52 protein-coding genes and 1 pseudogene (1 of these 53 running past the window's edge) are annotated in these 56,222 nt (G+C 61.4%); 19 read left to right on the forward strand and 34 right to left on the reverse strand.

All coding sequences use genetic code 11. From position 1 onward, the window contains the following. Positions 1-60: 60 nt before the first annotated feature. The 4 genes from dnaA to gyrB all read left to right on the forward strand — a co-directional run bounded on the left by dnaA (position 61) and on the right by gyrB (position 6,409). Positions 61-1,440, forward strand: coding sequence for a chromosomal replication initiator protein DnaA (gene dnaA, locus FIU86_RS00005; protein ID WP_152473192.1), 1,380 nt, complete (start codon positions 61-63; stop codon positions 1,438-1,440). 89 nt (positions 1,441-1,529) lie between these two features. Next, entirely contained in the window at positions 1,530-2,648 is a 1,119-nt protein-coding gene (gene dnaN, locus FIU86_RS00010; RefSeq protein WP_152473193.1) for a DNA polymerase III subunit beta, read from the forward strand. Positions 2,649-2,733: 85 nt separating this feature from the next. Then, positions 2,734-3,837 carry a DNA replication/repair protein RecF gene (recF, locus tag FIU86_RS00015; RefSeq protein ID WP_152473194.1) on the forward strand — a complete coding sequence of 368 codons (1,104 nt, stop codon included), beginning with the start codon at positions 2,734-2,736 and terminating at the stop codon, positions 3,835-3,837. A 154-nt stretch (positions 3,838-3,991) separates the two neighbouring features. Beyond that, a complete protein-coding gene (gene gyrB, locus FIU86_RS00020) occupies positions 3,992-6,409 on the forward strand; it encodes a DNA topoisomerase (ATP-hydrolyzing) subunit B (RefSeq protein ID WP_152473195.1) in 2,418 nt (805 codons plus the stop codon). 66 nt (positions 6,410-6,475) lie between these two features. On the opposite strand, the gene FIU86_RS00025 is transcribed toward gyrB, so the two are convergent. The 7 genes from FIU86_RS00025 to FIU86_RS00055 form a co-directional block, all read right to left on the reverse strand. Then, positions 6,476-7,798, reverse strand: a complete 1,323-nt coding sequence (locus FIU86_RS00025; RefSeq protein ID WP_152473196.1) for a pitrilysin family protein — start codon at positions 7,796-7,798, stop codon at positions 6,476-6,478. Then, on the reverse strand, positions 7,795-9,129 hold the full coding sequence (locus FIU86_RS00030) for a pitrilysin family protein (RefSeq protein ID WP_152473197.1): 1,335 nt from the start codon (positions 9,127-9,129) through the stop codon (positions 7,795-7,797). The genes FIU86_RS00025 and FIU86_RS00030 overlap by 4 nt, the downstream gene beginning before the upstream one ends. A gap of 98 nt (positions 9,130-9,227) precedes the next feature. After that, on the reverse strand, positions 9,228-9,758 hold the full coding sequence (locus tag FIU86_RS00035) for a DUF3035 domain-containing protein (RefSeq protein ID WP_152473198.1): 531 nt from the start codon (positions 9,756-9,758) through the stop codon (positions 9,228-9,230). Positions 9,759-9,808: 50 nt separating this feature from the next. After that, positions 9,809-10,273 carry a signal peptidase II gene (lspA, locus tag FIU86_RS00040; protein WP_152473199.1) on the reverse strand — a complete coding sequence of 155 codons (465 nt, stop codon included), beginning with the start codon at positions 10,271-10,273 and terminating at the stop codon, positions 9,809-9,811. Between the two features lie 54 nt (positions 10,274-10,327). Continuing rightward, positions 10,328-11,917, reverse strand: coding sequence for a bifunctional phosphoribosylaminoimidazolecarboxamide formyltransferase/IMP cyclohydrolase (purH, locus tag FIU86_RS00045; protein ID WP_152473200.1), 1,590 nt, complete (start codon positions 11,915-11,917; stop codon positions 10,328-10,330). A 34-nt stretch (positions 11,918-11,951) separates the two neighbouring features. Then, positions 11,952-13,694, reverse strand: a complete 1,743-nt coding sequence (locus FIU86_RS00050; protein ID WP_152476826.1) for a heparinase II/III family protein — start codon at positions 13,692-13,694, stop codon at positions 11,952-11,954. Positions 13,695-13,786: 92 nt separating this feature from the next. Next, positions 13,787-15,052: an RsmB/NOP family class I SAM-dependent RNA methyltransferase gene (locus tag FIU86_RS00055; RefSeq protein WP_152473201.1), complete on the reverse strand. Its 1,266-nt coding sequence runs from the start codon at positions 15,050-15,052 to the stop codon at positions 13,787-13,789. Between the two features lie 67 nt (positions 15,053-15,119). Here FIU86_RS00055 and FIU86_RS00060 point away from each other — a divergent pair, with 67 nt between their 5' ends. After that, a complete protein-coding gene (locus FIU86_RS00060) occupies positions 15,120-15,296 on the forward strand; it encodes a DUF1674 domain-containing protein (RefSeq protein ID WP_152473202.1) in 177 nt (58 codons plus the stop codon). Positions 15,297-15,315: 19 nt separating this feature from the next. Here FIU86_RS00060 and FIU86_RS00065 read toward each other — a convergent pair whose 3' ends face one another. Together FIU86_RS00065 and dapB are read right to left on the reverse strand one after the other, a co-directional pair. Continuing rightward, positions 15,316-15,669 carry a dihydrodipicolinate reductase gene (locus FIU86_RS00065; protein WP_152473203.1) on the reverse strand — a complete coding sequence of 118 codons (354 nt, stop codon included), beginning with the start codon at positions 15,667-15,669 and terminating at the stop codon, positions 15,316-15,318. A 52-nt stretch (positions 15,670-15,721) separates the two neighbouring features. After that, positions 15,722-16,540: a 4-hydroxy-tetrahydrodipicolinate reductase gene (gene dapB / locus FIU86_RS00070; protein ID WP_152473204.1), complete on the reverse strand. Its 819-nt coding sequence runs from the start codon at positions 16,538-16,540 to the stop codon at positions 15,722-15,724. 84 nt (positions 16,541-16,624) lie between these two features. Between dapB and rbfA the strand changes: the two genes are divergently transcribed. From rbfA to FIU86_RS00090, 4 genes are all read left to right on the forward strand, one after another. Further along, positions 16,625-17,020 (forward strand): 30S ribosome-binding factor RbfA, encoded by a 396-nt coding sequence (gene rbfA, locus FIU86_RS00075; RefSeq protein WP_152473205.1) that lies wholly within the window; start codon positions 16,625-16,627, stop codon positions 17,018-17,020. Positions 17,021-17,057: 37 nt separating this feature from the next. After that, positions 17,058-17,756 (forward strand): phosphodiester glycosidase family protein, encoded by a 699-nt coding sequence (locus FIU86_RS00080; RefSeq protein WP_254703903.1) that lies wholly within the window; start codon positions 17,058-17,060, stop codon positions 17,754-17,756. A gap of 77 nt (positions 17,757-17,833) precedes the next feature. After that, the gene (truB, locus tag FIU86_RS00085) at positions 17,834-18,754 is read left to right on the forward strand and encodes a tRNA pseudouridine(55) synthase TruB (protein ID WP_152473207.1); all 921 of its coding nucleotides are present in this window, start codon (positions 17,834-17,836) and stop codon (positions 18,752-18,754) included. After that, positions 18,751-19,308, forward strand: coding sequence for a DUF1643 domain-containing protein (locus FIU86_RS00090; RefSeq protein ID WP_152473208.1), 558 nt, complete (start codon positions 18,751-18,753; stop codon positions 19,306-19,308). Before truB ends, FIU86_RS00090 begins: the two co-directional genes overlap by 4 nt. 71 nt (positions 19,309-19,379) lie before the next feature. Here FIU86_RS00090 and FIU86_RS00095 read toward each other — a convergent pair whose 3' ends face one another. The 6 genes from FIU86_RS00095 to rpiA form a co-directional block, all read right to left on the reverse strand. Beyond that, positions 19,380-20,831: a DegQ family serine endoprotease gene (locus tag FIU86_RS00095; protein ID WP_152476828.1), complete on the reverse strand. Its 1,452-nt coding sequence runs from the start codon at positions 20,829-20,831 to the stop codon at positions 19,380-19,382. A 193-nt stretch (positions 20,832-21,024) separates the two neighbouring features. Then, positions 21,025-21,219 carry a DUF2065 domain-containing protein gene (locus FIU86_RS00100; RefSeq protein ID WP_152476830.1) on the reverse strand — a complete coding sequence of 65 codons (195 nt, stop codon included), beginning with the start codon at positions 21,217-21,219 and terminating at the stop codon, positions 21,025-21,027. Then, positions 21,219-22,361, reverse strand: coding sequence for a protease modulator HflC (gene hflC, locus FIU86_RS00105; RefSeq protein ID WP_152473209.1), 1,143 nt, complete (start codon positions 22,359-22,361; stop codon positions 21,219-21,221). Before hflC ends, FIU86_RS00100 begins: the two co-directional genes overlap by 1 nt. After that, positions 22,361-23,536 (reverse strand): FtsH protease activity modulator HflK, encoded by a 1,176-nt coding sequence (hflK, locus tag FIU86_RS00110; protein ID WP_152473210.1) that lies wholly within the window; start codon positions 23,534-23,536, stop codon positions 22,361-22,363. Before hflK ends, hflC begins: the two co-directional genes overlap by 1 nt. A 72-nt stretch (positions 23,537-23,608) precedes the next feature. Then, positions 23,609-25,066, reverse strand: coding sequence for an FAD-dependent oxidoreductase (locus FIU86_RS00115; protein ID WP_152473211.1), 1,458 nt, complete (start codon positions 25,064-25,066; stop codon positions 23,609-23,611). Between the two features lie 13 nt (positions 25,067-25,079). After that, positions 25,080-25,868, reverse strand: coding sequence for a ribose-5-phosphate isomerase RpiA (gene rpiA, locus FIU86_RS00120; RefSeq protein ID WP_152473212.1), 789 nt, complete (start codon positions 25,866-25,868; stop codon positions 25,080-25,082). Positions 25,869-26,306: 438 nt separating this feature from the next. On the opposite strand from rpiA, the gene FIU86_RS00125 reads away from it, so the two are divergent. After that, positions 26,307-27,680: an L-serine ammonia-lyase gene (locus FIU86_RS00125; protein ID WP_152476832.1), complete on the forward strand. Its 1,374-nt coding sequence runs from the start codon at positions 26,307-26,309 to the stop codon at positions 27,678-27,680. Positions 27,681-27,800: 120 nt separating this feature from the next. Continuing rightward, on the forward strand, positions 27,801-28,715 hold the full coding sequence (locus FIU86_RS00130; protein WP_152473213.1) for a DMT family transporter: 915 nt from the start codon (positions 27,801-27,803) through the stop codon (positions 28,713-28,715). Positions 28,716-28,719: 4 nt separating this feature from the next. Here the strand turns inward: FIU86_RS00130 and FIU86_RS00135 are convergent, their stop codons facing one another. Then, positions 28,720-29,307, reverse strand: coding sequence for a thiamine diphosphokinase (locus tag FIU86_RS00135; protein WP_368373167.1), 588 nt, complete (start codon positions 29,305-29,307; stop codon positions 28,720-28,722). Here FIU86_RS00135 and FIU86_RS22745 point away from each other — a divergent pair. Together FIU86_RS22745 and FIU86_RS00140 are read left to right on the forward strand one after the other, a co-directional pair. Next, positions 29,266-29,457 (forward strand): hypothetical protein, encoded by a 192-nt coding sequence (locus FIU86_RS22745; protein WP_254704038.1) that lies wholly within the window; start codon positions 29,266-29,268, stop codon positions 29,455-29,457. The two genes, FIU86_RS00135 and FIU86_RS22745, sit on opposite strands and share 42 nt — an antisense overlap. An 88-nt stretch (positions 29,458-29,545) precedes the next feature. After that, positions 29,546-32,374, forward strand: coding sequence for a hypothetical protein (locus FIU86_RS00140; protein WP_152473215.1), 2,829 nt, complete (start codon positions 29,546-29,548; stop codon positions 32,372-32,374). A gap of 54 nt (positions 32,375-32,428) precedes the next feature. Here the strand turns inward: FIU86_RS00140 and FIU86_RS00145 are convergent, their stop codons facing one another. The 5 genes from FIU86_RS00145 to FIU86_RS00165 all read right to left on the reverse strand — a co-directional run bounded on the left by FIU86_RS00145 (position 32,429) and on the right by FIU86_RS00165 (position 38,538). After that, positions 32,429-33,421, reverse strand: coding sequence for a helix-turn-helix domain-containing protein (locus tag FIU86_RS00145; protein ID WP_152473216.1), 993 nt, complete (start codon positions 33,419-33,421; stop codon positions 32,429-32,431). Between the two features lie 61 nt (positions 33,422-33,482). Continuing rightward, positions 33,483-34,049, reverse strand: coding sequence for a sarcosine oxidase subunit gamma (locus tag FIU86_RS00150; RefSeq protein WP_152473217.1), 567 nt, complete (start codon positions 34,047-34,049; stop codon positions 33,483-33,485). Beyond that, entirely contained in the window at positions 34,042-36,990 is a 2,949-nt protein-coding gene (locus FIU86_RS00155) for a sarcosine oxidase subunit alpha family protein (protein WP_152473218.1), read from the reverse strand. Before FIU86_RS00155 ends, FIU86_RS00150 begins: the two co-directional genes overlap by 8 nt. After that, positions 36,987-37,274 (reverse strand): sarcosine oxidase subunit delta, encoded by a 288-nt coding sequence (locus tag FIU86_RS00160; RefSeq protein WP_152473219.1) that lies wholly within the window; start codon positions 37,272-37,274, stop codon positions 36,987-36,989. The genes FIU86_RS00155 and FIU86_RS00160 overlap by 4 nt, the downstream gene beginning before the upstream one ends. A 13-nt stretch (positions 37,275-37,287) precedes the next feature. Beyond that, positions 37,288-38,538, reverse strand: coding sequence for a sarcosine oxidase subunit beta family protein (locus FIU86_RS00165; RefSeq protein ID WP_152473220.1), 1,251 nt, complete (start codon positions 38,536-38,538; stop codon positions 37,288-37,290). A gap of 153 nt (positions 38,539-38,691) precedes the next feature. On the opposite strand from FIU86_RS00165, the gene FIU86_RS00170 reads away from it, so the two are divergent. Next, complete coding sequence (locus FIU86_RS00170; protein WP_254703905.1) at positions 38,692-39,582, forward strand: GlxA family transcriptional regulator; 891 nt, start codon at positions 38,692-38,694, stop codon at positions 39,580-39,582. A gap of 92 nt (positions 39,583-39,674) precedes the next feature. Then, positions 39,675-40,397 carry a type 1 glutamine amidotransferase gene (locus FIU86_RS00175; RefSeq protein ID WP_152473222.1) on the forward strand — a complete coding sequence of 241 codons (723 nt, stop codon included), beginning with the start codon at positions 39,675-39,677 and terminating at the stop codon, positions 40,395-40,397. On the opposite strand, the pseudogene FIU86_RS00180 reads toward FIU86_RS00175, so the two are convergent. Continuing rightward, positions 40,394-41,944, reverse strand: a pseudogene (locus tag FIU86_RS00180) (choline dehydrogenase); the annotation flags it as partial. The gene FIU86_RS00175 and the pseudogene FIU86_RS00180 overlap by 4 nt on opposite strands. 92 nt (positions 41,945-42,036) lie before the next feature. Further along, positions 42,037-43,098, reverse strand: coding sequence for a cell division protein ZapE (gene zapE, locus FIU86_RS00185; protein WP_152473223.1), 1,062 nt, complete (start codon positions 43,096-43,098; stop codon positions 42,037-42,039). A gap of 135 nt (positions 43,099-43,233) precedes the next feature. Here zapE and FIU86_RS00190 point away from each other — a divergent pair, with 135 nt between their 5' ends. Then, positions 43,234-44,475: an MFS transporter gene (locus tag FIU86_RS00190; protein ID WP_152473224.1), complete on the forward strand. Its 1,242-nt coding sequence runs from the start codon at positions 43,234-43,236 to the stop codon at positions 44,473-44,475. A gap of 2 nt (positions 44,476-44,477) precedes the next feature. Further along, entirely contained in the window at positions 44,478-45,122 is a 645-nt protein-coding gene (locus FIU86_RS00195) for a hypothetical protein (RefSeq protein ID WP_172977385.1), read from the forward strand. On the opposite strand, the gene FIU86_RS00200 is transcribed toward FIU86_RS00195, so the two are convergent. From FIU86_RS00200 to mbfA, 8 genes are all read right to left on the reverse strand, one after another. Beyond that, a complete protein-coding gene (locus FIU86_RS00200) occupies positions 45,119-46,045 on the reverse strand; it encodes an alpha/beta fold hydrolase (RefSeq protein WP_254703906.1) in 927 nt (308 codons plus the stop codon). The genes FIU86_RS00195 and FIU86_RS00200 overlap by 4 nt on opposite strands. Further along, complete coding sequence (locus FIU86_RS00205) at positions 46,042-46,959, reverse strand: ornithine cyclodeaminase family protein (protein WP_152473226.1); 918 nt, start codon at positions 46,957-46,959, stop codon at positions 46,042-46,044. Before FIU86_RS00205 ends, FIU86_RS00200 begins: the two co-directional genes overlap by 4 nt. A 70-nt stretch (positions 46,960-47,029) precedes the next feature. Beyond that, positions 47,030-47,983, reverse strand: coding sequence for a DMT family transporter (locus tag FIU86_RS00210; protein WP_302848754.1), 954 nt, complete (start codon positions 47,981-47,983; stop codon positions 47,030-47,032). After that, positions 47,980-48,429, reverse strand: coding sequence for a YaiI/YqxD family protein (locus FIU86_RS00215; protein WP_152473227.1), 450 nt, complete (start codon positions 48,427-48,429; stop codon positions 47,980-47,982). The genes FIU86_RS00210 and FIU86_RS00215 overlap by 4 nt, the downstream gene beginning before the upstream one ends. Before the next feature lie 4 nt (positions 48,430-48,433). Further along, positions 48,434-49,864, reverse strand: a complete 1,431-nt coding sequence (gene sthA / locus FIU86_RS00220) for a Si-specific NAD(P)(+) transhydrogenase (RefSeq protein WP_152473228.1) — start codon at positions 49,862-49,864, stop codon at positions 48,434-48,436. A gap of 3 nt (positions 49,865-49,867) precedes the next feature. Then, entirely contained in the window at positions 49,868-50,701 is an 834-nt protein-coding gene (gene fghA / locus FIU86_RS00225; protein WP_152473229.1) for an S-formylglutathione hydrolase, read from the reverse strand. Positions 50,702-50,866: 165 nt separating this feature from the next. Then, positions 50,867-51,802, reverse strand: a complete 936-nt coding sequence (locus FIU86_RS00230; RefSeq protein WP_152473230.1) for an AEC family transporter — start codon at positions 51,800-51,802, stop codon at positions 50,867-50,869. Positions 51,803-51,847: 45 nt separating this feature from the next. Then, positions 51,848-52,825: an iron exporter MbfA gene (mbfA, locus tag FIU86_RS00235; RefSeq protein ID WP_152473231.1), complete on the reverse strand. Its 978-nt coding sequence runs from the start codon at positions 52,823-52,825 to the stop codon at positions 51,848-51,850. A gap of 197 nt (positions 52,826-53,022) precedes the next feature. Here mbfA and FIU86_RS22460 point away from each other — a divergent pair, with 197 nt between their 5' ends. Together FIU86_RS22460 and FIU86_RS00240 are read left to right on the forward strand one after the other, a co-directional pair. Then, positions 53,023-53,184 carry a hypothetical protein gene (locus FIU86_RS22460; RefSeq protein WP_172977386.1) on the forward strand — a complete coding sequence of 54 codons (162 nt, stop codon included), beginning with the start codon at positions 53,023-53,025 and terminating at the stop codon, positions 53,182-53,184. A 124-nt stretch (positions 53,185-53,308) separates the two neighbouring features. Continuing rightward, on the forward strand, positions 53,309-53,926 hold the full coding sequence (locus tag FIU86_RS00240; protein WP_152473232.1) for a TetR/AcrR family transcriptional regulator: 618 nt from the start codon (positions 53,309-53,311) through the stop codon (positions 53,924-53,926). An 82-nt stretch (positions 53,927-54,008) separates the two neighbouring features. Here FIU86_RS00240 and FIU86_RS00245 read toward each other — a convergent pair whose 3' ends face one another. The 3 genes from FIU86_RS00245 to FIU86_RS00255 form a co-directional block, all read right to left on the reverse strand. Next, positions 54,009-55,193, reverse strand: a complete 1,185-nt coding sequence (locus FIU86_RS00245) for an amino acid aminotransferase (protein ID WP_152473233.1) — start codon at positions 55,191-55,193, stop codon at positions 54,009-54,011. Next, positions 55,193-56,050 (reverse strand): 3-mercaptopyruvate sulfurtransferase, encoded by an 858-nt coding sequence (gene sseA, locus FIU86_RS00250; RefSeq protein ID WP_152473234.1) that lies wholly within the window; start codon positions 56,048-56,050, stop codon positions 55,193-55,195. Before sseA ends, FIU86_RS00245 begins: the two co-directional genes overlap by 1 nt. Positions 56,051-56,131: 81 nt before the next feature. Next, on the reverse strand, positions 56,132-56,222 hold the 3' portion of the coding sequence (locus FIU86_RS00255) for a hypothetical protein (protein WP_152473235.1). The gene runs 200 nt beyond the window's last position; the window shows 91 of its 291 coding nt (coding positions 201-291); its start codon lies beyond the right edge, outside the window — the gene reads right to left on this strand; its stop codon occupies positions 56,132-56,134.

Raw genomic sequence — 56,222 nt, forward strand, 5'->3', positions numbered from 1 at the left:
GTGTGCCAATCATGGGGGGCGTGCTGGATGGAAACGATAAGACCGCGGAACGGGATAAAAATGACAAGTGATCAATGGGGCCAAATCAAACAAGATCTGCTGAAGACAATCGGCAAGAACAACTTCACCAACTGGATCGAGCCGCTGGAGCTGACGGCGATCAACGATGACGTGGTGACCTTCAAGGTTCCGACGACCTTCCAGGGCAACTATGTGTCCCGCAATTTCGGCGAGCTGATCCTGTTCAAGGTAAACGGCTACGCCCCCTCGATCCGCCGGATCGATTTTCAGGTCGCGGCGAATTCCTCCCAGAAGCCGCCAGCGACCGCAACCAACGCACCGCAAACAACGAACGCCACGGCCTCCGCGGCTCCGGCGCGCCGTTTGCCCGACGACGTGCTGTCTTCCGCGCCGCTGGATGAGCGCTTTACCTTCGATCGTTTCGTCGTCGGCAAGCCCAACGAACTGGCGCACGCCGCGGCCAAGCGTGTGGCCGAGGGTGGCCCGGTCACCTTTAACCCGCTTTTCCTGTATGGCGGCGTCGGCCTTGGTAAGACACACCTCATGCATGCCATCGCGTGGGAGCTTCAGGCCGCGCAGCCAGAGCTGAACGTGCTCTACCTGTCCGCAGAGCAGTTCATGTACCGTTTTGTGCAGGCTTTGCGTGACCGCCGCATGATGGATTTCAAGGAGCTTTTCCGCTCGGTCGACGTGCTGATGGTCGACGATGTCCAGTTCATCGCCGGCAAGGACAGTACGCAGGAAGAATTCTTTCACACGTTCAACGCGCTCGTGGATCAGAACAAGCAGATCGTCATTTCTGCCGACCGCGCCCCGGGCGAGATCGAAAACCTCGAAGAGCGCATCAAGTCGCGCCTGCAATGCGGCCTGGTGGTGGATCTGCATCCCACCGACTACGAACTCCGCCTCGGCATCCTGCAATCCAAGGCGGATCGCTTTGCCGAACAATACCCCAGCCTTGAAATGGCCGATGGGGTGCTGGAATTCCTCGCGCATCGCATCTCGACCAACGTGCGTGTGCTCGAAGGCGCGCTGACCCGGCTTTACGCCTTTGCCTCGCTGGTCGGGCACCAGATCACGATGGAACTGGCCCAGGATTGTCTTGCCGACATCCTGCGCGCGTCTGAACGCAAAGTCTCGATCGAAGAGATCCAACGCCACGTTTCCGAGCATTTCAACATCCGCCTCAGCGACATGATCGGACCCAAGCGCGTGCGCACCTTTGCCCGCCCCAGACAGATTGCGATGTTTCTCTGCAAGCAACTGACCTCTCGCTCCCTGCCCGAGATCGGCCGGCGCTTCGGCGGTCGGGATCATACCACGGTGATGCATGGCGTGCGCCGGATCGAAGAGCTCAGCGCGCAGGACGGACAGCTTGCCGAAGACCTCAAGATTCTGCGCCGCGCGCTCGAGGGCTGACGGGCAATAAAAGGCTTGAGCATAAGGCGAAACTTGCTAACGTGCCGGTCCCGGTGCCCGTCAGAGGCACGCACGCAGGGAGCGAGGGCATGAAACTCAGCATCGAACGCGGAACGCTGCTCAAAGCGGTCTCGCAGGCCCAGTCCGTCGTCGAACGGCGCAACACGATTCCGATCCTCGCCAACGTGCTGATCGAGGCCGAGGGCGACGCGGTGCATTTCCGCGCCACGGATCTGGATATCGAGGTCGTCGACAAGGCCCCGGCCCAGGTCGAGCGCGCGGGCGCCACGACCGTTTCCGCCGTGACCCTGCACGAGATCGTGCGCAAGCTGCCCGACGGGGCGCTGGTGACGCTGACCGACGATGGTGCCTCAGGGCGCCTGACCGTCGAGGCGGGACGCTCGAACTTCTCTCTGGCGACCCTGCCCAAGGAAGATTTCCCGGTCATGGCGTCGTCGGAATACTCCAGTAACTTCTCGGCCAAGGCGCCGGTGCTGCGCAGGCTCTTCGACAAGTCGAAATTCGCGATCTCGACGGAAGAAACGCGCTATTACCTCAACGGTGTCTACATGCACGTCTCGGACGCCGAAGGCGGCAAGGTGCTGCGCTGCGTGGCGACCGACGGTCACCGGCTGGCCCGGGTCGACGCCGACCTGCCCGACGGCGCCGAGGACATGCCGGGCGTGATTGTTCCGCGCAAGACCGTAGGCGAGCTGCGCAAACTTCTGGACGATGATGACATGGCCATCGCGGTGTCTGTCAGCGAAACCAAGGTGCGCTTTGCCACGCCCAATATCACGCTCACTTCCAAGGTGATCGACGGCACGTTCCCCGATTACACGCGCGTCATTCCGCAGGGCAACACCCGCAAGATGGAGGTCGACGCCAGCGAGTTCGCCCAGGCCGTCGACCGTGTCGCCACCGTCAGTTCCGAGCGCTCCCGCGCGGTGAAGCTGGCGCTGGACGAGGACCGCCTGATCCTGTCGGTGAATGCGCCCGACAGTGGTGCGGCCGAGGAAGAACTGGCCGTGGCCTATGGCGACGAGCGGCTGGAAATCGGCTTCAACGCCAAGTACCTGCTGGAAATCGCCAGCCAGGTCGATCGTGAAAACGCCGTCTTCATGTTCAATTCCTCGGGCGATCCCACGCTGATGCGCGAAGGCAATGACACCTCGGCGGTCTATGTCGTGATGCCGATGCGCGTGTGACGCGGGCCGGAATTTTTCAAAAATTCCGGATCGGAAAATTTGAATTTTCCGTGCCGCTTTCTTTCAAGAAAACGTGGTGCTCTGAATGACCGGTTTTTACCTGTCATCGCTCAGCCTGTCGCATTTCCGGTCGCACAAGGGCGTGCGGATCGAGGCGGACGCGCGCCCCGTCGCGCTCTACGGTCCGAATGGGGCGGGCAAGACCAATATTCTTGAAGCGGTCTCGCTCTTCTCACCCGGACGCGGTTTGCGCCGGGCCGCGGCGCAGGACATGGCACGGCGGCCGGACGCGATCGGCTGGAAGCTGACCGGCGTGTTGCGATCGATGCACCAAGTCCACGAGATCGAGACTTGGTCCGAAGAGGGCGGTGCGCGGCAATTGCGGATCGACGGCAAGGCGGCGTCGCAGGTGGCGCTGGGGCGCGTCGCACGGGTGCTGTGGCTGATCCCGTCCATGGACCGGTTGTGGATCGAGGGGGCCGAGGGACGGCGGCGGTTTCTGGACCGCATGACGCTGAGTTTCGTGCCCTCCCATGCCGAGTCGACGTTGGCCTACGAGAAGGCCATGCGCGAACGCAACCGCCTGCTGAAAGACCAGGTGCGGGACGGGCATTGGTACGTGGCGCTGGAGCGGCAGATGGCCGAGGCCGGGACTGCGATCCACGCGAACCGCGTCGCCGCGCTGGACCAACTGGCCGTGGCGCAGGCGCAGGCCGAGACCGCGTTCCCGGTCGCGGAGCTGGAGCTGACCATGACCGAAGGGGAGATGCCCGGCACCGAGTCCGATTTCCGCGATGCCCTGTCCGAAAGCCGTTTTCGCGATATCGCCGTCGGGCGAACGCTTGTCGGGCCGCACCGGGCGGACCTCTACGGCGTCTACGCGGCCAAGGCGGTTCCGGCTGCGGACTGCTCGACCGGCGAACAGAAGGCGCTGCTTGTGTCGCTGATCCTCGCGAACGGGCGGGCGCTGGCCCGCGACTTTGGCGCACCACCGATCCTGCTCTTGGACGAGGTCGCGGCGCACCTGGACGCGGAACGGCGCGCGGCACTTTACAACGAGGTCTGTGCCTTGGGGGCGCAGGCGTGGATGACGGGAACGGGGCCAGAGCTGTTCTCTGAACTGGGTGAGCGTGCGCAGGTTTTCGAGGTGACGGAGGACGATGCGGCCTCGGTCGTGACTGCGCGCTGAAATCGGGAAAATGACACCGACGCGATGCGACCCGAATACCGACGCGATACCGATATTAAGATGCTGATCGTCAAACACAAAATCTTGTGTCTATCGCGTGACATTCCTCGTTGAGAATCGTATAAAATACGAAACTGAACGAAGGATAATCTGCATGGCAGAACCCGCCGCGTCCCCCGAAGAGTATGGTGCAGAATCCATCAAGGTTCTCAAGGGGTTGGAAGCAGTTCGCAAGCGTCCTGGCATGTATATCGGCGACACCGACGACGGGTCGGGCTTGCATCACATGGTCTACGAGGTTGTCGACAATGGTATCGACGAGGCCCTCGCCGGCCACGCAGACCATGTAACTGTCTGTATTCACAAGGATAGTTCGATATCGGTCAGCGATAATGGCCGTGGCATTCCTGTGGAAATGCACGAGGAAGAGGGCGTGTCGGCGGCTGAGGTCATCATGACCCAACTTCATGCTGGCGGGAAATTCGACAGCAATTCCTACAAGGTTTCCGGTGGCTTGCATGGCGTCGGCGTGTCGGTGGTAAATGCCCTGTCGGATTGGCTGGAATTGCGCGTCTGGCGGGCCGGCAAGGAGCACGTCGCGCGTTTCGAGCGTGGCGAGACCGCCAAGCATTTGGAGGTGGTCGGTGACGCGGCCGGCAAGCGCGGTACCGAAGTACGGTTCCTCGCATCACTCGATACGTTCTCTAATCTCGAGTACAGCTTTGAAACACTGGAGAAACGCCTGCGCGAACTTGCGTTTCTGAACTCCGGTGTGCGCATCATCCTGCGCGACGAGCGGCCTGCCGAGCCGCTGGAAACAGAACTGCATTACGATGGTGGTGTGCAGGAGTTCGTACGCTACCTCGACCGCAGCAAATCGCCGCTCATGACCGATCCGATCTTCGTGACCGGCGAGCGGGACGACATCGGCGTCGAGGTGGCGATGTGGTGGAACGACAGCTATCACGAGACGGTACTGCCGTTCACCAACAATATCCCCCAGCGAGACGGAGGCACGCATCTTGCAGGTTTTCGAGGCGCGCTGACCCGTGTATTGCAAAAATACGCTGCCGAAAGCGGGATCGCGAAGAAGGAAAAGGTCACTTTTACCGGGGACGACGCCCGCGAGGGGCTGACGTGTGTGTTGTCTGTCAAGGTTCCGGACCCGAAATTCTCCAGTCAGACCAAGGACAAGCTGGTGAGTTCCGAGGTGCGCCCGGCGGTCGAGAGCTTGGTTAACGAAAAGCTGTCCGAATGGTTCGAGGAAAACCCGAACGAGGCCAAGATGATCGTCGGCAAGATTATGGAAGCGGCCATGGCGCGCGAGGCGGCACGCAAGGCGCGAGAGCTGACGCGGCGAAAAACTGCGCTCGACGTGAACTACCTGGCCGGCAAACTGAAAGACTGCTCCGAGAAGGACCCATCCAAGACAGAGCTGTTTCTTGTCGAGGGCGACAGCGCCGGCGGCTCGGCTCAGACGGGGCGAGACCGGTCGACGCAGGCGGTCCTGCCACTGCGCGGCAAGATCCTGAATGTGGAGCGGGCCCGGTTTGACCGGATGCTATCGAGCCAGGAAATCGGCAACCTAGTCATGGCGCTGGGTACTGGTATCGGGCGCGACGAATTCAACATCGCGAAGCTGCGATACCACAAGATTGTCATCATGACGGACGCCGACGTAGACGGCGCCCACATTCGGACATTGCTGCTGACTTTCTTCTACCGGCAGATGCCGGAATTGATCGAAGGCGGATACTTGTATATTGCGCAGCCGCCACTGTTCAAGGTCAGCCGCGGCAAGTCCGAGGTGTACTTGAAGGACACGCCGGCGCTGGAGGACTACCTGATCGCGCAAGGCACGGAGGACGCCGTGTTGCGGCTTGGTTCGGGCGAGGATATCACCGGACAAGACCTCGTCCGCGTGGTTGAGGAAGCGCGTCAGACAAGTCGCATCCTTGAGGCGTTTCCGACGCATTATCCGCGGCATATTCTGGAACAGGCCGCGATTGCCGAAGCGTTCGAGCCAGGGCGTGCGGATGCTGATATCCAGTCGGTCGCCGACAGTGTGGCGAAGCGTCTGGACCTGATTGCCCTTGAGTACGAGCGGGGTTGGCAGGGCCGGCAAACCCAAGATCATGGTATTCGCCTCACGCGCATCCTGCGCGGCGTCGAAGAGGTGCGGACTCTCGATGGCCCGATCCTGCGCGGTGGAGAGGCAAAGCGTCTGGGGCAATTTACCAAAGGACTACGCGAAATCTACAATGAGCCGGCAACCCTGCACCGTAAGGACCGATCGCAGTCGATCTATGGACCTCTAGACCTGCTTGAAGCAATCCTCAAGGAAGGTGAAAAAGGTCTTGCTCTTCAACGCTACAAAGGATTGGGAGAGATGAACCCCGATCAACTCTGGGAAACGACGTTGGACCCAGAGGCGCGCACGTTGTTACAAGTAAAGGTCGATGACGTGGCCGAAGCCGACGACCTCTTTACCAAGCTGATGGGTGACGTGGTGGAGCCCCGTCGTGAGTTTATCCAGCAGAACGCGCTAAGCGTGGAGAACCTGGATTTCTAACAGCGTGTAGGATCGCGCACAATCATGCTCGGTCCTACAGGTGGGGCTGATCAGCCGTTCCATTGTTCAATTGATCGTGCCTGTCAGCCCTTCAGGTTGGCCTGTAACGACGAATGTCAGCTTCTCTGGATCAAGCCATTCGCGGGCGACGCGATTAATATCCTCCAGACTGACAGCATTGACCATGTCATTGCGGTTGGCGATGTAATCGGTTCCTAACCCGTCCATCTGCATACCGACCGCGATGTTGGCGATTGTTGCATTGCCGTCAAAGCGAAGCGGGTAGGCGCCGGTAAGGTAAGTCTTGGCATCGTCCAATTCTTCTTGAGTAACACCATTCTCGCGAATGCGCTTCCATTCCGTGAAAATGACTTCGACCGCCTCGGCTACACGATCATTGGCGGAAGCCACGCTGCCCATCCAAACCTGGGCATCGTCACGGTCCGCGAGATAGGAATACACCCCGTAGGTCAGGCCGCGTTTCTCGCGTACCTCGGTCATTAGCCGGCTTTCGAAACCACCGCCGCCGAGGATGTGATTCAGCACGAACGCCGCAAAGAAATCCGGGTGCTCGCGCTCCAGGCCGGGCTGTGCGAAAAGCGCGACCGATTGCGGCGTGTCATAGCTCACAACCTTGATTCCGCCCGGCAGGTTGAGCGTTGCATCCTCGGGAAGGGGCGCCCCTTTTTCCGGAAGGTCCGAGAGAAGCGTATCAAGCAGAGAGGACAGTTCGTCGGGTGTGATGTCGCCGACGGCACTAACGTAGAGCCGATCACGCGCGATGGTATCCGCGTGCGCAGCGATAATATCTTCGCGGGTCAGCGCAGTGACGGATTCTACGGTGCCATTCTCATCGCTGCCATACGGGTGATCCCCATAGACCAGCGAGGCGAAGCTCGCGCTGGCGATTTCCTGCGGGTCTTTCGAGTCCGATCGAATGATGGAGACCACCTGTGCCCGGACCCGCTCGATCGCCTCATCGTCGAAGCGGGGATTGACGAGCGTGTCTTTCAGAAGCGCCACCGACTCGTCCCGATTTTCAGTCAGAAACCGGGCCGATACGCCTAGCGAGTCCGGACCGGCGTCATATGAAAATGACGCGGCCAGCGTGTCGGTTGCGCGCGAGAAGGCGCGTGCATCCAAGTCACCGGCGCCTTCTTCCAGAAGACCTGTCATCAAGTTGACCGCGCCGCGTTTGCCCGGTGCATCCAGAGACGTCCCGCCCCGAAAGCGCAGCTCAAGAGCGACGAACGGAATCGAGTGATCCTCGACCAGCCAGGCATCGACGCCACCGGGCGTCGTGATCTCCTCAATTTCGACTTCGGCGCGGGCCGGAAGCGCCGCCAAAAGGATGACGGCGGAAAATATGAACGTGGCAAGACGGGTCATTGGGTCACTTCCTTGGCAGAGATGTAGCCGGTGACGGAGTTGTTGTCTTGAGCGAAAAGCTCTCGTGCGGCGGTCATGATGTCCTCTTCAGTGACGGCCTGAAGAATATCGGGCCAAGCTTGGATATCTTCGACCGTCAGCCCTTGCGTCAGGCCTCTGCCATAGCGGTTGGCAATCGAGCTGACATCGTCACGCGCGTAGATTTCCGAGGCGCGAATACGGGTCTTGATCCTCTCTAGGCGTTCGGCGTCCAAACCCTCCTCAAGGAAATCTTCAATCACCTCATCCATCGCGGTTTCTGCCTGTTCAAGCGTAAACCCCGGCGCTGGCACAACGGTCAGATTGAACGTCGTGTCGTCAAGCGAAGTGCCCCCGTAATAGGCCCCGGTATAAACGGCCGTGCGCGTATCGAACTGAAGCTTGTCGGTCAGGATCGACGTTGTTCCTTCGCCCAGAACGTCGGCCAGTATGGTCAGGGCCGCCGCAGTCTCCTGATCGCCGGAATCGCGTTCCGGTGCCAGATACGACCGTTGCAGATACGGCTGCGCCACACGGGAATCTTCATAGTACACTCGGCGCTCTGCCGTCTGACGCGGTTCCTGCGGCCGTTTACGTTCTGGCAAGTCCGGGTTGGCCGGAATAGGCTCGTAGTATTTTTCGGCGAGCGATCGCACCTCGTCAGGTGTGACATCGCCTGCCACGACCAGGATAGCGTTGTTGGGAGCGTAGTAGGTTTCGTAGTAGTCCAACGCGTCGGCAAGCGACAGATCGACCATCTCGTGCTGCCAGCCGATGATCGGTACACCGTAGCGGTGATTGAGATACTGCGCCGCCCACTGTTGCTCGCGGAAAAGGGCAGACGGGTTGTTCTCGATGCGCTGGTTGCGCTCTTCGATGATCACGTCGCGCTCGGTCAGGATGTCTTCCTCGTCCAGCTTGAGGTTGACCATGCGATCACTCTCCATCTGCATCATCAACTCAAGACGATCGGCGGCGACACGCTGAAAATAGGCTGTGTAATCGTAACTGGTAAATGCATTGTCGGAGCCGCCATTGCGCGCGACGGTGGAAGAAAACTCGCCAGGCGCCATATTTTCAGTGCCTTTGAAGAGAAGGTGCTCAAGGAAATGTGCCACGCCTGAAACGCCGGCTTTTTCGTCGGCGGAGCCGGCTCGATACCACACCATATGAACAACGACTGGCGCGCGGTGATCCTCGATCACAATGACGTCCATGCCGTTCTTCAGTGTAAAGCTGGTCACCATGTCATCAGCCAAAGCTGAAGTCGCACAAGCTATTGAAAGGCACAGGCCGGCTAGCCAATTGCGCATGAAAATCTCCCCGCGGTCAGCGATTACATTGGACAGTAAATACGCTGCGCACCGTGCTATTCAACCGTTCTGACCTTGTTGTGAGCACGCGATAGGGGTCAGCGGCGTCTACCCTCTGGCGGGTATGACGGTGTCGGAACACCAACCCGGCGTAGGCGGGTCGCCTCGGCTTTTGAGTCAAGCCATTGGCGCCTGTAGGCAAGATTGTAGTCGTCGTTCCTGCCAATGTTAAGGATATTGACCCGGCCACGCTTACGGCGGATTTCTACGTCCTCTCGGGCAAGGGTCTGACGGATGCCGGGTACCACGCCAAAGCGGTTGGCATAGTTGACCAGTCCGCCATCTCTTCGTCCGATCCCGGTATTGGCAAGGGCGCCGGGGTTGCCGCCGAGCGCGGCGACGCTGTCACCTTTTGGGGTCGGGTCGGTGATATTGGTGCCTCCCGGTGTGGGTGCCGGCAAGGCGCGGTAGCTTTCGGGGGCTTGAAGCGGCTTTCCAGGGACGATGTTGAACTCCTCGGGGCCATTGCCCGTGTTCTTGATCCGCGAAAGCGTGATATCCCTGTCGCGCCCACCGCAGGCGGAGACCGCCATTGCAAGGACCAAGATCAAAATCGCCCGAAGTTTCATTGCCCACTCCTGCCTCGTCCCGTCAGCCTTACCGCATTCGGCCGGAAACGTCACGCTGCCTTTTTGCTGTCGCTGCTAAAGATTACCATGCCGAAGGCGCCTATGAAAACCGCGATATCAGCCACGTTGAAAGAGGTCGGGTTGTTGAATCCACAGCACGACATATTCAGGAAATCCGCAACTGCGCCATAGATCAGACGGTCAATGACGTTGCCGAGGGCTCCGCCTACCAGAAGCCCCGCCGATATCTGCTGCCATCGGCCATGCGGATCTGTCCAGACCCACCACAGAACAGCGCCGACAATCACAAGCGCGACAACGATCCAGATCCATGGGTTGGCTCCGGCAAAGGCGCCAAAGTTGATCCCGGTATTCCACGCCATCTCAAGGTTTAGGTAAGGCGGGAAAACCTCGATCGACAGGACACGCTTGAGGTCGAGCACCTGTACAACCCAGTATTTCGTGATCTGATCCAGCACGAAGATGACACTGGCCACCCAGACTACGGTGCGCATACTGCTCTCCTTATGGGTCAGGTTTTACCCGCCGCCCGTTTTTCTGTCCGGCTCTTAGTGCCGGAAATGGCGCATACCGGTCAAGACCATGGCCAGCCCAGCCTTGTCGGCGGCGGCTATGACCTCATCGTCGCGCATTGAACCGCCGGGTTGGATGACCGCAGTCGCACCGGCCTCGGCGGCGGTCAGCAAGCCATCGGGAAAGGGGAAGAAAGCGTCGGAGGCGACCACGCTACCTTGGGTCAGTGGTGCGGAGAGGCCCAGTTCGGCGGCCATGTCCTGCGCTTTACGGGCGGCGATGCGGCAGCTGTCGACGCGGCTCATCTGGCCCGCGCCCACGCCCACGGTAGCGCCGTTATTGACATAAACAATGGCATTCGATTTCACGTGCTTGGCCACTTTCCAGGCAAACTGCATATCGGCCATTTCCTGATCGGTCGGCGCACGTTTGGTTACGACCTTGAGATCATCGGCAGACACCTGCCCGCTGTCCTTGTCCTGCACAAGGTAACCGCCGGAAACCTGCTTGAGCATCAGCGCGGCCTCTGCCGGATCGGCGAGCCCGTCAGTGGTGAGCAGGCGCAGGTTCTTTTTCGTCGCGAAGATCTTCATAGCTGCTTCGTCGGCGCCGGGGGCGATCACGACTTCGGTGAAGATGCCGGCGATTTCTTCCGCCGTTGCCGCGTCGAGCGGTTGGTTGAGCGCGATGATGCCGCCGAAGGCCGAAGTGCGGTCGCAGTCGAAGGCTCGGATGTAAGCCTCTTTGAGCGTGTCCGCGCGGGCCACGCCGCAGGGGTTGGCGTGCTTGATGATCGCGCAGGCGGGCCCGCTCGAGGCGGCGAATTCGCTGACCAGCTCGAACGCGGCGTCGGTGTCGTTGATGTTATTGTAACTCAACTCCTTGCCCTGCACCTGATGCGCGGTAGCGACGCCGGCGCGGGCGGAACCGTCAGTGTAGAACGCCGCCGCCTGGTGCGGGTTCTCGCCGTAGCGCAGGGTTTGCGCCAGTTCTCCGGCGACCGCGCGGCGGCGCGGCGCGGTTTCCCCAAGCGCCTTGGCCATCCAGCCAGAGACAGCCGCGTCATAGGCGCCGGTGCGGGCATAGGCATTGAGCGCGAGTTTCTGACGAAAGGCATAGGTGGTTTGACCGTCGTTAACGTTAAGCTCGGCCAGCAGCGCCTCGTAATCCTCGACGTCCACGACGACATTGACGAAGGCGTGGTTCTTGGCCGCAGCGCGGATCATGGCCGGACCGCCGATGTCTATATTCTCGATGCAGGTGTCATAGCCCGCGCCCTTGGCGACGGTTTCCTCAAACGGGTAGAGGTTGACCACCAGCAGATCGATGGCGCCGATGCCGTGCTGGTCCATAGCCGCCACGTGGTCGTCATTATCGCGCAGCGCCAGCAATCCGCCATGTACCATCGGGTGCAACGTCTTGACGCGTCCATCCATCATCTCTGGAAATCCCGTGACCTCGGCCACGTCTTTCACGTCAAGCCCGGCGTCCCGCAGAGTCTTGGCGCTTCCGCCGGTTGAGAGCAACTCGACATTGCGTTCGGCAAGAGCCTTGCCCAGATCGACCAAGCCGGTCTTGTCGGATACGGAAAGAAGTGCGCGACGCACGGGGGCAAGATCGATCATGGGGAATCTGTTCCTTGTGGCAGTCTTGGTCTGTTCAACTGAGAGCCACCGGCGTCTGCCCGTCCTCTGCCAGATCGCGTACCCCGATCGGAGAGTCCTGTGGCTTCGCCAGCGACCACCTCGTGCGGGTCGCATACTCCATCGCGCGACCGGATAGAACGATTTGTTTGGTCGCACGTGGTTTTAGACGGCCCGTTTCAAGGTAAACGCTTGTTTCGACGCAAAGGCTGGTGGTCCCGTCTCCTCGAAAGATCCAGATTTCTCCGCTTTTCAGCGCCATGGAGACAGCAGTTCCGCCCATGTCGACAGAGACATCGACATCGGGATGCAGATGAAACCGGATGTCGAAGGGAATGCCGCGCAACTTGATCGTATCGAGAACGCGGTCAAACCGCCTTTTGTCGGAATCCTCCAAGGCAAGCAGCATGTCTTCCCCCGCTATCCCACGGCCGTCGAACGTCATTTCGAGCTTTCTCACATGGTTCAGGCCATACCCTTTGACATAGCCATCGTGCCCGCCCTCGAACGTCAGGCCATCGGGCGCGTGGTTTACACGGATCGGCACGTCCGACGGGCCGTCGACCAGCAAGCCTTGCTTGTGCGGGGCTTTGCCGAGCCGACTGCTGGAGTGACCATTCAGGACCAGCGTGGAATGCGAAGGCGTGGCCCGTCCGGCGCGTCGCCACGCAGCGCCGAAACTGGCACCGGCACCGCAATTGACAATCAACGGCCGGCGTCCGGCCGTCAATTCGAACGCCAGGGTCGAGGCATGCGCGCCGCCCGAGGCCTTGCCTTCCGGTGGTAAGGCCGCGTCCACAATAAGAGAACTGCGTCCGGCACTCAGCCGCGCGAACCCCATCGACAGGCCATTGGCGTGGCGGCCCTTGATATTGCTCGCCGCAAGCGCGGCATCCAGCCGCCCGTCGAGCCCGCGCCCCCCGCCATGAAAACGCGCCAGTCCGCCGTCCGCGTGGCGCAGCGTGCGCAGCGTGGGACTGATCCGCTCGATCGCGGACCAATGCGCCGGCATAGGGCTTTGCCCGGCCGCAGTCAGGGTTTCGGCCGCCCATGTCAGCAAGGTGAACACCTCAAGCAGTTCTTCGGGGTTGCGCGTGGGTAGGCCGCCCTGTTCATCCACCTGACGAGCGCATTCTCGAGCCAATGCCGCCGACGCGGGCCCGACATGGGCTGACAATCCTTCAAGCGAGAGGCCGGCATAGACAAGGCCGGTCAAGGCTTCGAACCGGGGCAGACCTGGCGCCGTGGCCCGCCACCTGCGCGAAAGGAATTGCGTCTGCTGTGCCAATGACCGCAGGAACTCGTCCGATTGCGTCTGGGTGCGGCCGGACAGCAGAAAAATCGCATGGTTGATCCAGCGAATGACACGTCGACCCGTCAGGTCCGGTGTCCAGCCGGGACCGCGTCCGCGTCCGTAAAGGTTGATCCAGCGCCACAGCCAGTCCTGCGCACACGCACGCGCTGTGGCATCGCCGGCAGCCGCTAGGTCATCCAGCCAGGTAAAGCCATGCACCTCTTGCGAGAAATCGGTGTCGGGGGGCGGGATGTCCCACGGCGTCTTGCCGGGATCGCGTACAAGATGCCCCGAAAAGAGATAATTGCCGGCGCATAGCTGCCGGCCGCGCGCAAAACTGCCGATGGTGCGGGGGTCGGGCTGGGAGACGAACGCTGTTACTCTGCCGCCGAATGTTGCTCGACGCGCAGCGAGTCGGTTCAGAAACCGCGTCACGCGCGGTAAATCTTGCTTGGGTGTCGACATCGAATCCCGGCCTCGGCACGCTCTTTGTGGCGTTGTCGATCCAGTATACTGCGCTGTGCGGCTCAAGTCACGGAGGAACGCACGCGCTGTTGTCAGTCCTGTCGCAAGACGGCGATGTAAAATCCGTCCATGCCGCCAAGATCGGGCCAGTAGTCGGGTCGCAGGCGCAGGCCACCCTCTTCGGATTTCCAGTCCGGGTCGATTCCCGGCAGATCTAGTGCAGACGCGTCGGTGCGCAGGCCACTGTGGCGGGCCAACGCCTCTTCCACCTGAACCTCGCCTTCGTCGGGTAGCAGTGAGCAGGTGCAAAAGACCAGTCGACCGCCCGAAGCCAGAAGGGTAAGCGCATGGTCGAGCATCCTTGTCTGCAAAGCGATCAGCGCACTGAATTCCGAACCATCCTTTGCATAGGGCAGATCGGGGTGGCGGCGGATCGTACCGGTCGCCGAACAGGGCGCATCGACCAGAATCGCGTCGAACGGACCACCTAGGTAGCTTAGCCCGTCGGTAATAACGATTTCAGCAGAAAGGTTCGTTCGGGCGAGGTTTTCGCTGACGCGTTCCATGCGCTTGTCTGAGATGTCGAGCGCTGTCACCATGGCCCCCGCAGCGGCGAGTTGCAGCGTCTTGCCGCCCGGTGCGGCGCAGAGGTCGAGTATGCGCTCGCCTGCCGTTGGCGCTAGGATGCGCGCCGGCAGTGCCGCGGCAGCGTCTTGGACCCACCACGCTCCTTCGGAAAATCCGGGTAGGGTTGAAATCTGGCCGGGATCCGACAAACGCAACGAGCCGTTGGGCAAGGCCGTGGCGCCAAGGCGGTCGGCCCATCGGCTTGGGTCCTCGTCCGGTTTCAGGGTTAAATCGACCGGAGCGCCATGAAAATGCGATCTTTCCATCGCGGAGACGGCGCCGTTGCCCCAAGCCGATAAGAGCGGATCGCGCAGCCAACCCGGCAGGCGGGGTATGCGCAGGTCTTTCCAAGGCTTGCCTGCGTCACCCGCCATCTGTCTAAGGATTGCGTTCACGAGGCCCCGGAGGCGTTTGTAGCGTGGATGCGTGCCGACCAGAGAGACCAGTTCATCTACAACGCCGTGGGCATCGCCGCCTGTGCAAAGCTCGACAGTGCCAAGACGCAGGATGTTCATAACATGAAGTTGCGGCGTCTTGCGAAGTTGACGGGACAGCAACCGGTCAGCGCGGTCCATACCGCGGAGCGTCTCGCTGGCAAGCCTGAGGGCGCGTGCGCGATCAGGTGCGGCAAGGCGCGATAACGGAGCGTTGAGTTCTGTCAACAGGCGGCCTTCGCCCAACACCTTGTCGAGCAAGGCCACGGCAGTGCTGCGGGGAGTTGGCGCGGGCATGTGACTTCCTTGGTCTTTAAACAGAACGCGCCTATATCAGGCACACGCAGACGAAGGAAGCCTGACGATGACGGATGACCGCAACGACCTGCCGCCCGAAGCAAAGCGCGCTTTGGAGGAGGCAGAAGAGCGACGCAAAGCTGCCGAGCAGATCGAAATGCCCAAGGAACTGGGAGGGCGTAACGGACCCGAACCTGTCCGTTATGGCGACTGGGAGAAGAAAGGTATAGCAATCGACTTTTAGCTACACCAGTTCTTCAGATTTACTGAAGCCGAAGATCGGCGTATTCGCCGTTACCCTGATCCGAAATAAACCGGACGGTAGATCCTTGTACACGCACAGCTTGGCAATTCGGCCCCAGGTTGCGCTGACCCCAATAGAGGTCGCGGCAGAAGAATCCTGATTTCCATTGCCATGCGCCGGTAACGGGGCGGCCGAACGCCTTACCCTCAATCTGGCCCGACGGCGTTACCGTCACGTTGATGCCAAATCGGGTGAGGTTCTTGTCGGCGACCACCGACAGGAACTCGGACTTGTCGTCGATCTGGTTGAAATCTTGCGCCATGGCAGATCCTCCAACCATAGCGGCGACAATCGCAAATACAGTCAGGCGCATTCTTGGCTCCCGTTATAAACAACATTGTCTACGGGCAGCTGCAGCGATTGGATCAGTTTTCTTTCAGTCCCAACACGTCGAGCATGTCGTATTCGCCGGGTTTGCGCCCTTGCCCCCACAACGCGGCCTTAAGTGCGCCGCGGGCGAAGACCGCGCGGTCAGAAGCGATGTGACGCAATACGATACGCTCCCCTGCCGTGGCGAACATTACGTCATGTTCACCCACAATATCGCCACCGCGAATAGCCGAGAACCCGATATGACCACGCGTGCGAGCGCCTGTTATGCCATCGCGGCCCCGATCCGCATTCTGCTCAAGTGACACACCGCGTCCGTCAGCGGCGGCCTGTCCGAGCATCAGGGCTGTGCCCGACGGGGCATCTACCTTCTGGTTGTGATGGGCCTCGATGACTTCAATATCGTAATCCTCGTCAAGTGCGGCCGCGACCTTCTTTGTCATTTGCACCAAGAGGTTGACGCCTAGGCTCATGTTGCCGGCCCGGACGATGGTAGCATGGCGACCGGCGGCATTGATTTTCGACAGGTCCTCTTCGGAAAGCCCGGTCGTGCCGATGACATGGACGCAGCGGGCCTGTGCAGCAAGCGACGCGAACTCGACCGTTGCCGACGGGGCAGTAAAATCCAAAATTGCGTGCGCTCGCGAGACTTGCTCCAGCGGGTCGTCCGAGACGATGACGCCGGTCGGCGCGCCGCCCATCGCTTCTCCAACGTCCTGTCCGATCCAGGCGTGACCGGGCCGTTCCAGCACGCCGACAAGCCGGGCGCGCTCCGAGGCCGTCACGATCTCGGTCAGCATACGGCCCATGCGCCCGGAGGCACCGGTTACCACGATCCCCGGCAGGTCGGTCATGTCATTCTCCGTTTTTCTTTGCGAACTCCATAACGCGGTGATCATCGCTTGGCAAAGACAAGCGCAGGGCTTAGATGCTTTGTTATGGCAAAGAACAAGTTTCATGATGGGCCGGGGCCGTCGCAGCGGCAGTTGCGTGTCGGGGAATTAATCCGAAGGACGCTAGCCGATGTGTTGGCGCGCGGCGACATTCACGATCCAGACCTGAACCGCCTATCGGTTACCGTGGGCGAGGTGCGAACCTCTCCGGACCTTAAGGTTGCGACGGCCTATGTCCTTCCGCTTGGTGGGCATGGCAAGGATGACGTGCTGGAGCTTCTGGGCCGCAACAAAGGCGAGTTACGCAGGATCATTGGCAAGAAGGTCGGTCTGAAGTTTGCTCCGGAACTGAGGTTCCGGTTGGATGAAACCTTCGACCAGCTTGATGAGACACGACGCCTGTTCGCGCAGGACGCCGTGCGGCGCGACGTCGAGAGCTGATCCCGTGTGGCGCGGGGTTCTCGTCGCACTAGTGCTGATGGCAGGCGCCGCCAGCGCCGTGGAGTGCCAACAGATCAGCTATGATGGCGCACGCTACACGACCTGCAAGGTCGATGTGGGAAGGGAAAAGCTGCGCCTATTCCTGAACGATCCGATGACAGGCGAGCCGTTGGGCAGCTTCTCGAGTGTCGAGCGCCAGGTGCGCGCCGCAGGTGGAAAGTTGTTGTTCGCGATGAATGCGGGCATGTATCATCAGGATCGCAGCCCGGTCGGCCATTATGTTGAGGCAGGCAAGGAAACGAACCCCTTGGTGACACGCGACGGTCCGGGCAATTTCGGATTATTGCCAAATGGTGTATTCTGCGTGCAGGCCAACCGGGCTGATGTGTTCGAGACCCAACGCTTTGACCGCGAAAAGCCTGCTTGTCGCTTTGCCAGCCAATCGGGTCCGATGCTTGTGATCGACGGTCGGCTTCACCCACGGTTTCTTGAAAACAGTGAAAGCGTTTACGTGCGCAATGGCGTCGGCACTTCGGCTGACGGGCGCACTGTGTGGTTCGTGATTTCGGAGGACAAGGTCAATTTTCACACTTTTGCGCGTGTTTTTCGCGACCTTCTGAAAACACCTCAGGCGCTCTATTTCGATGGCAGCATCTCACGTCTTTACGCGCCACAGTTGGGCCGTCACGATGGCGGTTTTCCGATGGGGCCGATTGTGGGTGTCGTCGCCAAGTGACGCAGCAGTGTTCAGTTGACTTGCGTAGGGTGCCGCGATAGGCGGCTGCTTTTACGCACATCAGAGGCAAGACAGTCATGGGGCGCAAACGCAAGGGACGCGATATTTCGGGCTGGTTGATCGTAGACAAACCGGCGGGCCTCACCTCGACAGCGGTTGTCAACAAGGTGCGCTGGGCCTTTCAGGCGAAAAAAGCGGGCCACGCCGGAACATTGGACCCCGAAGCGACTGGCGTGCTTGCCGTCGCGTTGGGCGAGGCGACGAAAACCGTGCCGTTCATCACTGACGCGCTGAAATGTTACCGCTTTCTCGTGAGGCTGGGGCAGGCCACCAATACCGACGATGCCGAAGGTGAGGTGATCTCCGAAAGCAGACAGCGGCCGAGCGACGATAAGGTCAAGGCTGCGCTGTCTGGTTTTGTGGGCGATATCCAGCAAGTTCCGCCAAAGTTCTCGGCCGTGAAAATAGACGGCGAACGCGCCTACAAACGCGCCAGGGATGGCGAGGATTTCGAGGTGTCCGCGCGTCCGCTATGGGTGGAACAACTATTGCTGACCGATCGGCCGGATGCCGACACGGTCGAGCTAGAACTGGTCTGTGGCAAAGGCGGCTACGTGCGCTCTATCGCGCGGGACCTCGGCGAAGCGCTGGGCTGTTACGGACATGTCGCTTGGCTGCGCCGGGTATGGTCCGGGCCTTTTCGAGCTGAGCATGGCGTGACGATACAGGAGGTCGAGGCACTGGCCCACGATCTGAAGCTGGACGAATATCTGCGACCGCTGGAAGAGGGCCTGAGTGATCTGCCGCGCGTCAACTGCAACGAGATGAGCGCAGCGCGGCTTCGGCACGGAAACCCGGCGCCAGTCATCGGAGCGGACGTCGAATATGGCGACGAGTGCTGGGCTGCGCTCAAAGGCCAAGCTGTGGCAGTGGGGCATATTAAGGGCGGGGAGCTTTATCCCAGCCGGGTTTTCAACCAAGGACCGGTGTCGCAATGACGCAAGAATCGCATGACCCGGGTGGAAAGGTGCGGCTGCGTCTGCCCGATGGTGTAGTCGGTGGTGCACAATTTTCTGAATGCGGTCGATACCGGCAAGCCCTGACGCGGGACTGGACGCCACAAGGGACCGAACCTCGGACGGTTCTCTTTGTCGGTATGAACCCTTCGGTCGCGGACGCGGCAGCGTCGGATCCGACTTGTCACCGCGAACTCATGTTTGCCCATGACTGGGGCTTCACCCGCTATTTCAAGGGCAATATCCTGGACTGGCGGGCGACCTCGCCCAAGGATATTCCGCATGATCCCGCAATAGCGTGCAGCGCCGCAAACATTCCCGCGCTGGTCGACATGGCGCGGCAGGCAATGCTGGTTGTTATGGCCTACGGCAAGCTTCACCAGCGCTATGCAAATCTAACCCACAAGGCTGTGTCCGCTGTCGCATCGACGGGACGACCGTTGAAATGCCTGGGATTGAACAAGGACGGATCGGCCAAGCACCCGCTCTATCTGCGCAAGGACACCATCTTGAAGGATTTCCCGGCACCTTCGTAAGGTCGGCCCCAAGAATGGAAACGGGCGCTTCGACAAAGCGCCCGTTCTTAGTTCCGATTATTCTGTCCGGGTCACTCAGGAGCGTCCTCGGGCTCTTCTAGCGACAATGCGACAAAGCGTGGCTCACCGGCGCGGCGCACCAGAAGCAGGATAGATTTCCGACCTGCCTCGCGAGCGTCCTCGATCCGCGCCTCGAGGTCAGAGATGCTGGACAGCTTTTGTTGGCCCGCTTCGGTGATGACGTCACCAGCACGCATTCCTTTCTCGTAGGCTTCGGACAGGTTGTCGATATCCGACACAACCAAGCCGTTCGCATTGTCATCAAGCTCCAGCTGGCTGCGCAGTTCGTCGTCAAGCTGCGTTAGTGTCAGACCAAGGATCTCGGTCTCCGACGGCTCTTCGGGTTCGCCCGGTTGCGCCGCGGGAACAACACCCTCTGCAGCCTCACGACGGCCAAGCGTCACGCGAAGTGTCTGGGTCTTGCCTTCACGGAAGACGACGACGCGCACGGTCTTGCCAACGGCGGTGTTGCCAACCCGGCGGACAAGGCCACGGGTATCTTCCACTTCAAAACCATCGAACTGCGTGATTACATCGCCCGCCTTCATGCCGGCGTCTTCTGCAGGGCCTTCTGGGACGTCTGTTACAAGTGCGCCAGCAACCTTTTCCAAGCCAATGGCCTCGGCCACGTCATCTGTGACATCCTGAATGCGGACGCCGAGCCAGCCGCGGCGGGTTTCGCCGAATTCCTGCAATTGATCGACAACGCGTGTGACCACGTTGGACGCCATCGAAAAGCCGATGCCGATCGAGCCACCGTTGGGCGACAGAATTGCGGTGTTCACACCGACGACCTGGCCGTCAAGGTTGAAGAGCGGACCGCCAGAGTTACCGCGGTTGATTGCGGCATCCGTCTGGATGTAGTCGTCATAGGTGCCGGAAAGCTCGCGATTCCGGGCCGAGACGATGCCAGCCGAGACAGAGAAGCCTTGGCCGAGCGGGTTGCCCATCGCAATGACCCAATCACCGACCCGGGCGGTGTCACTGTCGGCAAAGCTGACGAAGGGCAGAGGTTCGTCCGCGTCGACCTTTAGCAGCGCGATGTCCGTTTTTGGGTCGGTGCCGATAACGGTTGCCTCAAGTTCGCGGCCAGAAAAGAACTCGATGATGATTTCATCGGCAGTTTCGATCACATGGTTATTCGTGACGATGTAGCCATCTTCCGAGATGACGAAACCCGAGCCCAATGCCGACGTCCGGCGAGGTCGATCACCATTATTGTTCCGGTCTTGGAAATCACGGAAGAAGTCCTCAAACGGGGAGCCCTCAGGCACAATGGGTGACGGTCCGGTGCCCTGAGCGACAACAGTCGAGGTGGTGATGTTTACGACAGCCGGACTGACTTTCTGAGCCAAGTCGGCGAAGCTTTCGGGTCTTGCGTTGGCGCTGATCGACTGTGCGATGACCAAAACCATTGCCAAAGCCGTAAGCCAGAGCGCGCGAACCGCGGCTGGCGCATTCATAGGATGAGAGAGAGTTTGTGCTTTCACGCGAGACCACTCCTTGATCGATGTTTGAAACGAAGCGCCTGCCGCATTTGCCTGCGGCGTGGCTGTTCTTCTCTTAATTTAGGGACGATGCACGCAAACGCCAATTTCACAACGGGATGTCACGCCCATGTGAACGTTTAATGCGCTTGGGCGCAATAGGTTCAGGTTAGGCCCCCAGCATTTTCCCGCACCAAACCAACACAACCCCGAAAGCAAGCGCAGCGAGACCGATCAATCGGCGCTGATCGTCTGGCAGCGCCCGAAGCGAGGCAAGCAATTGCTCTACAAGCGAAGGGGCCAGTGCGTACACCAGCCCCTCGACAATCAGAACGAGCCCGAAGGCCAAGAAGATCGTTGCAATCAATTTGTCACGTTCTCGCTAACTGGATCATCTTCGTTCGCCGTCGTATCGTCTTGGATATCCCCGGCAGTCGGTTCTTCCCCAGAACTGTCATCTTCGGCGTCTTTCGCCGCCGCCTCGGCCTCTTGCTGCGCTTCCTGTTCGGCGGCATCTTCCTCAAGGCGCTGCCGCTCGCTTTCAGGTAGGTCCGGCGAGATTTCCGTTTCGGGCGCCATTTCCCGTAGGCGCTCTATATCAATCTCTTCGAGCGCAACCTCGCCCAGGCCATCAGCACGCACGGCCTCGAACATTTGGCCCAGAAAACCGCTTTCCGGAGAAAAGACGATGGTCGAATTCGCTTCGTTCATCGAGCGTTCCAACGCAGTAAGAGAACGGTAAAACGCGAAGAAGTCCGGATTGTTTCCGAAAGCCTCGGCATAGATCCGGTTACGCTCGGCATCGGCCTCACCGCGCGTAATCTCGGCTTCGCGTTCGGCGTTCGATACTGTTTCCACCACGGTCCGGTCCGCTGCTGCTCGAACACGCTGGGCGGCTTCGTTACCACGGGCGATCTCGTCGGCCGCTTCGCGCTCCCGTTCAGCCCGCATCCGTGCAAAAGTGGCTTCGAGGTTTTGTTGAGGCAGGTTGGTCTGCTTCAACCGAACGTCGACAATCTCAAGCCCCAGCCCGGCAGCGCTCGCACGCGCCTGTTCCAGAATGCGAACGGCAAGATCTCGCCGCTGAGGCGACAGAATGGTGTCGGACGTCACTTGGTCCGCACCCAGAACCTCGCGGATCTGAGCGTTCAGGACCGACGCAAGGCGGTCCTCGGCGACACGTGTGCCCCCGATGCCTACGGCTTGCCGGAACTGGACCACGTCGGCAATGCGATACCGCGTAAAGGCATCGACTACGAGGCGGCGGTCATCCGACGGTGTCACCTCGATCGCGTCGGTGTCCAAAGACAGGATCCGGCGGTCATAGCGCACAACATCTTGGATGACCGGAATCTTGAAACCCAGACCGGGTTCCTCGACCACTTTCTTGATCTGGCCGAATTGCAGCACGAGCGCTTTCTCTCGTTCGTCCACGATATAAAGCGACGACAGAAGACCCATGACTGCAACAGCCAATACGGGAAGAAGAAGGGCAGATTTACGCATCAGTTCGATCCTCCGTTTCCGGACTGGCCAGAGCGGCGCAATTGGTCTAGCGGCAGGTAGGGCAGAACACCCTCGCCGGACGCGCCGGTCGATTCATCCAGCAGGATCTTCTCCATCTTGCCGAGCGTGCGTTCCACGGTTTCGAGATACAGGCGACGCTGAGTAACTTCGGGGGCTTCGTTGAACTCCTGCGCCACGGCGATAAAGCGACTGGCCTCACCGATGGCTTCGTTGACGACCCGGGCGCGATACCCTTCGGCCTGCTCCAAGACCTGCGCGGCTTCACCACGGGCCTCGGCCAGAACGCGGTTGGCATAGGCATCGGCCTGGCGTTGCAGACGGTCGCGTTCCTGCTCGGCGGCCTGCACCTCGCGGAAGGCGTCAATCACCTCGCCAGGGGGGTCGGCGGTATCCAGATTGACGCGGACGATGTTGATACCGCTTTCGTATTCATCGAGCGTGGATTGAATGTTTTCGCGCGCCGTGTCGGCAATGATGCCACGGTCGCGGTTGAGGATCGGTGCTAGGTTGGTGGCAGCGATGATCTCGCGCATCACCGCTTCGGACACAGCCTGCACTGTCAGTTGCGGGTCACGAATGTTGAACAGCAGCTTCGCGGGATCGTTAATATTCCAGACGACCTGAAAGTCGATATCCACGATGTTCGCGTCGGTGGTCAGCATCAGGCCGTCACCGCCCGACGCACTACTGCTACGGCCGCTGCCGATATTTTCTGTCCGTTCGGACGTGACGTTGACAACCTCGGCCGAGACGAGTGGCCATGGTGCGAAATTGAGCCCCGGATCGCCGGTCGAATAATACTCACCAAGAAAGAGCTCGACAGACTGCTCTTCCGGTTTGACGGTATAAAAGCTTGCGGCCCCCCAGAGCGCAGCCGCAATCAGAGCGCCGATCACGATAGTACCGCGGCCGAAACCCGGTCCGCCGCCACCATCGCCGCCTGCGCCGTTCCCACGGCCTCTGCCGCCCCGGCCTCCCATCAAAACGCGAAGCTGGTCCTGTCCCTTGCGCACGAGTTCATCTATCTCGGGAATTTGAGAGCCGCCTTCGGGTGGACGCCGGTCACCGTTGCCGCGGTGGCCGCGATCATCATCGTCGCCGCCTCCCCGGTTGCCTCCACCGCCGCCCCAAGGGCCGCCAGAATGTCCAGCCATGAAATCTTTTCCCTTCATCCAATCGCGCAACGCGCCGTCCCTGTGTCATAACTGTGCACAACAGTCAAAAATTCAACCACTACGCAAGGGGTCCCGCATTGTCACGATTTCTTCGGACATGGTCGGATGCACCGCTACGGTCCGGTCGAAGTCGGCTTTTGTCGCGCCCATCTTGACTGCAACGCCAGCCAATTGGATCATTTCGCCCGCATTCGGCGCGACGATGTGACAGCCCATGACCGTGTCGGTTTCCTTGGATACCACCAGTTTCATCAGCACGCGGTAGGGCTGTCCGGCAAAGGCCGTGCGCATCGGGCGGAACGAGGTGCAGTAGACGTGCACGGGCTCCTTTTCACGGGCTTCTTCCTCCGTAAGTCCCACCGTGCCGAATTCGGGCTGGGTGAACACTGCGGACGGGATCAGCTTGTGATCGACCGGCGTTGGGTTGTCCTTGAAAACGGTTTCCACGAACGCCATCCCCTCGCGGATCGCGACGGGTGTAAGGTTGACCCGGTCTGTCACATCTCCGATGGCGTAGATCGACGGTACCGACGTCTGGCTGTACTCGTCCACGACGATCTGGCCTCGGCGCCCCATTTTGACGCCCACTTCCTCCAGGCCCATATCAGATGTGTTGGGGGTGCGCCCGATGGCAAACAGGACCGCGTCGAACTCCGTTTCTTTTCCGTTGGTCGCTTTCACCCGGATCGGGCCATTGTAATCATCTGGCGCCTTGGCGCCGTGTGACAGCTCTCCTGCCGGAGGTCCCATCGAAGCCTCCGATTCGGTCAGCTGGGTCTCGGCTGGACGCCCCTCGCTGGCCGGTGCCATCTCCACGATGTTGGTACCGAAATGCAGGTCGATGCCTTTTTCACTCATACCTTCCGCGATGATACCGCGGGCTTCTTCGTCGAAGCCGCGCAAGATCTGGGCACCGCGATAGTAGAGCGTGACATCCACGCCAAGCCCGGCCAGAACGCAGGCAAATTCACACGCGATGTAACCGCCACCGACAATGAGGATCGATTTGGGCAATTCTTCCATGTGAAAAATGTCGTCGGACACAATCCCGAGTTCCGCATTGGGAAGGTCGGGGCGGACCGGGTGCCCGCCTGTGGCGACGAGGATGTGTTTTGCCGTAACCTCCTCACCGGTAGACATCGTAACCGTATTCGCGTCCTTGAGGCGGGCACGGCCATCGAACATCGTCACCCCGGAATTTTCCAGAAGACTGCGATACACGCCTTCCAGCCTGTCAAGTTCGCCATGCAGACGTTTGCGGAAGCCGGGCCAGTCGAAACCAGCCAGCTTCATATCCCAGCCATAGGCGGCGGCTTCGTCGGGGAACGTGGAGAACTCCGATGCAAAAACCATCAGTTTCTTCGGGACGCAGCCGCGGATCACGCAGGTTCCACCATAACGATCCTCTTCTGCCAGCGCGACTTTCGCGCCATTGGCGCTGGCAACGCGGGCGGCACGGACCCCTCCGGACCCGCCGCCAATGACAAAAAGGTCATAGTCGAATTTCATGGCGCCGATGCCCTCAGTCCTGCAAGTCAGTGAAAAGATTGTCGGTCTCGACGAAATCGAGTCGATCTTCTTCGACGGTTCCTTCGTTTATGTCGCGCGTCTCGACCCGTCCGTCACCGTAGCCCAGGATTACGACATCGCAAATGTCTATGAATAGGCCATTCTCGACGACACCAGGCATCTGGTTCAACACCATTGACAATTGATGCGCATTGCCGATTCGACCGAGGTGTAGATCCAGAATGTAGTTTCCTTCGTCTGTGACGAAGGCGCTGTCGCCGTTCATGCGCAGGGAGGCGTCGCGGCCCAAGACGTCCATCGAGATCAGCAATTCCTCAATCAGCGACTTTGTGGTCTGCCAGCCGAAAGGGATGACCTCAACCGGCAAGGGAAAGGCGCCAAGTTTTTCGACTTCTTTGCCTACATCCGCGATGACGATCATCTGGTCGGAGGCCGTGGCAACGATCTTTTCCTGCAAAAGAGCGCCACCGCCACCTTTGATGAGATTGAGATTGCCATCGAACTCATCCGCGCCGTCGATGGTGACGTCGATCCAGCGCGCCTCGTCCAAGCTAATAACCTCGATACCCACCTCGCGCGCAAGCTCGGCTGTGCGCGTTGACGTCGGAACACCGCGTATCTGGAGCCCGTCTTCACGAACAAGTTCACCGAGACATCGCACCATCCAAGCGGCTGTGGATCCCGTCCCGAGACCAACGCGCATCCCATCTTCGACATAGTCGACAGAGCGTTTCGCGGCTACGAATTTCGCTTTGTCAATCGGTGACAACTCTCCGGTCATGCGCGTAACTCCATCAGGCGGGCATCGTGGCTCGCGTTATAGGCAGTTTGCGCGTCAGGGGCGAGGGGTCATTTGAACTGCTGCAGGTTCAGCGCTTCTACTGAGCCTTTATCTTAGCCACGTCCGAAGAAATCGCAGAAGGAAAAGTTTTCATGCTGGTTGATTCGCCCCCGAAGAAGACGATGACGCCCGCAGCAAGAATTAGAATAAGCCCTGTTGTTTGCATTTTCGGCCCCGCATTTGGAGTGAAATTTTGAAGTGGGACGGGTCAGATCGTTCCAAGTTCCAGTTTGGCGCAAAACAATTAACTCAATGTGAAATAACATTTAGGCAATGGCGTGGAACGGTGGATCGGCGTCGGTTTTGTGCGGCCCTTTACGCGCGATGCGACATAGTCAGTGGTTGGGTCGCGGCGCTGATCGCTCTAGGTTTCCAACCATGTTTTTGTCTATCTTCGAAATGTTCAAGGTCGGGATCGGCCCGTCTTCTTCCCATACGATGGGTCCCATGGTGGCGGCCGCCCGGTTTCTTGACCTTATGCGCGCGTCTCCGTTCGAGTTCCATGGACTGCGGGCCAGTTTGCACGGCTCTCTGGCCTTCACTGGCGTAGGCCATGCAACCGACCGCGCGACGATCCTGGGTCTGGCCGGGTTTCGGCCCGAAACCTACGACAATAACGAGGCCGAGTCGGTCCTGAAGGACATCCGGGAGTCCGGTATTGTGACGCCGCCCGGGCTGCCGGTGCTGCAATTCCACCCGAAAGAGGATCTTCAATTCGATTTCGGCCCGAATCTGCCTGGCCATGCAAACGGCATGATCCTAATGGCGACCGACAAGCAGGGCGATGTGATTCTGCAAGAGACCTACTATTCTGTCGGTGGCGGCTTTGTCCTGACACGTGACGAGCTGGCCGCCGGTCGGGACACCGACGATGGCCCGCCGGTGCCCTATCCGTTCAAGAGCGCGGCCGAAATGCTGGAAATGGCCGACACAAGTGGCAAATCCATCGCGGAGATGAAAAAGGCGAACGAAATCTCACGTGGGGGTTCGGAAAATCTGCGCAGCGGCGTGGCGCGCCTGTGGCAGGTCATGAATGACTGCATCGAGCGTGGACTTGCCAACGACGGAATCCTGCCCGGAGGCCTTCAGGTGCGCCGCCGTTCCAAGGCGATTCACGAGGCGCTGCTGGCAGAGCGCGGCACGAACCTGAATGCGCCGCATAAAATCAACGACTGGATCAGCATCTATGCGATGGCCGTGAACGAGGAGAACGCTGCAGGAGGGCAGGTTGTTACTGCGCCGACGAATGGTGCGGCAGGGGTGGTGCCGGCTGTCATCAAGTATTGGCTTGAGCATGTGCCCGGGGCCAATGAGCGCGATATCGAGATATTCCTTCTGACCGCGGCGGCGATCGGCGGGCTTGTAAAATTCAACGCGTCGATCAGTGGGGCCGAGGCGGGTTGCCAAGCCGAAGTCGGCAGTGCGTCCGCCATGGGTGCGGCCGGACTGACAGCAGTTCTGGGCGGCACGCCCGCGCAGATCGAAAACGCCGCCGAAATTGCGCTGGAACACCATCTTGGTATGACGTGCGACCCAGTTAAGGGCCTGGTGCAGGTTCCGTGCATTGAGCGCAACGGGCTTGGTGCGATCAAGGCCGTGAGTGCCGCAAGCCTGGCGCTGCGCGGCGACGGGGTGCATCTGGTGCCTCTTGACGCCTGTATCGAGACCATGCGCCAGACCGGCGCGGATATGAGCGAACGTTACAAAGAAACCTCGCTCGGCGGGCTTGCAGTCAACGTGCCGAACTGCTGAACGTATCCGTCAGCGAATGCTCCTGGGGGCGCTAATTTGGCTTGACGCCGATGGGTTCTTGGCGCGCAGTGCCGCTTGCTTCGCTTGGGGTGGCAACGTGACAGAAACCAGAAGGGCCCAATGACAGAGAAGCCACCCCGGACCACTCTAGGGATTCTGCTGATGGTGGGGTTTTCGCTGATTGCGCCTGCGATGGATGCGTCGGCAAAGCTGCTCGGCGACGCACTGGCTGTGGGCCAAATCGTTGCGTCGCGGTTCGGCATTCAGGCTGCGCTACTGCTGCCGCTGGCTTTGACAATGGGGTGGCTGCACCGGCCTGGCTTCGGCGAAAGCGCTTTGCACCTTCTGCGCGGGGCACTAATCCTGATCGCAACGGCCTGCTTTTTCCAGGCGCTGCGATACATGCCCATCGCGGATGCAATTGCGGTGTTTTTCGTCGAGCCTTTCATTCTCACGCTTTTGGGTGGGCTCCTGCTGGGCGAGTCGATCGGGCCGCGGCGTTACGCGGCCTGCGCCGTCGGATTTGTCGGCGCTCTTTTTGTGATACAACCCAGCTTCAGCGAGGTGGGCCCGGTCGTGCTGCTTCCGCTGGTGACGGCTGTTTGCTTTGCATTCTACATGATCCTGACCCGCAGTATGGCAGTCCGGATTAACCCTATCTCAATGCAGGCATATACCGGACTTGCGGCACTGCTCCTCGTGGCGCCGGTTCTTTGGGTATTCGATGGTTCCGGCGTTGCACCGTTAGACCCGTCCTGGCCTGATCAGCGCGAGTTGCTTCTTCTGGGCGCTGTCGGCCTTATCGCGACTGCCAGCCATGTCTGTATCAGTTTTGCACTGAAACTGGCACCTGCATCGGTTCTGGCGCCGATCCAATATCTGGAAATCGTTGGCGCAAGTGCGCTGGGCTATATCATATTCGGGGACCTGCTTGATGTGCCGACCTTGTTCGGCATGGCACTGATCGTTTCGGCTGGGCTATACGTGTTCGCCCGCGAAAGACGGCTGGAGCGTCGCCCTATGCCCGCGCCATGATCAATCATGCCGCAATTGGCCAAGTGGCGGCATTCTGTATGAGAACGTTCGCGGCTTCCTCGAAAGCTGACGCTGGTAGGATCAACAGCATTTTCGGCGCGGTCAGGTGAAGCGAAATGGGGCCGGTCGCCCTGTTCGATGTTCCGACCCGACCGTCCGGCGTAAATGTCAGACCGGAGATCGGCCATTCAAGTCCCTCTGACATACCTTCCACGACACCGAGCGGAAACAGAGACACAGGCGTTCCCGGTGCCAGATCCAGCGCGATAGACGGGGGAGCGAGGAAAACGATATCGGTTCCGTCCAGAAGGAGGCAGCGCCGTTGCGGATAGCGTACCAAAGTATTGAGATTGGCCAAGTGATGGTCGATCCGGCGCCCGGTGAACCCGACACCCAGCGCCAGAGGCGCATCGACATTGCTCAGGCATTTCTCGAAATCCGTGCTGTCCTGTTCGGGGATGTGATGCAGTTGATCGGGCGACAAGGTGGCGCGCGTCTCGTCGCTCAACGAATCAAAGTCTCCGATCACTGCGGACGGCACGAGTCCCGCATGGCGCACCGCATCCGCGCCGCCGTCCGCGGCAACAACCAAGGGGCCGACGGCCCGCGCGCGGACCAGGTCTGTTTCGCCAAGCTGGCCGCCACCAACCAGCGTAACCGGGCTCGAATGCTGAACAATCACGATGAATTTCCCGAATTAACTACTATTTTGGAAACAAGACACATTCTGGCCTCGAAATGATACGGTAAAATTCTAAGAATCGGGCCGCTTTCGTCGCTGCCATCATGGTAAAAATTATGATTGCAGGCAAAGTAGAGCGAGCAAAAAGATGGTAAATACAAGCAAAATTCTGACCGTATCCTACGGCACTTTCTCGTGCACGTTGGAAGGTTTCGACGATTCGTTCGATACCATGAAGGCGATTGCAGAGTATTTCCGCGATCTGGCTGCCGACGACAGGTATTTCGGCGCAGAGCCTCCGACGCCTGACGCCGAGATGCTCGCCCGTATTGCTGAGCGAGAGATCTCACGCCGCGTCGAAGCCCGTGAGGAACAGGGAAAGATTCATCTTCGGGCGAACGAAAACAACGGAGCCGCCGAGGCGCTGACCCATGCCGTGCCTGCCGCCGAAGACGCTCATGCGATCGCGCCAGCCGAGGAACAGGCCGACGGCACTGATAATGCGGCGGTACCACTGGCGCGGGACACGTCCGATCTTGACGAGAACATTCCTCAAGCTCCGGCAGAAGACGTGGCAGAAGCTTACGACGAAGCTTCGAAGCCGGCCAAAGACGTCGCGCCCGATTACACGCAGCGGATCTTGGAGGAAACCGACGAAATCGCGCCGTCCGAAGCCGGGGTAGCACATGCGGAATCAAAGCAGCCCGAGCCGGCCGAAAACATGTCGGATTCCGACCCTGAAGAGCCACTTGCTGGGATTGAAATAACGGATCAGTCGCTTTCGGACGTAAGTAACGTCGAAACCGCAGCCGACCGGCCCAGTGACGAAGCGCAGGACAACAAAGAGAGCGTTCCGCAGACGAAGATTGACGATACAGTGGCTACGGCGACAACCGTCGAAGAAGCTTCTGAGGCAGAAGATGAATATTCGTATGACGCAGATGTCGAGGCGTTCATTGCTGATGCTGCAGATGACGAGTTCACAACCTCGGCGGTGGGTAGATCTGATGGGGAACAGCACGTTGTCGATGATTCTGTCGATCAGTCGGCGGATGCGACAGAGCTAAATTCTGATGCCCTTTCATCCCAGGCTGATGCCATCGAAACAGCTTTCGAGTTGGATGCAGACCCGGCCCAGGCTGCCCGGTCAAGCGACGATGAAGCCGACAGCGTTGCCGAAAAACTGCGTCGGATCCGATCGGTCGTTTCGCAAAGCCAACTTGATTATGAAGTATCCGAGTACAGCGAAGACGAGCATGCATACGGCACGATGAGCAACGCGTCCGACGAGTTGGATGAACTGCTCAAGGAAGCCCGTGACGAGGAATTTGAAGACGCTGACGAGGCGGCACCGACAGACGTTGAGACCTGGGCAGAAAATGCGGACGAAGAACTGCTGGACACTGAACTCGACGCCGAAGGTGGGGCGAGAGATGCGGACGACCTGAACGACAGATATACGGAGGAGCTTGACGGCGAATCTTCCGGTGAAAGCATAGCTTTCCAGACTTCTGTTGAGGATCTTGAAGCACACGACTTGGATGCGGAACCTGACCAATCCGAAGAGGCTCCGCAATCTGCAAAAGAAACATCGGTAGACGTCGATGAAGACACTCTGTCACAACTGCTGGCGGATGCGGCACCGCCTCAAACAGAGCGTGTCGATCATGCGGAAATTGGCGAAGGTCTAGACGACCTCACCGCTGATGATACGGACGACGGCAATGCGCCGGACTCGCTTTTCGCCGACCTCGACGATGTAGTCGATGAGACCGACCGTGCCTTGAATGCAGTCGATGAGGCGCCGTTTATTCTTGGCAAGGAAGCGCGTATCGGGGAGCAAGACAAAGACACAGCTGCACGTCCGCTCAACGCCCGCGTTTTGAAAATGAAGAAGTCCGACTTCGAATCGGCAATCGCGCACGGCATGATCGAAGAAGACACCGGTTCCGAACTGCATCCGGAAAACGCAACCGACGTAGATGACGAGGCAATCCTCAGCCCCGAGGAAGAAGCTGATCTGCAACGCGAGCTATCCGAGGTAGAGGCCGAAATGTCCGAACAAGGCTCATCGACCGGCGGCGATGCCGAGGATGCTGCGTTCGACGACGGCGAAGATGACGTGTTGACCGTCGAAGCGTCTGCGCCGAGCCTTCGTGAAGATGGCGATCTTGACAAAGAAAATGATGATGCCCTGCCAGCAGCTGAAGATCGGGGTGCGATCGGCGGTTCGGATGAGACTGCTTCGCCTCAAGAAGCACAGCCCCAGGAGTTGGTGGACAAACCCCGCCGAGGCCTGTCGCGTTTACTGGGCATGGGAAAACGCGCGCCCGAGGATGAGGCGCGCATTTTCGAAGAAGCAGACAGCCAGATGGGCGATAAGGATGCCAGCATGCGCCGAACGGCAATTCAGCATCTTCGCGCTGCCGTTGCCGCAACAAAAGCCGAGAAGAGCGCCGGGGTCGATGTCGATCTGGGAGTGGACGAAACGCCCTACCGCTCGGACTTGGCCGAGGTCGTGCGCCCGCGCCGGCCCAATCCGCCTTCTGCTTCCGGCAGGTCGGTTCGCCCGAATGAACAACGCCCCGCGCCACTCAAGCTTGTGGCCGAGCAGCGGGTTGATACAGAACGCGCCCCTGTGCGTCCGCGCCGTGTGTCGTCAGTGCCCGCAGCTATGGTCAAAGGGAATGACGGTGGCTTTTCCACCTTTGCGGAAGAAATGGGCGCGACCGAACTCTCCGATCTGCTTGAGGCTGCGGCGGCCTACATGTCCGATGTCGAGGGTCATTCGGAATTCACGCGTCCGATGCTTATGGGTAAACTTAAAGAAGTAAACAGCGGAAACTACAGCCGCGAAGACGGTCTTCGCTCGTTCGGCCGCCTTCTTCGGGAAGGCAAGTTGCGGAAAGTGCAGGGAGGACGTTTCTCTGCCACTGATGAAACCGAGTTTCGTGCAGAGGCAAGAAACGCAGGCTGAAGGGCACAAATTCTACCCACATGGCCTCGAACCATCCGCAGGGGATCCCTCATACTAGCGGATACCGTTGAATGCCTGCCGCCTTACCTCGCAAGGAGGTTCGCCATATTTTCGTTGGAACCAACGTTTCATGAGCGTGACGTTCGAAAAGCCGCATGCGATGGCTACTTCGCCAAACGGCAAGGCAGTTTGCGTCACCAAATCATGAGCGCGATCAAGGCGAAGGTCCCGATACACTTTCAGTGGTGACCGTCCAAGCTTGTCGGCGAAACCTCGCTCCAGCTTCCGCGCCGAAATTCCGATTATATCGGCGACCTGAGACACACTCAGGGTATCCTCGATGTGCTCCTCCATAATCTTAAGAGCATCCGAGATGATCTCGCAGCCCTGCGCCAGACGGTGCAAGCGCCATCTTTCGCCGCACATGTTACTTTCCTTAGAAGCGGGGGCCTGAATTCCAAGGTCGCGGATCAGCGCTGCTTCGGTGAAATTGCCTTCCCGCGCGCCGATCAATTCGACCATCATTCGCATCGCCGCCGCGGGTCCAGTCGCGCTGCTGAGCGCTTTATGATGACAGGTGGTGCCCTCATTCAGCTCTACGGTGGGGCAGGTCTCCTGCACGCCCGCAAGAAAAGCTGCATGTACTGACAAGCGCTTTGCGCCAAGAACACCTGTCACCAGCGGCACGAAAACTGCGCCGCCCACGACGCAAACCCTCGCGGCGTTGCGGATCGCAGAGCGCAGCAGTGGTAACTCTGACTTTACAGGCCTCCAGGGTGCGTCGACACCACCAACTAGCACCAGCACCTGGTCGGGTGCGCAGCTAAGCGTTTGTTGGCAAGGCGCTGCAGTGTCGATGTAGGTCCAGCTATAAATTTCGTGGCCTAAGATACGGTTGGCGCGCTGTAGAACATGCATGCAGCTTTCTGCGACGAAAGCGCTTTCCGCGTTCTGTACAATAAAAACGAATTTGTCGGAAAGGCTGCGCTGGTCACGCAATGGACGCGGATCGGGTGGGCAGACGGTATCAAGGTTTGAAAGGTACATGTCTTTTATGACTTTCCCGGTTGTGAACGGATCCCTGAATTCCGTGTTTGCTGTTTTGCCTTTAGGTTACGTTGAGGAGAGAAGTTTCAACCGCATGCAGGAAAGATCCCGCCGAGGAGGATGCGGAAAGCAGAAGGTAGATGTCGGGGCCGGTGCAGAGGATCAGCACGCCCAGATGTTCCATGACCGTGCGCGCGGCGGCGCCTTGGGCAAATGCGTCGGGGTGCAGGTCGATCGGGCAGATGCGTTCCAGCGCGGTGCGGGCGAGCGGGCCGTCAAGCATGAGACCTGTCCAGACGTCGGTTTGGTCGGTAGTATAGGCCGCACCCTTAAGCAGGTCCTGAACGTAGGGTTCGGCATCGGGCGCAGCGCGCGTGAAAATCGCGAAGGCCTGATCGGGACCAAGGCGGACGAGTCGGATGTCCTCCTTGCCCATGACAGAGAGACCCGGCGCGGGCAGCTCGGCGTCAAAGGCGGTCCTGATGGCCTTGAGCGCTGCATCCTCGGCACCTAGGGGCAAGGCTATAGACACTATCGCCAAGTCGGCGGGCGCATAAAGTCGCGTGTCGCCGAAGCTGTGGTCGAAGCCCTTGAGGGGCGGTTCGGAGATGAGGGTGAAATCAGCCACGCAGACGCTCTCCTTCGGGGTCGACGAAATGGGCCGAGACGATTTCGACTTCCATTTCGGTGCCGTGCACGGGGCTGACCGCGCGGACGATTTCGCCCATGCGCTCGTGCCCGCTCTTGATAAAGCCAAGTCCGATATGGTGGCCGAGGTTGGGCGAATAGGCGACAGAGGTCATCCAGCCCTGGTCATGCTCCATGTCGGTGGGGGCATGCTTGTTGAGGAAATGCGAGCCCGCGATCAGCTTTTTGTCACGGTCGACGGGGCGGAACCCGACCAGTCGCACGGCATCGTCGCGGATCATCTCGGGCCGTTGCGCCAAGACCTGGCCGATGCATTCCTTCTTTTGGCTGACCATCTTGCCCAGCCCAATATTGTGTGCGGTCGTCTGACCGTTCAACTCGTTGCCGGTGCAATGGCCTTTTTCGATACGCATGACGCCGAGCGCCTCGGTTCCATACGGTGCCGCATCGTATTCCTCGCCGGCCTCGTTCAGCACCGCCATCATGGAGTTGCCGAACCTCGCGGGCACGGCGATCTCGTAGGCCATCTCGCCCGAGAATGATATCCGGAACAGTCGCGCGGGCGTGCCGCCGCAGACGGTGACGTGACCACAGGCCATGAAGGGGAACGCCTCGTTCGAGATGTCGTGCTCGGCGTCGATCACCTTGCGCAACAGGTCACGGGATTTTGGCCCGGCGACGGCGAACTGCGCCCAGCCGTCGGTGGTGGAAATCAGGTGCACGTCCATGTCGGGCCAGAGGCATTGGCGCGCGAATTCCAGCCGGCGAAAGACCGTGACCGCGTTGGCAGTGGTCGTGGTCATCACGTAGTGGTTTTCGCCCATCCGCGCGGTAGTGCCGTCGTCGTAACAGATTCCGTCCTCGCGCAGCATCAGGCCATAGCGGACCCGGCCGACCTTGAGCGTCGAGAACGTGTTGGCATAGACCTTGTCGAGGAAGGCGCCGGCATCCTTGCCTTGGATGTCGATCTTGCCCAGCGTTGTGACGTCGCAGATACCCACCTTCGTGCGGGTTGTCAGGGCCTCGCGATCGACGGAATCGCGCCAGCCTTTTTCGCCCGGACGCGTATACCATTCGGCCCGCAACCAGTTGCCCACGGTCACGAAACTGGCGCCGTTTTCCTTTGCCCATTTGTGACTGGGGGTCAGGCGGTAGGGGCGGAAATCCTTGCCGCGGGCGCGCCCGGCCAGTGCGCCGATAGGCACGGGGGTGTAGGGCGGGCGAAAGATGGTGGTGCCGACCTCGGGGATGGTCTTGCCGCGTTCCTCGGCGAGAATGGCGAGACCGGCGATGTTGGACGTCTTGCCCTGATCGGTGGCCATGCCCATCGTCGTGTAACGCTTCAGCAACTCGACCGAGCGGAAACCCTCGGTGTTGGCCAGCTTGATGTCCTTGACGGTGACGTCGTTCTGAAGGTCAACCCAGGCGCGGTGCTTGCTTTGCTTGACGTGCCAGAAGGCGGCGCAGTCGCGCGGTTCATCCTCGGCCTGCGGCAGGTCGGTGGCCTTGGCCTTGATCCCGAGTGCGTCGAGTTGCGCGGTGGATTGGGCCTGGCCTTCGGCCAGTGCGGCGGCGAGGGTCATGGACCCGTTCGCCGCCCCGGCAACGGTCATTCCGACGGGCAGATCGCCGCCCGGCACGAAGGCGCAAAGATCGTCGCGCCATGTGGGGCGACCGCGTTGATGACAGGTGAGGTGAACGTTGGGATTCCAGCCGCCGGACACGGCCAGCGCGTCGACGGGAATGACTTTGCCATTGGTCAGAGTGATCGACTTGACGCCCTTGCGCCCGATGGTGTTCATCACCGCCTCGCCTGCGATGTGCCGGACGCCGGGCAGGTCGACGGGGGCGGGCTTGTCACGGCTGTCGACGACGACGGGAACCTCGATGCCCTTGGCCAATAGGTCGGCGGCAGTGCGCCACCCGTCATCGTTGTTGGTGAAGACGGCGACGTGTTTGCCGGGCGTGGCGGCGTAGCGGTTGGCATAGCTGCGCACGGCGCTCGCCAGCATGATGCCGGGGCGATCGTTGTTGCCGAAGGCAATGGGACGCTCGGTGGCGCCGGCCGCCAGAACGGCGCGCTTGGAATAGATGCGCCAAAGGATCTGGCGCGGCTTGCCGCCGCCGTCGGCGAGGTGATCGGTGCAGCGTTCGAGCGCGCCATAGATCCCATGGTCATAGGCGCCGTAGACAGTAGTGCGGGGCATCAGGCGGACATTGTCCATCGATTCCAACTCGGCCGCAGTCTGTGCCGCCCAGTCGGTGCCGGACATGCCTCCCAGCTCCAGCGTCTCGGAGTTGAGGCGACCGCCGGGGCGGAAATCCTCGTCGGCGAGGATCACGCGGGCACCAGCGCGCGCGGCGGTCAGCGCCGCCATCAGGCCCGCTGGACCCGCACCAATGACCAGCAGGTCGCAATGCAGGAAGCCCTTGTCGTACGTGTCGGGGTCGTCCTTCATTGACAGGCGGCCAAGGCCGGCGGCGGCGCGGATGATCGGCTCGTAGAGCTTTTCCCAGAACGCCTTGGGCCACATGAAGGTCTTGTAGTAGAAACCCGCCGACAGGAAGGGCGAAAAGAAATCGTTGACCGCCAACAGATCGTATTCCAACGAACCGCGATGGTTCTGCGAGGTGGCGTTCAGCCCATCGAAAAGCTCGACCATCGTGGCGCGTGTGTTCGGCTCCTGATAAGCGCCGTCGCGCAGGTGGACCAGCGCGTTGGGTTCCTCGGAGCCGTCGGTGAAGACGCCGCGCGGGCGGTGATACTTGAAGGACCGGCCCACCAGAAGCTGGCCGTTGGCCAAGAGCGCCGAGGCGAGCGTGTCGCCGGGATGGCCCCGGAACCACTTGTCGTTGAAGCGGAACTTGATTTCTTTTGAGCGGTCGATCAGGCCGCCCTTGATGCGGTTCTTCTGGGTCATTTGCCGCGCCCCCGTTTGCGTGCCACGTCGCGGGCCAGTTCGACGGCTGTAATTTCGTGGGTCAGGGTGTTGCGCGTGACCACCAGCCAGGAGCGGTCGCCCTGTTCGTGATACCAAAGCTCATGATGCTGACCCGCGGGGTTGTCGCGCAGATAGCCGTAGCTATGGAATTTCTCCATCGCGTCGTCGGCCTGCAAGTCGGGCCGGTCGATGAGGGCGGCATCGCCGAGATAGACGAATTCGGCGGCGTCGCGCGGGCCCAGAAGGGGATGGTCGATGATCATGTCTGTGCGCCCCTCAATGCAGGTTGGGCTGGTTGCCCATGCCTTTTTCGTCGATCAGGTTGCCGGTCATGAACCGGTCCAGCCGCATTTCCGTCGCGGTGGGGTGCGGCACATCCTTGGCCAGCAGGTGGGCATAGCAGAAGCCGGAGGCGGGCGTGGCCTTGAACCCGCCATAGCACCAACCGCCATTGAAATAGAGACCGTCGATATGGGTCTTGTCGATGAAGGGCGAGCCGTCCATCGACATGTCCATGACGCCGCCCCAGGAGCGCAGCAGGCGGGCGCGGCCGATCATCGGCATGATCGCCATGCCGCCTTCGCACACGTCTTCAACGACAGGAAGATTGCCGCGCTGCGCGTAGGTGTTGTAGCCGTCGATGTCGCCGCCGAAGACCAGCCCGCCCTTGTCGGACTGACTGACGTAGAAATGGCCGGCGCCGAAGGTAATCACGCCGGGTAGAGTTGGCTTCAGCCCCTCAGACACGAACGCCTGCAAGACGTGGCTTTCAATGGGCAGGCGCATCCCGGCCATCGCGGCGACGCGGCCGGAAGACCCGGCGACGCACATCGCCACTTTCTTGGCGCGAATCGGGCCGCGTGAGGTTTCGACCCCGAGGCAGCGGCCATTCTCGATCTGAAAGCCGGTGACCTCGCAATTCTGGATGATGTCGACGCCACGGCTGTCGGCGCCACGGGCATAGCCCCAGGCGACGGCATCGTGCCGCGCGGTGCCGCCACGGCGTTGAAAGAGGCCACCCTTGATGGGGAAACGGGCGTTTTCATAGTCAAGGAACGGTAGTTCCTCTTTCAGCTGCGCGGCATCGACCAGTTCGGCATCGGCGCCGGCGAGAAACATCGAGTTCGCGCGCCGCACGAAGGCATCGCGCTGGCCGTCGGTGTGGATGAGGTTCAGGATCGAGCGCTGCGAGACCATCGAGTTGTAGTTCGTGTCCTGCTCGAGGTTTTCCCAAAGCTTCATCGAGAACTCGTAGAACGGCTCGTTCCCCGGCAGCAGGTAGTTGGAACGGATGATCGTGGTGTTGCGCCCGATATTGCCCGACCCCAGCCAGCCCTTTTCCAGAACCGCAACATTGGTCAGGCCGAATTCCTTGGCAAGGTAGTAGGCCGTCGAAAGGCCATGCCCGCCGCCGCCGATGATGATGATGTCATATTCCACCTTGGGCTCCGGCTCGCGCCAGGCGCGTGTCCAACCCTTGTTGCCGGTCAGACCTTCCCAGAGGACCTTAAAGCCACTGTAGCGCATAAGCTGATTCCCACGGTTGCTACCATCAGTGTGCGGTATTCCGAACGGATAGACTTTTCCAAAATGGACGGATAGTTTCAGATTATGGACAATATTGGTTCAAGTTTGGACGCTTCGCGCCGGATCGGGATATTGCCGATCCCGGGCTTCGCGATGATGTCATTCGCCGCGCTGACAGAGCCTATGCGGGCGGCAAACCTGCTGGCGCGGCGAGAGCTTTACGAGGTGGTGACTGTAGGACCGGGCATGGAGTCGGTGCCGAGTTCCGGGGCAGGTGTGGTCGTGCCCGAAGTCGAGGTCGGCGAGACGGACTCCTTCGATTATCTTTTCGTCGTGGCAGGCGGGGACCCCACGCTCTACAACGATCGCGCAGTGCTGAACTGGCTGGCGCGGCTGGCGCGGGCAGGCGTGCCACTGGGCGGGGTCTCGGGCGGGCCGATCATTTTGGCGCGGGCGGGGCTGATGAACGGGCGGCGCATGACAGTGCACTGGGAACACGCCGGGGCGCTGGCCGAGATTTCCCCGAACCTGGTGCTGGAACGCTCGCTTTACGTGATCGACCGGGACAGGGTGACCTGTGCGGGCGGCACCGCGCCGATGGACCTGATGCATGCGCTGATCACGCAGCATCACGGCGCGCATTTCGCGAGGCTGGTCAGCGACTGGTTCATGCATACCGAGATTCGCCCTTCTGCCGGTCCGCAACGCTCCGGACTGGTGGAGCGGGTGGGCACAACGGTGGCCGCGATCCTGGACGCGGTGGAGGCGATGGAGGCGAACGTGGCCGATCCGCTGGAGCTGTCGCTGCTTGCGCGGGTCGCGGGGCTTTCGCCCCGGCAGCTGAACCGGCTGTTCCAGGACAAGCTGGGGCGGTCGGTGATGCGGTATTATCGGGAGTTACGTCTGGAGAAGGCACAGAGCCTATTGCGGAACTCGCCGCTGAGCCTGACCGAGATCGCGCTGGCCACGGGATTCGCCAGTTCGGCGCATTTCTCGCGTGCTTACGGCGCGCGGTTCGGCCAGCCGCCCTCGGCCTATCGCTAAGTTTGCGTCAGGCGACGTTCGGTTTGCGCCCGGTGGCTTGTCATGGCCGCGCGGCACGTTAGGGTTCGGGCAAGGCAAAGGTGAGGGTCCCCATGCATATTCTGGTCCTGCAACATGAGCGCGTCGAGCATCCGGCAGTGTTTCGCAAGTTCCTTAAGGAGGACGGGCACACGTGGGATGCGATCGAACTGGACGAAGGCGAGGCGCTGCCCGACAGCATGGAAAGCTACGATGCGCTGTGGGTCCTCGGCGGGCCGATGGACACGTGGCAGGAGGATGCGCACCCTTGGCTGAAGGACGAGAAGGCCTTCATTCGCGAGGCGGTCGAGGGGCAGGGCGTGCCGTACCTGGGCCTGTGCCTGGGTCACCAGTTGCTGGCCGAGGCCCTCGGCGGCGCGGTGGGGCCGTCGAAGACGCCCGAGATCGGCGTACTGGACGTGCAACTGACTGAGGCGGGTGCGAGCGGTGTTCTGTTTGACGGGCTGCCCGAGGTCTTTCCGGCCCTGCAATGGCATTCGGCGGAAGTGACCGCGTTGCCCGAAGGCGCGCAGGTGCTGGCCACGTCCCCGGCCTGTCCAGTGCAGGCGATGAAATGGGGGACGCGGGCCTATTCGATGCAGTTCCACATCGAGATCGAGCATGACACGGTCGAGGCGTGGGGCGAGATCCCGGAATATGCCGGGGCGCTGGAAAAGGAGCTGGGAGCTGGATCTTTGCCAGATTTCCAATCCAAGTGTGACGCGCACATGGACGCCTTCAACGACATGGCCGAGCGCATTTATATCAACTGGCTGCAGGCGACGGCACGGACCTAAGGCGCCTGGAACGCGAAAGGCGGGGTTTCCGGCGCAAGCTGGGTATGCCCCGCGATGTAGTCCGCTGCCCGCGCCGCGATCATCTGGGTGGGGGCGTTGAGGTTGGCGCTGATCACGCGGGGCATGACCGAGGCATCAACTACGCGTAGTCCCTCGACCCCGTGTACGCGAAAGCGGTCGTCGACCACGGCGTCGGCATCGTACCCCATCCGGCAGGTGCCGCAGGGATGGAAATCGGTGGTTACGTTGGCGCGGATCCAGTCGCGGATCTGCGCGTCGGTCTTCACCTCCGGGCCTGGGTCGATCTCGACATCGCGGAACGGGTCAAAGGCGGTTTGACCGATCAGGTCGCGGACACGGTGGATGCCTTCGACCAGTTCGTCGAGGTCGTGGGGATCGGACAGGTAGTTGAACTGCAGTTTGGGAGGGTCGGATGGGTCGGGTGACTTGAGACGCAGCGTTCCCCGGCTGCGCGGGCGCAGCTGGTCGACGTGGCAGGCGAAGGCTTGCAGCAGGGTGATCTTTGACCCGTTGTATTCGAAGCCGACGGGTCCGAAATGGTATTGCAAGTTGGGATAGGCGACGTCGGCATTGCCAGGGATCAGGCCGCCGGCCTCCCATATGTTCGAGGCGGCGACGCCGTTGCGGGCGAAGACCCATTGCGCCCCGGCGCGCAGCTTGTTCCAGGGCCGGTCGACCCGGTGAATGGGAAAGCTGACGCGGCTTTTGCATTGCAGTATGACGCTTGCATGGTCTTGAAGGTTGGCACCCACGCCGGGCAGGTCATTGGCCGTGTCGATGCCGACCTGTGACAGGTGCGCAGCGGGGCCGATGCCCGACAGCATCAGCAGGTGCGGCGAGTTGATCGCGCCGCCCGACAGGATTACGTCGCTCGCGGCGTGGAAGGTCTGTGCCTGGCCACGATGCAGGACGCGCACGCCGGTGGTGCGATTGCCGCTAAGTTCGATCTGTTGGACCGCCGCGCCGGTCAGCAGGGTGACGTTGCCGCGCGCCAAGGCAGGACGCAGATGCGCCACCGCCGCACTGCATCGCCGTCCGTGCCGCTTGGTGGCGTCGAAGCGGGCGACGCCTTCAGGGTTGTGGCCGTTCAGGTCGTCCGAGCGGCCCTGCCCGGCCTGGTCTCCGGCCTCCAGAAAGGCATCGTAGAGCGGGTTGTCGTAATCGCCGCGTGTGACGCCGAGTGGGCCGTTGTCGCCGCGATAGACATCGCCGCCGCGCGAATAGCTTTCGCCGGTGCGGAAGTAGGGCAGGCAGTTTTCGTAGCGCCAGTTGGACAGGCCGAACTCCTCGGCCCAGCCGTCATAGTCGAGCGGGTGGCCCCGCATGTAGACCATGGAGTTGATCGAGGAGGACCCGCCCACGACCTTGCCGCGCGGCATGAAGATTTCGCGGTCCTGCGCGGCGGGTTCGGGCGCGGTGTCGTAGTTCCAATTTAACTTCGGGTCGCACCATGTGCGGTAGACGCCCGCGGGAATGTGGATGAAAAGGTCGCGGTCCATCGGTCCGGCCTCGAGCACGAGGATCGACCTGGCGGTATCCTAGCCCAGTTTGTTGGCTAATGTGCATCCTGCTGAGCCCGCGCCGACGATGATGTAGTCATACTCGCGAGGGGGAACGTTCATGCGTCCTTGCCCCAGCCCTCAGATTGCATTTCTCGCAGGCGGCTGGCGGTGCGTTCGAATTCGAAGCTGCCTTCGCCCTCGACATAAAGGTATTCTGGCGCGGCGGCGGCGGAGCAGATCAGCTTGACCTTCGCCTCGTAGAGCGAGTCGATCAGGGTGACGAAGCGCTTGGCCTCGTTGAAGTTGGAACGGCTGAGCTGGGGAATGTTTTCCAGCACCAGTACGCGGGCGGCCTGCGCCAGTGCGAGATAGTCGGCGGGGCCGAGGGCACGGCCGCACAGGTCATAGAATGTAGCGCGTGCGACGCCGTTGTGAAAGGCCGGGATCTCTACCTCGCGCTTGTTCACCACGAGGGTCAGCGGCTTGGCCTTGCCTTCGGTCAGGTCCTGCCAGATCCCGTTGATTTTCGCGCGCGCCTCGGGATTCACGGGCGTAAAATATGTGGGGCTGCCGTCCAGCCGCCCCTGGCGGTGGTCGGTGGGGCTGACCATCTCGTGGATGACCATCCGTTCTTTCAGAAGCTCGATAAAGGGCAGGAAGAGCTGGCGGTTGAGGCCGTCCTTGTAAAGATCATCGGGCACGCGGTTGGAAGTTGTCACCACCGCGACGCCCGAAGCGAACAGCGACTCGAAGAGCCGGCCCACGATCATGGCGTCGGTGATGTCGGTGATCTGCATCTCGTCGAAGGCAAGGCAGCGCACCGAATCCGACACCTCCTTAGCGACGGGGGCCAGCGCGTCTGCTTTTCCGGCGGCGCGGGCCTTGTGCATCCCGGCATGGATCTCCTGCATGAATGCATGGAAATGCACGCGGCGCTTGGGCACCGACAGCGTTTCCACGAACATGTCCATAAGCATCGACTTGCCGCGCCCGACACCACCCCACAGATAAAGGCCCTTGGGCGCCTCGACCTGCCTGCGAAAGAACCCCTTCTTCTGGGGCTGAGCCAGATCGGCGCGCAGACGCTCCAGCTCCTCGACGACGGCGACCTGGGCATCGTCGCGTTTCAGAACGCCCTCGTCGATCAGGCGTTCATATTTGTCGGGAACCGTCTCCATACCCTTGTGGATACCGAAGCTGCGGCGGCGTGGAAAGCAGGAAGCCTATCGCGGAGCGGAATTGTATGCATCACAATCGGTGAATTGACGCCCCGGCGGGGGCGGGTACTGTCGCGCCATTCTTCGGAGGGTCCCATGCAGAAATCCGCGTCGATCTTCACGCCTGTGCTGGTGGCGGGCTGCCTGATCATGCTGGTGTCGTTCTCGATCCGGGCGGCGTTCGGTGTGTTCCAGATCCCGATTGCTGAAGAGTTCAACTGGTTGCGGGTGGAGTTCAGCCTGGCCATCGCGGTGCAGAACCTGGCCTGGGGGATCGGACAGCCGATATTCGGTGCGATTGCCGAGAAAGTGGGCGACCGCAAGGCAATTATTCTGGGGGCGTTGATGTATGCCGCCGGGCTGATCCTGTCGTCCTTTGCAACGACGCCGCTGGCGCATCAGCTGTACGAAGTGCTTGTGGGCTTCGGAATCGCGGGCACAGGGTTTGGCGTGATCTTGGCCGTGGTGGGGCGGGCCAGCAGCGACGAGAACCGCTCGATGAGCCTTGCCATCGCGACCGCCGCCGGATCGGCGGGGCAGGTATTCGGCCCGCCGATTGCGGAATTCCTTCTGTCGATGATGGGCTGGCAGTCGGTTTTCCTGATCTTCGCGGCGGCGATTTTGGCTGTGCTGGCCTGCCTGCCGCTGATGCGCGCACCGGAGCCCGTCGGCACGGCGGAGTTGGAGGAGACCATGGGCCAGATCCTGGTAAAGGCATTCCGGGATCCGAGCTATACGCTGATCTTCCTCGGCTTCTTTTCCTGCGGCTATCAGCTGGGGTTCATCACCGCACATTTCCCGGCCTTCGTGACGGAGTATTGCGGGCCGATCGTGGCGGGCAGCGTTTTGCACAACATGGGGGTGACCACGACCTCGGCATTGGGGGCAGTGGCCATCGCGCTGATAGGTCTGACGAATATCGCGGGGACGCTGACGGCTGGGTGGTTGGGCAAACGCCACTCCAAGAAGCTTTTGCTGGCCGGGATCTATACCGGGCGGACCCTGGTTGCGGCGGCCTTCATTCTTTTTCCGATCACGCCGACCAGCGTGCTTTTGTTCTCGGCGGCGATGGGATCGCTGTGGCTGGCCACCGTGCCGCTGACCAGCGGCCTGATCGCGCATATCTACGGGCTGCGTTACATGGGCACGCTCTACGGGATCGTGTTCTTCAGTCACCAGTTGGGCAGTTTCCTTGGTGTCTGGCTGGGGGGGCAGTTGTATGATATCTATGGAAACTATTCGATGGTCTGGTGGATCGGCGTGGGAGTGGGCGCATTTTCGGCAATCGTGCATCTTCCGGTGAAAGAACGGGCGCTGCCGCGCGGTGCCTTGGTCTGACATTGGTTGCGTTGCTGGTGCTGGTCACGCGGTCCGTGGCGGCGGACGAGGTGGGCGATTGGATCGCCACGCAGCCGGAACCGTTTCAGCAAGTTTTGCGCGCGGGCCAACAAGAGCCGGTCTTCGCATCCTTCCGCGATCGGTGCCCGGCGGATGTTTTTGGCCGTCTGGCACCCTATTCCGAGGGCAAAAAGGACTGTGCCGAACGCCCCGGCTGGTGTCTGGCGCTGTGCCGCGCTGGGCAAGGGCGCGCCTGTTTCGGTATTGCGCGCACGATAGAGGTCGAGCTGGAGGATACAGGCGAAGGGACGCTCAAGTTTCCGTTCTTCATGGCGTCATGTGCAGCGGGCCATGCGAATGGCTGTACGAATGCCGGGGCCACAGTGAAAAACGGCAGCTGGATCGAGGGCACGCGGCCTGCGGCGGCGGCCACGCGCGACTGTCAGTTTCGAACCTACACGGCGGCCTGTGCGGCCGGGGCACCCTGGGGGTGCTTCATGGAAGGCATGGAATGGGCGTTCGAGGCCGCCGAGGGTGAGCGAGACATTGCCAAGGCGCGCGCCGCGTGGACCCGGGCCTGTGCGCTCGCCCCGAATGGAAGCGCCTGCAACTCGGCCAGTCGTCGGTTGAAGAACGTGAAAGACTAGCCGGAGGTCTTCAGCGTTTCGAGAACCGCTGCGACCTCGGCCACATGCGTATAGGCCAGCGTGTGCCCGGCGCCCGGGATGACCACGTTGTGCGCGGCGGGGTTCAGCTCTGTTAGCCGGTCGCGGCCTGCAAGGGGAATTACGTCGTCGGTTTCGCCCCAGATCGCCAAGGTCGGAATGCCGACGTCGCGGATGGCGCGGTGGGCGGGGGAAAGGTCTTCGTCCATGATGCCCCTGAGCGAGGACAGCACAGCTGGTGCAAACCCGTGTTTGCGGCTTTCGGCGATTTGCAGGTCGACCATGTTGGGGATGGCTGATGGCAAGCCGCGCTCGGAGTCCAGTCCACGGCGCAGGCTGCGAGGGTAGAAGCCCAGCATCATCCACTTGCCGATATTAGGGTGGTTGACGGCCATCTGGGCCACCGGTCCGAGGTCATGACCCAGACCGGCAGGTGCGATCAGGCAAAGCTGGCGCACCCGGTCGGGGTGTACAGCGGCAAAGCCCGTCGCGATGGCGCCGCCCATGGAATAGCCGAGCAGAGTGATCTGGCCCTCGATATCCTGGTGGTCGAGCAGCGCGGCAAGCTGGGCGTTGAAGAAGGCGCTGTCCTGCTCGCCCTTGGGACGGGCCGACAGGCCGCGGCCATAAAGGTCATAGGTCAGCACGCAAAAGCCCAATCCGGCGAGGTGGTCGGCCAGCGGACCCCAGACGAAGCTGGGCGTGGTCAGGCCGTGGACGCAGACCGCGACAGGGCCATCTCTGGGCCCGCGCCACTGGAACCATGTCGGGCCGTTCGGCAGGTCGGCCACTTGGCCCGTGGCCGCTGCGCGCCGTTTGTCGGTGAGGCGGGGGCGGAAGGCTTCGGCAATGAAGGGGGCGGCGACAAGGGCCGTCCCGGCGGAGAGGAACGCCCAGCCGATCACCGCGCCGCCTTCCACGCGTCGAGGATGTAGCGGCTGGTCATCAAGTCCAGATGCGCGCCGCCGCCGTTTTTGAAGAGGGTGATGTCGTCGTCGCTTTGCCGAGCGAATTTGTCCGGCTCGTAATAATCGGCCACGAGTTGGTCGCGCGTGATTGTGCCAGCCTCGAGCGGGATCTTGATCTCGCCGATATGGCCCACCGTGGTGTCGTAGCTGTCGACGAAGACACGGGCGCGTTGCAGGGCGGTGTCATCGGCCTCTCGCATGTCGGGGCGGTAGGCGCCGATGAGGTCGATGTGCTGGCCGGGCTGGAACCAGGCGCCCTTCAGGACGGGTTCCGTGGACATGGTGGCAGAGGTGACGATGTCGGCGGCGCGCACGGCGGCCTCCAGATCGTCGGTCACGGTCAGGCCGGGGCAATCGGCGACCATCGCCTCGGCATTGGCGCGGGTGCGGTTCCAGACGGTGAACTGTGCGTCGGGAAAGCCCGCGCTGTAGGCCTGAAAGAGCGACCGGCCCACGGTGCCCGCGCCGACAATCAGGATGTTGCGGCTATCGGGCCGGGCCAGGCGGCGGGCCGCGAAAAGACTGTCTCCGGCGGTTTTCCACTTGGTCACGAGGTGGAAGTCGATGACGGCCTCTAGACTGCCATTGCTGTCGGAAAAGACGCTGACCGAGCCGTTGATCATCGGCGCGCCCTTGTCGGGGTTGCCGGGGAAAATCGTGGCGGATTTGACCGCCAGCCCCATGCCGTCGATCCAGGCGGACCGGCTGAGAAGAGTGTCGGGGTCGCGATAGAGGAAAGTATCCCCGACCTCGGCCTTGGGTCGCTTATGCCCAGCCTCGAACGTGTCGCAGAGCGCCAGCCAGTCGAGCAGCGCCTCGCCTTCGTCGAAGGGGATGATGGATATGCTCATGGGCGCGCTCCTTGCTGTTTGTATCGCAAGGTATGCGTGCTGGCGCGGTTGGCGTCAAACGCCGCGCGCGTCACAGGTGGCGGGGTTCGTCACTCGCAACGATCTGATCCTTCTTGGACTCGCGCCAGATCAGGTAGAGGCCGGAGCCGAGGATCAGGGCGATCCCGATCCACGCCGTGCGATCTGGCCACGTGCCGAACACGGTGACGCCCCACATGATGGCCATGGGCATTGCAACGTATTCGAAGGGGGCGGCGAACGCGGCCTCGGAAATGCGGTAGGCCTGGCTGATGAAGAAACCGCCCAGCACGCCGCTGATGCCCAGCATGACCAGGATCCACCAGTCATGCGCCGCGATCGGACCCCAGGCACGAAACAGGAAAGCCAGTGACGCGTGATCTTGCTGGGCGAACTTGCCGTCGCCGATGGCGAGCCCGATGATGCTGCAGGCGATGATGAAGGTGATCTGGATATAGACCGCCATGGTTGCTGCTGATTCCGTGCCGCCGACCTTGCGGGCGACCATGTGGATTACCGCGTAAAGCACCGCGGCTGCCATGGGCAGGAGGGCGGCAGCCTGAAAGGCCGAGGTGCCCGGCTTGACGATGACCAGAACGCCCAAGAAACCCACAGCGATGGCGGCCCAGCGGCGGGTGCCGACGGTTTCGCGCAGGAAGATGACCGAGAAGACGGTGATCACCAGCGGCGAGATGAAGAACACCGCCACCGCGTCGGCGATGGGCATCGCCGCCAGCCCGAGGAACAGGCAGGAGTTCGCGCCGACCACGCAGATCCCGCGCAACAAGTGCGCGCCAGGGCGCCGTGTGTGCAGCACCCGCAATCCGTAGAAGGGCAGGAAGATCACCGCGAAGGTCAGCAGGCCGATGGCCGACCGGAAAAACACGATTTGGTGCAGGGCATAGTCGTCCGACAGGAACTTGATGCCCACATCGTTCAGCGAAAAGCACATGACCGCCAGCAGGGCGCAACCCGCCCCGGCAAGGTTCGTGCGTGACACGCTCACCTTTGCACCGCCTTGCGGACCATGCGTTCCAGCGCGTCTAGAAAGCGCGAGCGATCGGCCTTGGTAAATCCCTTGCAGCCGCCCTGCCGGAACGGGTCGGCGGCGCGCAGGTCGCTCATCAGGTCGCGGGTGGCGAGCGCGTTGCCGATATTGGCCTGGGTCAGCGCCTCGCCGTTGTGTTTGAGCACCAGTGCGCCGGCTTCGACGCATTTGGCGGCGAGGGGGATGTCGCCGGTGATGACCACATCGCCCGGCCTGGCCCGCTCGGCGATCCACATGTCGGCCACGTCGGGGCCGTCTGGCACAATCACGGTTTCCACCAGCGGATTGCGCGAGGGCCTTAGCCCGCCGTTGGAGACGATGAAGATCTTCTGTTTGTGACGGGTCCCAACCCGCTCGACCTCGTCCTTGACCGGGCAGGCATCGGCATCGACGTAAAGGGACATGAGCCTATTCCGCCGCCTTGGCGCCGCGCGCGACCTTGTATTCCTCGGGGATGGGCATGCGGTTGAACGCGTCCAGACCGGCAATCTTGTAGGCCTCGGCGAGCGTGGGATAGTTGAACGTGTTCTGCACGAAGTAGTCCACTGTGCCCTTCAGGTTCAGTACCGCCTGCGCGATGTGTATGAGCTCGGTCGCGCCTTCGCCGACGATCTGAACGCCCAGCACCCGGCGGGTTTTCAGTGACACCAGCATTTTCAGCATCCCGTGTTCCAGACCCATGATGTTTCCGCGGGATGTCTCGCGGAAGCGCGCGATGCCGACCTCGTAGGGAATGCCGCGCTCCTGCATTTCCTCCTCGGACATGCCGCAGGTGGAAATCTCGGGGACGGAATAGATGCCGTAGGGGAACCACGGGCTCTCGGGAAGTGTGGGCGTGTCGAGCGCGTGGCAGGCGGCGATCCGGCCCTGTTGGAGCGAGGTCGAGGCCAGCGAGGGATGCCCGATCACGTCGCCCGCGGCGTAGATATGCGGCACGTGGGTCTGGTAGGTTTTGCGGTCAACCTCCAGCCGGCCGCGGTGATCTGTTGTCAGCCCGGCCTTGTCGAGACCCAGCCGGTCGGTGGCGCCCATGCGCCCGGCGGCGAAGAGCAGCATCTCGGAGCGGACGTGCCGCCCGTTGGCCAGCGTGGTCTCGATGTGCTCGCCTGCATCCTCGATCGTCTCGATGGCCGAGCCGAGGCGCAGGTCGACGCCGTTTTCGCGGATCTGGTGGGTGAAATCCTCGATCAGGGTCTTGTCAATGAAGTCGAGGAAACTGTCGCGCGGCTCGATCAGCGTGACGCGCACGTCGAGGGCCGAGAACATGGTGGCGTATTCGACGCCGATCACGCCCGCGCCCACAACGACGAGACTGCGCGGGATCTGGCCCAGTTCGAGAAACTCGTCACTGTCCACGACTGTCCTGCCGTTGAAGGGCACGTAATCGGGGCGGTAGGTCTTGGTTCCCGTTGAGATGAGGAAGCGGTCGGCGGTGAGCGACATGGTCTCGCCCGCCTCGGTCGCCACGTCGAGGGCATTGGGCCCGGTGAAACTGGCCAGCCCGTGCAGGGTGTCGACGTGATTGCGGTTGAACTGGTGTTCCAGCACGTCGACCTCGTAATCCAGCGTCTTGTGCAGGCGCATCTTGAGGTCTTGCGCGCCGATATCGTCCTTTACCCGGTAAGAGCGGCCATAGAAGCTGCGCTCGCGGTAGCCCGAGAGATTGAGCACGGTTTCCCGAAGGGTCTTGGACGGGATCGTGCCGGTATGCACCGACACCCCGCCCAGACGATCTTTGCGGTCCACGACCAGCACCCGGCGTTTCAGCTTGCCAGCCTGGATCGCGGCAGAGCGTCCGGCGGGGCCGGAGCCGATGATGATGAGGTCGTAATGGCTCATGTCTTACCCTGCGTAGAGCGCTTCGGCGTGGAAGGCGATATGCTCCTCCATGAAGGAGGAGACGAAGAAATAGCTGTGGTCGTAACCGGGCTGAATCCGCAGGATGGATTGCTGGCGGCGGGTGGCGCAAGCCTTGGCAAAGCTTTCGGGCATCAGCAGGTCAAGAAACTGGTCCGAGGTTCCGGTATCGCACAGAATCGGACCATCGAAGCCCTTTTCGTTCATCAAAAGCGTGGCGTCATGCTTGGCCCACTGGCTTTCGTCCGAGCCGAGATAGGCGCCGAATTGCTTGCGGCCCCAGCTGCTTTGCGTGGGGTTCACGATGGGCGAAAAGGCCGAGACCGAGGCGAAGCGGTCGGGCATGTTCATCGCGATGGTCAATGCGCCGTGTCCGCCCATGGAGTGGCCGGTGATGGCCTGCCGGGCGCTGTCGATGGCGAAGTTCGAGGCGATCAGCACCGGCAGTTCCTCAGTCACGTAGTCCCACATGCGGAAATGCGGCGCCCAGGGGTCCTGAGTGGCGTTGACGTAAAAGCCCGCGCCCTGGCCGAGGTCGAAAGCGTCGTCATTTGCCACGCCCTCGCCCCGCGGCGAGGTGTCGGGGAAGACCAGCGCGATGCCCTGTTCGGCGGCCCATTGCTGTGCGCCGGCCTTTGTCATGGCGTTTTCATGGGTGCAGGTGAGACCCGACAGATACCACAGTACGGGCACGGTGCCCCATTTCGCCTCCTGCGGCATGAACAGGCCGAATGTCATGTCGCAGTTGCACGCCTTGGATGTGTGGGTGTAGACACCTTGCGTCCCGCCGAAGCAGGCATTTTCCGAAACGGTTTCCATCACGATCTTCCTTCTGTCCTTAGAGCGGTGAGACGCCGGACTGTCGTCACCCAGCGGCTGTCGCACGGACCGTATCATGCCCAGCCCTGCGGCCAACCGCGAATTTTGTCGGCACCGGCATAGCGCCAACAGGTTTCAGTTTTGCAAATGCCGGGCAGCGGGGCATTACTGGTATAGGGCTGTGACCCAGCCGATGACGACTGACACCGTAATGACCGCGATGGCCGTCGAGATCAGGATCGAGGCCGAGACCCGCTGGGGTGCGACGCGATAGTGCTCGGCCAGGATATAGACGTTGCCGGCCACGGGCAGGGCAGCGGCGGTGATCATTACGGCGGCCGGGTACGGATCGACCGGGAAGAGGTAAAGCGCAGAGAAGGCGACGAAGAGCGGGTGCAGGATCAGCTTGTTGAAGCTGAGCCAGCCTGCGACGAAGAGGCGTTCGGCGGACTTGGTGGCCAACGAGGCACCGATGGCAAAGAGCGCGCCCGGGGTCGCCGCACCACCCAGCAGGGACAGGAAATCGTTCATCACGTTGGGGATCGGCAGGTCGAAGGCGGACCACGCAAGCCCGAGCGTGATCGACACGATCATCGGGTTTTTCACGAGGCCGATGCCGACGGTGCGAAAGATCCCCAAGCTCATGCGGCCGTCGCGGGTGCCGGTGACGACTATCACGATGAGCGAGCCGAACACGATCAAATCTACCGCCAACACCAGCATCACGGGGCCAATCGCATCCTCTCCAAGCAGTAGCGTCAGCATCGGCACGCCGAGAAAGCCCACGTTGCCGATCACGCCGCATTGCGCCTCGAACGCCGCTTCCTCGGCCTTGAGCTTGCGGAAGAAGGCGACCAGCGTCACCAGCCCATAAACGAAGGCCGTGCCCCAGAGGTAGGCCATCACGAACCGCCAGTCGAAGATCTCGCTCATCGTCAGGTTCGCGGAGAACCGGAACAGCATGGCCGACAGGGCGAAGTAGAAGACGAATTTCGTGAGGTAGGCGGTGGCCTCTTCGCTGAAGAACCCGGTGCGCCCTGCCCAGTAGCCAAGCCCGATCAGCAGGAAGAAGGGCAGGGTTTGCAAGAAGATGTCCAGCATGACGCGGTGGTAGCATGCTGGTGGGGGGCGTCAATCGCGATACCGTCAGCCGCTTCCGATCAGCACCCCGGCAGCGAAGACCAATGCCCCACCCAGCACCACCTGGAAGGCGGCGCGGAAGAACGGGGTTTCCATGTAGCGGTTCTGGATCCACGCAATAGCCCAAAGCTCGACAAAGACGACGATGACGGCGATGATCGTGGCCGTCCAGAAATCGGGGATGAGGTACGGCAGGGCGTGGCCGAGCCCGCCGACCGTGGTCATGATGCCAGAGGCGAAGCCGCGCTTGACGGGACTGCCCCGGCCCGACAACTCGCCGTCGTCGCTGGCCGCTTCGGTGAAGCCCATGGAAATGCCGGCGCCGACGGAGGCGGCGAGGCCGACAAGGAACGTGGTCCAGGTATCCTGCGTGGCGAAGGCGGTGGCGAAGATCGGGGCGAGGGTGGAGACCGACCCGTCCATGAGCCCGGCCAGACCCGGCTGCACCCAGGTCAGAAGAAACTGACGCTTGGCGGTGCGCTCCTCGCTGTCGCGGGCGTCGGCGTCGAGATGCTGCTCCTCGAGCTCTCCGGCGCGGTCCTGGTGCCCGGCCTCGGCGGCGGCCAGGTCTCCCAGCAGGGCGCGGGTGGCAGCATCCGTCGTGGCCTTGGCGGCGTTGAGGTAAAAGCGTTCGGCGTCGCGTTCCATTGCCTCGGCCTCGGCGCGGATACGCTCGATCCCGAGATTTTCCATCAGCCAGACGGGGCGGCGGGCGTAATAGCCGGCGACATGCTCGCGCCGAATGAGCGGGATCACGTCGCCGAAACGTTCTTGGTGCAGGTCGATCAGGCGGCGGCGGTGATGGTCTTCCTCGGTGGCCATACCGTCAAATATCTTGGCGGTATCGGGATATTCAGCCCGCAGCATCTCGGCGTAGCTGCGGTAGATGCGGGCGTCGTCCTCTTCGGACGAAATGGCAAGCGCGAGGATCTCCTGCTCGGACAGGTCCGAGAAACGACGGCGGGACGTGACACCGGGAATCATCGGGGTCTCTCCAGTATTTTAGAATAATTCTAATCTACCTGAGGGGCGGATTTGGTCAAGCCCGGGACGTCCAGTCATTCGTGAATAGCGGGTATGCAAAAAAATGAACTGATGAGTTTACTTTCACCCTTGCAATCTGAACCGATCTGTTTAGTGTGATGAATGTGAACTGAATAGTTCAGATAAAGGAACCCGATATGAAACCTCTTCTTTTGACAATAACCCTTGCGGTCTCGGCGCTGGCATCTCCCGCCATGGCGATGAATGTCGACGTGTCGAGCCTGACGCCGGTTCTGACATTTCCCCAGCCCGCGCCCGAGCCCGTGACTCAGGGTGACGGCGGCATCGACGCGCAGTAAAACGGCGCGCACTGTCTGCGGGGCGGGCGGTTCTACGTCCTCTCCTTCCGCGCCCGCCCGCAGACAGGCTTGCAGTTCGCCGCCCGCGACCTGTAAACTGACACTAACAGGCAGGAGGACTTGCATGACGGCCATGGACGCCGAGATCAAGAAAGGTCGAAAGTTCGACCAGGTGCTTGAAGGTGCACGGCAAATTTTCATGCGAGACGGGTTTGAAGGTGCCAGCGTGGATGACATCGCGCGCGCCGCGAGCGTGTCCAAGGCGACGCTCTACAGCTATTTCCCGGACAAGCGTCTGCTCTTTTCCGAGGTGGCGCGAGTCGAGTGCAATCGGCAGGCCGAAGAGGCGTTGCAGCAAATCAATCCGGGTGCCACGGCGCGGGAGGTTCTGCTGGAGGCGGCCAATCGCGCGGTGCGTTTTTTCCTGTCGGATTTCGGGCAGCAGATGTTCCGTATCTGCGTCGCGGAATCCTATCGTTTTCCCGAACTGGGCCAGAGGTTCTATGCGTCTGGTCCGGGCCTGTTCAGCGAACGCATGGGGCGGCTGCTGACACCCTATGTCGATCGCGGGGAGCTGAAGATCGACGATATGGATCTTGCGACGAAGCAATTCGGAGAGCTGTGCAAGTGCGATCTGTTCGTCCGCTGCCTGTGCGGCGTGGACTGCGACACGTCCGAGGCGGGAATCGAGCGCGTGGTGACGGGTGCGGTCGAAACCTTCCTGGCACGCTACGGCACCTGAGGCTGAGAAAAGAGTGCGGGCGGTGCAAGACATCACCGCCCGAAGATCACCCCGAAGATTTCAACAAACGTTAACGGAGCGCTCAGGCACCCACGTCGATGATTGCCTGTGCCAACAGCGGCACGGTTCTCGCGTTAAGTCCGGCGATGTTGATCCGGCTGTCGCCGACCATGTAAATCGCATGATCGCGGCGCAGCGCCTCAACCTTGTCGGACGCGAGACCGAGACGCGAGAACATGCCGCGATGCTGGGCGATGAAGCCGAAACGGTCGGAGCCCGAGAGCCTGCGTAGCTCCTGCGCCAGTTGCTCGCGCAGTCCCAGCATGCCGCGGCGAACCTCTTCGAGTTCGGCTTGCCAATCGGCGCGGAGGGCGTCGTCGTTCAGCACCAGCGAGACCAGCCGCGCACCGTGATCGGGCGGGAAGGAATAGTTCTGGCGGTTGAGATAGGCCAGATTCGCCTGCGTCGTGGGGCGGCGGGCGCTGTCTTGGCAGACGGCCATCAGAAGGCCGGTACGCTCGCGATAGATGCCGAAATTCTTGGAACAGCTGGCGGCGATCAGGACCTCGGGGCAGGAGGACACGACGTGGCGCGTGCCGGCCGCATCAGCATCGAGGCCGTCGCCGAAGCCCTGGTAGGCGATGTCGATCATCGGGATAGCGCCCTTGGCGTTGGCGAGGTCGGTCACCTCGCCCCATTGCTGCATCGTCAGGTTGGCGCCGGTCGGGTTGTGGCAGCAGCCGTGCAGCAGGATCACGTCGCCTGCCTGAACGCCGTCCAGATCCTGCATCATGCCGTCGAAATCGACGCCGCCGGTTTCGTTGTCGAAATAGCGGTAGGGGACGTGTTCGATCCCCATGTGTTTCAGGATGCTGAGGTGGTTGGGCCAGGTCGGGTCCGAGACGAACACGCGCGCACCCGGGTTGGCCATCTTCACCAGATCAAACGCCTGCCGCACTGCGCCGGTGCCGCCGGGCGTGGCGACTGCCGCCACCGCGTCGCGCGGGGCGGAATCGTCGAGAATGAGCTTGATCATCGCGTCGGAAAAGGCCGGGTCGCCCGCGAGGCCGACATAGGCCTTGGTCTCTTCCTCTTTCCACCATTCCTTTTCTGCGGCCTTGACCGCGCGCATGATCGGCGTGCGGCCTTCGGCATCCTTGTAGACACCGACGCCGAGGTCGATCTTGGTGTCGCGCGGATCGTCCTTGTAGGCCTGCATGAGAGCCAGGATCTTGTCGGCGGGTTGCTCTTTGAGGTGTTCGAACATCAGGCTTCTCCGGTTGCGACGGAGACGGTGGGGAAGGCGCCCCATTCGGTCCATGATCCGTCGTAAAGCGCGTGGTCGATCTTGCCGATCCGTTCCAGCGCAAGGTTGATCACCGCAGCTGTCACGCCGGAGCCGCAGCTTGTGATGACGGGCTTCGAGAGGTCCGCGCCGGCGGCATCGAAGACCGCGCGCAATTCGTCGGGGGATTTCATCGTGCCGTCGTCGTTGAGCAGGGTGCTGTAGGGCACGTTGCGGGAGTTGGGGATGTGCCCGGCGCGCAGCCCTTCGCGCGGTTCGGGCTCGTCACCCCGGAACCGACCGGGCGCACGGGCGTCCAGGATGGTGTAGTCGCCCAGCTTGGACGCCGAGGCGACCTGCGTCACGTCCTTGACCCGGTGCGCCTCGCGCCGGACAGTCATGTGCCGGTCGCGGATCATCGGGGGCAAGTCCTCGGTCGGGCGGCCCTCGGCCAGCCACTTGGGCAGGCCGCCGTCCAGAACCGCCACGTCGTATTGTCCCATCAGGCGAAAGAGCCACCAGACACGGGCCGCCGAGAAGAGGCCGTGGCTGTCGTAGACCACCACCTGGTGACCGTCGCCCACGCCCATCTGGCGCAGGCGCGACATGAACTTTTCCACCGGAGGCGCCATATGCGGCAGGTCGGAGCGATGGTCGGAAATGTCGTCGATATCAAAGAACCGGGCGCCGGGGATGTGGGCCTCGTCGTATTCCGCTTTCGCGTCGCGCTCGACGCCCGGCAGGAAATAGGTGGCATCCAGAACCCGCAGGTCAGGATCATTGAGATGCGCCGCCAGCCAATCGGTGGATACCAGTGTTTTCGGATCGTCGTTTGCCATGACAGCCCCCTGAAACCGTTGCTATTGACGTAGCGCGGGACGCGGGACAGTGCAAGCGGGCGGGGTGTGCTGTGCCCAGTGTCAGCGGGTCAGCAGATTGCGCAGCAGACCAGCGGCCAGAAGGCAGGCGCCGCCGCCCAGTCCTCCCGCGGCCAGTTGAGTCGTCAGTGCC

The sequence above is a fragment of the Roseovarius sp. THAF9 genome (assembly GCF_009363715.1).
Classification (GTDB): Bacteria; Pseudomonadota; Alphaproteobacteria; order Rhodobacterales; family Rhodobacteraceae; genus Roseovarius.

Excerpts from the sequence above, each read along its gene's own strand:
- FIU86_RS00170 (WP_254703905.1), top strand. The coding sequence starts at position 38,692 with ATGATGTCATTCGCCGCGCTGACAGAGCCTATGCGGGCGGCAAACCTG.
- FIU86_RS00090 (WP_152473208.1), top strand. The coding sequence starts at position 18,751 with ATGACGCAAGAATCGCATGACCCGGGTGGAAAGGTGCGGCTGCGTCTG.
- FIU86_RS00065 (WP_152473203.1), bottom strand. The coding sequence starts at position 15,669 with ATGCGCCTGACTGTATTTGCGATTGTCGCCGCTATGGTTGGAGGATCT.
- purH (WP_152473200.1), bottom strand. The coding sequence starts at position 11,917 with ATGATCGATCTTGCCCCCGTGCGTCGCGCACTTCTTTCCGTATCCGAC.
- FIU86_RS22460 (WP_172977386.1), top strand. The coding sequence starts at position 53,023 with ATGAAACCTCTTCTTTTGACAATAACCCTTGCGGTCTCGGCGCTGGCA.
- recF (WP_152473194.1), top strand. The coding sequence starts at position 2,734 with ATGACCGGTTTTTACCTGTCATCGCTCAGCCTGTCGCATTTCCGGTCG.
- sseA (WP_152473234.1), bottom strand. The coding sequence starts at position 56,050 with ATGGCAAACGACGATCCGAAAACACTGGTATCCACCGATTGGCTGGCG.
- lspA (WP_152473199.1), bottom strand. The coding sequence starts at position 10,273 with ATGCGCACCGTAGTCTGGGTGGCCAGTGTCATCTTCGTGCTGGATCAG.
- FIU86_RS00175 (WP_152473222.1), top strand. The coding sequence starts at position 39,675 with ATGCATATTCTGGTCCTGCAACATGAGCGCGTCGAGCATCCGGCAGTG.
- FIU86_RS00130 (WP_152473213.1), top strand. The coding sequence starts at position 27,801 with ATGACAGAGAAGCCACCCCGGACCACTCTAGGGATTCTGCTGATGGTG.
- FIU86_RS00095 (WP_152476828.1), bottom strand. The coding sequence starts at position 20,831 with ATGAATGCGCCAGCCGCGGTTCGCGCGCTCTGGCTTACGGCTTTGGCA.
- fghA (WP_152473229.1), bottom strand. The coding sequence starts at position 50,701 with ATGGAAACCGTTTCGGAAAATGCCTGCTTCGGCGGGACGCAAGGTGTC.
- rpiA (WP_152473212.1), bottom strand. The coding sequence starts at position 25,868 with ATGACCGGAGAGTTGTCACCGATTGACAAAGCGAAATTCGTAGCCGCG.
- zapE (WP_152473223.1), bottom strand. The coding sequence starts at position 43,098 with ATGGAGACGGTTCCCGACAAATATGAACGCCTGATCGACGAGGGCGTT.
- truB (WP_152473207.1), top strand. The coding sequence starts at position 17,834 with ATGGGGCGCAAACGCAAGGGACGCGATATTTCGGGCTGGTTGATCGTA.
- FIU86_RS00145 (WP_152473216.1), bottom strand. The coding sequence starts at position 33,421 with ATGTACCTTTCAAACCTTGATACCGTCTGCCCACCCGATCCGCGTCCA.
- FIU86_RS00230 (WP_152473230.1), bottom strand. The coding sequence starts at position 51,802 with ATGCTGGACATCTTCTTGCAAACCCTGCCCTTCTTCCTGCTGATCGGG.
- FIU86_RS00140 (WP_152473215.1), top strand. The coding sequence starts at position 29,546 with ATGGTAAATACAAGCAAAATTCTGACCGTATCCTACGGCACTTTCTCG.
- FIU86_RS00245 (WP_152473233.1), bottom strand. The coding sequence starts at position 55,193 with ATGTTCGAACACCTCAAAGAGCAACCCGCCGACAAGATCCTGGCTCTC.
- dnaN (WP_152473193.1), top strand. The coding sequence starts at position 1,530 with ATGAAACTCAGCATCGAACGCGGAACGCTGCTCAAAGCGGTCTCGCAG.
- FIU86_RS00035 (WP_152473198.1), bottom strand. The coding sequence starts at position 9,758 with ATGAAACTTCGGGCGATTTTGATCTTGGTCCTTGCAATGGCGGTCTCC.
- FIU86_RS00025 (WP_152473196.1), bottom strand. The coding sequence starts at position 7,798 with ATGACCCGTCTTGCCACGTTCATATTTTCCGCCGTCATCCTTTTGGCG.
- FIU86_RS00115 (WP_152473211.1), bottom strand. The coding sequence starts at position 25,066 with ATGAAATTCGACTATGACCTTTTTGTCATTGGCGGCGGGTCCGGAGGG.
- FIU86_RS00240 (WP_152473232.1), top strand. The coding sequence starts at position 53,309 with ATGACGGCCATGGACGCCGAGATCAAGAAAGGTCGAAAGTTCGACCAG.
- FIU86_RS00050 (WP_152476826.1), bottom strand. The coding sequence starts at position 13,694 with ATGTCGACACCCAAGCAAGATTTACCGCGCGTGACGCGGTTTCTGAAC.
- FIU86_RS00165 (WP_152473220.1), bottom strand. The coding sequence starts at position 38,538 with ATGCGCTACAGTGGCTTTAAGGTCCTCTGGGAAGGTCTGACCGGCAAC.
- FIU86_RS00160 (WP_152473219.1), bottom strand. The coding sequence starts at position 37,274 with ATGATCATCGACCATCCCCTTCTGGGCCCGCGCGACGCCGCCGAATTC.
- FIU86_RS00205 (WP_152473226.1), bottom strand. The coding sequence starts at position 46,959 with ATGAGCATATCCATCATCCCCTTCGACGAAGGCGAGGCGCTGCTCGAC.
- dnaA (WP_152473192.1), top strand. The coding sequence starts at position 61 with ATGACAAGTGATCAATGGGGCCAAATCAAACAAGATCTGCTGAAGACA.
- hflC (WP_152473209.1), bottom strand. The coding sequence starts at position 22,361 with ATGCGTAAATCTGCCCTTCTTCTTCCCGTATTGGCTGTTGCAGTCATG.
- FIU86_RS00155 (WP_152473218.1), bottom strand. The coding sequence starts at position 36,990 with ATGACCCAGAAGAACCGCATCAAGGGCGGCCTGATCGACCGCTCAAAA.
- FIU86_RS00125 (WP_152476832.1), top strand. The coding sequence starts at position 26,307 with ATGTTTTTGTCTATCTTCGAAATGTTCAAGGTCGGGATCGGCCCGTCT.
- mbfA (WP_152473231.1), bottom strand. The coding sequence starts at position 52,825 with ATGATTCCCGGTGTCACGTCCCGCCGTCGTTTCTCGGACCTGTCCGAG.
- FIU86_RS22745 (WP_254704038.1), top strand. The coding sequence starts at position 29,266 with ATGGCGCACCGCATCCGCGCCGCCGTCCGCGGCAACAACCAAGGGGCC.
- sthA (WP_152473228.1), bottom strand. The coding sequence starts at position 49,864 with ATGAGCCATTACGACCTCATCATCATCGGCTCCGGCCCCGCCGGACGC.
- FIU86_RS00080 (WP_254703903.1), top strand. The coding sequence starts at position 17,058 with ATGGCAGGCGCCGCCAGCGCCGTGGAGTGCCAACAGATCAGCTATGAT.
- FIU86_RS00030 (WP_152473197.1), bottom strand. The coding sequence starts at position 9,129 with ATGCGCAATTGGCTAGCCGGCCTGTGCCTTTCAATAGCTTGTGCGACT.
- FIU86_RS00055 (WP_152473201.1), bottom strand. The coding sequence starts at position 15,052 with ATGCCCGCGCCAACTCCCCGCAGCACTGCCGTGGCCTTGCTCGACAAG.
- hflK (WP_152473210.1), bottom strand. The coding sequence starts at position 23,536 with ATGGCTGGACATTCTGGCGGCCCTTGGGGCGGCGGTGGAGGCAACCGG.
- rbfA (WP_152473205.1), top strand. The coding sequence starts at position 16,625 with ATGGCAAAGAACAAGTTTCATGATGGGCCGGGGCCGTCGCAGCGGCAG.
- gyrB (WP_152473195.1), top strand. The coding sequence starts at position 3,992 with ATGGCAGAACCCGCCGCGTCCCCCGAAGAGTATGGTGCAGAATCCATC.
- dapB (WP_152473204.1), bottom strand. The coding sequence starts at position 16,540 with ATGACCGACCTGCCGGGGATCGTGGTAACCGGTGCCTCCGGGCGCATG.
- FIU86_RS00060 (WP_152473202.1), top strand. The coding sequence starts at position 15,120 with ATGACGGATGACCGCAACGACCTGCCGCCCGAAGCAAAGCGCGCTTTG.
- FIU86_RS00215 (WP_152473227.1), bottom strand. The coding sequence starts at position 48,429 with ATGTCCCTTTACGTCGATGCCGATGCCTGCCCGGTCAAGGACGAGGTC.
- FIU86_RS00190 (WP_152473224.1), top strand. The coding sequence starts at position 43,234 with ATGCAGAAATCCGCGTCGATCTTCACGCCTGTGCTGGTGGCGGGCTGC.